Consider the following 57,671-nt stretch of genomic DNA (forward strand, 5'->3'; position numbering starts at 1 on the left):
CCGGCACGGCGTACGTGAACCATCGAGACCACGACACAGGCAGCATCCGCGAGGGCTATCTCGCGAACCTGGTGGTTATCTCGCCCAACCCGTTCGATCTGGATCCCGAAGCGCTGCACACCGCACGCGTCCGGGAGACCTGGATCGAGGGCGACCTCGTCTACGCACGCGCCGAATAGCGCGTCCCGGCCTGATCCACTCTTTCCGCTATTTCCTCACCTTTTCATCCCCGCACGCGCCTGGCGCTGCACCCACACCCAAGGAGAACACTGGTGTTCACACTCTCGAAGCGGAGCCGCGCCCGCGGCGCCGCGCTCATCGCGGGCCTCGCTGTCGCAGGCGTTACCCTCACCGCCTGTTCAGGCGGCGCCACCTCTGCTGGTCCGATCGAGTGGTCGGTGACGGATCATACGGCGGCGCCGTCGGGTGAGATTGATCAGGTGACGTGGGCGAGTTACGCGGAGCCGTTCTCGTTGGATTATGCGTATGCGTTTGATTACGCGGATAACCAGGTGCTCGCGAATGTGTGTGAGTCGTTGTTGCGGTTGAATCCTGATTTTTCGTTGTCGCCGGGGCTTGCGGAGTCGTTTGCGAATCCGACGCCGACGACGTGGGTCTATCAGATTCGTGATGGGGTGCAGTTTCATGATGGGGCGGTGTTGACGGCTGCGGATGTGGTGGCGTCGATGCGGCGTCATGTGGATCCTGCGGTGGGGTCGTCGTGGGCGAGTGTGTACCAGAACGTGGTGTCGATTGAGGAGACGGGGCCGCTTGAGGTGACGGTGACGACGAAGATCCCGGATTCTCAGTTCAATTTGGGGATGGGGGGTTCTGCGGGTGTGGTGGAGTCGGCTGCGACGCTTGCTGCGGCGGGTGCGGATTATGGGAATTCGTCTGGTGGGGTGAATTGCACGGGGCCGTTCCGGTTTGATTCGTGGAAGTCGGGGGAGAAGATTTCTTTGAGTCGGTTTGATGGGTATTGGGATGCGGGGTTGCGGGCGAAGTCTGAGAAGTTCGACTTCGTCTTCATGGCGGACGCGACTGCGCGCACCAATGCACTGAAATCGGGCGAGGCGGATGGCAGCTGGGTGCTGCCACTCGATGCCGCGCGGAATCTCGAGGACGCTGGCAAGGGCGACGTGCTCTTCGGCATGAACACTGCGGTTTCGAACCTGGTGGTGTCGAACCTAGAGGGGCCGCTCGGCGACCCGCGGGTGCGCAAAGCGCTCCTCATGGCGATCGACCGGCAGGGGATCCTCGAGGCAATGACGAGCGGCGTGGGCGAGCCCACGGATGTGTTTACGACCGAGTCGGTGTGGGCCGATGGTGACCCTGCGGCAACACAGGCCGCGTTCACGGACATCGAGGCGTACCCCTTCGACATCGAGGCCGCCAAACAGCTGATTGAGGAGGCCGGCGCGACCGGTCAGGAGATCACGATCGCCACTGCGCCGATTAACCAGGAGTTTGCAGTTGTATCGCAGGCCACCGCGGCCGCGGCGAAGGCCATCGGGCTCGAGCCGAAGATCAACACGGTCACCCCGGCCGCCTACACCACGCTCTTCTCGGACCCGGCCGCGCGCGAGGGCGTCGACCTCTTCTACACGGTCTGGTACCTCTCGAGCCCAGACCCGCTCGAGATGTACTCGGTGCTGCGGACCGGTGAGTTCAGCAACTACGGCAACTGGTCGAACCCGGAGTTCGATCAGCTCGTCACCGACGCGGTCTCGACGATGGATCCCAAGGAGCGCAGCGCGCTCACCGCGCAGGCGCAGCAGCTCGCCAACGCCGAACTGCCCTGGCTGCCACTCGCCGCAGTGCCGAACGCGATGTACCTCGGGGAACGAGTCACTGGCCTCTCGCCGTCGATCGCGTTCCTCTACTACCCGTGGGCCGCAACGCTGGGCGCCCGCTAACCTCACCCCGTCTCGGGCGGCGGCAGCACGCCGCCGCCCGAAACCCTGATCGGAGAAACGACGATGATGTACGTGCGCCGTATCGCATCCAAACTGGGTGCGCTCCTGCTCACGCTGTTTCTCGCCTCCCTGCTCGTCTTCTTCTCGCGCTTTATCGTTCCGGGCGATCCCGTCCGGTTCCTCTTGCGCGGGCGGAAGCCGAGCCCGGAAGCGGTTGCCGCGGTGACTGAGCAGTATGGACTCAACCTGCCCCCCTGGGAGCAGTACTTTAACTGGCTGTTCGGTATCTTCCGGGGCGACTTCGGCCGCTCCCTGCAATTCCGTCAGGATGTATCGACGGTCATTGGCGACCGCCTGTCTGTCACCCTGGGGCTCGTCGTCATGGCCGGCCTGATGATCGCGATCGTGGGCATCAGCTCCGGCGTCATCGCTGCGCTGAACAAGGGAAAGCTTGCCGACCGGGCCACGCTGATCTTCCTCACGGTGCTCGGTGCGATCCCCTCGTTCGTTGGGGCCATCGTGCTCATCTCGGTGTTTGCCGTGACGCTCGGGTGGTTCCCGACCTTCGGCTCGGGAACCGGCTTCTGGGACACGGTGTACCACCTGTTCCTGCCTTCCCTCGCGTTGGCCATCTCCTTCGTCGTGCTGATCGGCAAGGTGACACGGTCCTCCATGGTCGAACAGATCGGCCGCGAACACGTCGAGGTCGCACTGAGCCGCGGAATCAAGCGCGGCACGGTGATCCGCCGCCACGTCTTCCGAAACTCGATCGGCCCGATTGTCACGGTGAGCGGCCTGCTTGTCGCGGGTCTGCTTGTCGCGAGCACGATCGTTGAGTCCGCCTTCGGTATTTCGGGGCTGGGCTCGCTGCTCGTGCAGTCGGTCGACCGACTCGACTTCCCGGTTGTGCAGATGATTGTCCTCCTTGTCGTCACCGCCTTTGTAGTGGTGAACGCTGTGGTCGACCTGCTCGAACCCCTCATTGACCCCCGTGCCGCCGCAGGAGCTGATGCGCGATGACGATCCCTAATCCCACGACCGCGGTGCGCGTGATGCGCGCGCCGCGAGTGCGACGCTCGAGCTGGCTCTTTCTGTCCAGCGTGATCGTGCTCGGCGCAGTGACGCTCGCCGCGGCACTCGCCCCGTTTGTTGCTCCCTACGACCCCGACGCGGTCGACTTCATGGCATTCAACGGCGGGCCGACCGCCGCCCACTGGCTGGGCACCGACGGTCTCGGCCGCGATATCCTCAGCCGCATGATCTGGGGCGCGCGCACCGCGCTCCTTGGCCCGCTGCTCGTTGTCGTGTTCTCCACGATCGTCGGCATCCTGCTCGGCCTCCTCGCCGCGTGGCGCGGCGGGTGGGTCGACGCCGTGCTCGGGCGCATTTTCGACGTGATCTTCGCGTTCCCCGCGCTCTTGATCGGGATCATGGCTGTCGCGCTGTTCGGCAAGGGCCTCGTCGCCCCGGTCATCGCGATGAGCCTCGCCTACGCGCCCTTCGTCGCACGCCTGACGCGCTCGCTCATCACCGCCGAGCGCAACCGTCCATACGTTGCGGCGTACCGGGTGCAGGGCTTCAGCGGCTCCTGGATCGCGCTTCGACGCGTGCTTCCCAACGTCGTGCCCATCGTCGGCGCGCAGTCGACGCTCAACTTCGGCTACGTGCTCGCCGAGCTCGCTGGCCTTTCCTTCCTGGGCCTCGGTGTCCAGGCGCCCACGGCCGACTGGGGCGCGATGATCAACGAGGCGCAGCCAGGCATCGCTGGCGGGCATTTCTTGCCCGCGGTGGTGCCGGCGATCGCGGTTGTCATCGTCGTGGTTGCCGTCAACATCATCGGCGAGGAACTCTCGGAACGAATCGGAGGGGGTGTGTCCGCATGACACTGCTCAACATCGAAGACCTGACCCTTGACCTGCCGAACGGCAAGCGCCTGCTCGACGGCATCTCGATTCGCGTCGAGGCAGGCGAAACGATTGGCCTCGTGGGGGAGTCCGGCTCGGGGAAGTCGCTCACCGCGCGCTCTGTGCTCGGTCTCCTTCCCGGCGGGGCGATCACCGGGGGCAGCGTGAGCTGCGATGGCCGGGAAGTGCTCGGCGCCTCGAAGCGCGAGCTGCTGTCGGTGCGACGCTCGAGCGCGGCGATGATCTTCCAGGATCCGCGAGCGGGGATCAACCCGATGCGCACGATCGGCGACCACATGACCGAGTCGTTGCGGCTGTGCCAAGGGGTCTCGTCGAGTGCGGCTCGCATCAAGGCGCTCGAACTGCTTCGCGCCGTTCGGCTCCCGCGACCCGAGGACCACCTGGGACAGTATCCGCACGAGTTCTCGGGCGGCATGCTGCAGCGCGTCATGATTGCCGGCGCGCTGTCGAGCGAGCCGAAGCTGCTCATCTGCGATGAGCCGACCACCGCGCTCGACGTGACCACGCAGGCCGAGATCATCCAGGTGCTCCAGGAGCAGCGCGCGGCGCGCGGCATGGGCATGCTCTTCATCACGCACGACCTCAACCTGGCCGCCTCGATCTGCGATCGCGTGTACGTGATGAGCGGCGGCAGCGTCGTCGAGCAGGGCGGCGCACGTGAGATATTCACAGCGCCGACCGCCGACTACACGAAGCGGCTCATCGCGGCGACGCCGAGCGTCGAGGTCGACCCGGCGGAAACTGTGGCGTCGCGTGCCGGCGTTGCCTCCGAGGGTGCGGCCGCGGCTGGGGGCGACTCCCCGCTGGTGCTCGTGGAGGGGCTCTCGAAGACCTACCACCCGCGTGGCCGCGAGGCGGTGCACGCGGTGCGCGATGCGTCACTCACGATCCCGCGCGGCGGATCCCTCGGCGTCGTGGGCGAGTCCGGTTCGGGCAAGTCCACCCTCGCGCGCATGATCATCGGGCTCGAGCAGGCAGACTCGGGCGTGCTGCGGATCGGCGGCGCCGAGCGCACCGCGGTGCCGAAGGGGCGGGACGCGCGGCTGGCCCGCGCGCGCAGCGCCCAGATGGTGTTCCAGGATCCCTACCTTTCGCTCGATCCCCGCATTCCTGTGGGCCGCGCGATTGAGGACACGCTTCGGTTGCACACCGGGCTGACGCCGGCGGAAGCGACGCGCCGGGCGCTCGCGCTGCTTGACGACGTCGGGCTCCAGGCGGAGCACGCGCAGGCGCTGCCGCGGACCCTCTCGGGCGGGCAGCGACAGCGCGTGGCCATCGCGCGCGCGATCGCGATCGAGCCGCAACTGCTCGTGATGGATGAGGCGACAAGCGCGCTCGATGTCTCGGTGCAGGCGCAGGTGCTCGATCTGCTCGCCCGCGTTCGTGCGGAGCAGGGGCTGACGATTCTCTTCATCAGCCACGACCTCGGCGTGGTGCGGCGGGTGTGCGACGAGACCCTCGTGATGCGTCGCGGCGAGATCGTGGAGAGCGGTCCGACCGAGGCGCTGCTCAGCACGCCGCAGCACGACTACACCCGAATGCTCATCGACTCGGTGCCGCGCCCAGCCTGGGCCTGACCGACGGACCACAAGGACACGACCATGCAGACGCTCATCATCGGGGCCGGGGTCGGCGGGCTCATGACCGCGCTGAGTCTCCACGCGGCCGGACACACGGACATCGTCATCGCCGAGCGCAGCTCGGAGTTCCGCGGCCTCGGTGTCGGGCTCAACCTGCTGCCGCACGCCGCGCGCGAGCTTGACGAACTGGGGGTTCTTGACCGGGTGGCTGAACTCGGCGTGGAGCCCGAAACGCTCGCCTACTACACACGGCGCGGGCAGCTGATCTGGGAGGAACCGCGCGGCACACGGGCCGGCTACCGTTGGCCCCAACTCTCCGTGCACCGCGGCAAGCTGCAGTTGCTGCTGCGCGACCTCGTGACAGAGCGGCTCGGCGACGTGATCCGGCTTGGGCACCGCCTGGTCGAGGTGGCCGAGGATGGGCGCAGGGCGACTTTCGAGACCGCGGACGGTGAGCGCACGCTTGCGGCTGAGCTCATCGTCGCTGCCGACGGGATCCACTCGGCGGCGCGTGCGCAGCGCTATCCAGAGGAAGGGGCGCCGGTGTGGAGCGGCCTCACGCTCTGGCGTGGCACCGCCATCGTCGATCCCATCCTCGGTGGGCGCACGATGTTCATGATGGGAGATGCCGAGCAGAAGTTTGTGGCGTACCCGCTGGGCGCGCCGCTCGCGGACGGGCGGCAGCGCATCAACTTCATTGCCGAGCGGCGCGTGGCAGGTTCGCCGTCAGCCGACTGGAACCGGCAGGTGGAGCGCGGCCCGGTCGCGGCGCTCTTCGCGGGCTGGGAGACCGACTGGCTGGACATTCCGGCGATCATCGCAAGCGCGGAGGAGCTGCTCGAATACCCCATGGTGGATCGAGATGCGATCCCGCGGTGGACGTTTGGTCGGATGACGCTGCTCGGTGATGCCGCCCACGCGATGTACCCGAACGGCTCGAACGGTGGCTCGCAGGCCACACTCGATGCGCGCACGCTGGTGCACGCGATTGGCGCTGCTCCCGATCCCGATCTCGACAGCGCACTCGCGACGTACGAGGCCGCACGGCGCCCAGCAACCGCGCGACTGCTCGACATGACCCGGCAAACGGGGCCGGAGCGCGTGATGCAGCTTGCGCGTGAGCGTGCTCCCGAGGGCTTCGCGCACATCCACGACGTGATTCCCGAGGCTGAGCTCGAGGCGATCGCCGCAGACTACAAGCGCGCCGCCGGATTCGATCCTGCGAAGCTGAATGAGCGCACCTCGCTGAGCGTCGAGCCGCGCGCGTGATCACCGCATCGCACGCGGGGTCGCCGCTCTCGCTCAAGCCAGCGTGTCAGATCGCGGTCACGTTGGGTGCTCCGCTCACGTTTGGGGTGACTCGCGACGGTGAACGACGTGTCACCCCGATTCTGGGCGGCACGCTGCTCGGAATCGGGGAATCGTTCGCGGGCCTCCGGGCTGCGGTGCTCCCCGGTGGCTCGGACCGGCAACTCGTGCGCGCGGACGGCACGGTCGAAATCGATGCGCGCTACGAGGCGCGCACTGACGCCGGTGAACTGATCGGCATTCACGCCAGTGGCATTCGGCGTGCGACGCCGGACGGCGTGTACTTTCGGGCCGTGCTCCGCTTCGAGGCGGCGTCAGCGACGTGGGCCGCTCTGCAGGACGCCGTGTTCCTCGCAGACGGTGCGCGCGAGGCCAACGCGGTGCGGCATACCGTGTTTCGGGTGGGCTGATCACTCGCGCCCCTGGCCTCCCAGCGCACTGCCGGAAAGTGCAGTGGCCGCGCACAGGCAATCTCGCTAGCATCGGATCCACCGCATGAGAGGACCCGAGATGGCTCGAGGACGCATGACCACCCGTCGCGCTGGCGTGATCGGCGCAACTGCCGCCGCCGCTGCCGTACTCCTCCTCGCGGGCTGCGCAAGCGGCAGCCCAGCGGGCGAGGACACGAACTCTGGGGGAGACGGCGGCGAAACCTCGACCGCTGGGCCGAGCGACACCGCCCCCACGACCGCCGAACTTGAGAGGCTTATCGCCGACGGGGTGCTGCCCGCAGACTTCCCCGCCGCCGCGGAGCGCGTGCGACTCATTCAGGATGGCGACGAACTGGCCGCGTCATGGACCGGCGCCGCGTTGAGCGAGGGCTGCTCAGCGGCAGATTCCTCCCCGGGATCCATCGCCTCGATGCTGCTGCTGCAAGATGTGGGGATTACCGAGGTGCAGCAGTGCGGCGCCGTGTGGCAGGCGACCCAGGCAGACGGCTCGCACGTGCTCTGGAACACTGAGCGCTAGGTGATCCCGCACGACTGGCACAACCGAGTGTCGTGTGGGCGGCCGGGGTCCGGCCGCCCACCCACGGCCTAGTGCTCGGGCACCTCGAGCCCGTTGACCCGCTGAATCTCGCGCTGGTACTCTGCGACCACGCTGCGTGAGACGCGGCAGTCGAGCAGGATCGTGCCGCTCGCGCCCGCTGCAGTCCAGTCCGCGAGCGCGTCGAGGTCGGCGAGCGACTCCACGCGCACGCCCTGCGCACCGAGCGCCGAGCCGAGCGCGGCAAAGTCGACATCGGGGATGAGCATCGGCGCCTCATCGAGCCCCATGAGGCCGTACAGGTGCACCTCTGCGCCGTACGCGCCGTCGTTCCACACCACGATCACGCCGCTCTGCGCCGTGCGGATTGCGGTCTCGAGGTCGGCCAGTGCCATGAGGCCGCCGCCGTCGCCGGTGCTGAGCACCGTGGTGCTCTCCGGAGCCGCGGCAGCGACGCCTGCAACGGTCGAGAAACCCAGCCCGATCGTCTGGTAGGCCGTGCCCACCATGATCATGCGCTCCGGCGAGGCCACCGGCCAGTACATGTTTGCCCAGCCGAGGAAGTGCCCGCCGTCGGTCGTGACGTGTCGGTTCGCGGGCAGCAGCTCGCCGATCCGCGAGGCAACCGCGCGCGGGTCGAGACGCCCGTCTGCGCACACCCCGTCCGGGTGCTCCTCGAGCCCCGTGCTGCGCACACGGAGCACGCCGCCCGGCTCAAGACCCGCGACGCGGTCTCGCCAGCCGCCCGTTCGGGCGCCCGCGTCCTCGAGCGCGCCGAGCAGGGTCGTGAGGGTGGCCTTCGCGTCGCCCTGCAGCAGAAGGTGCGTGATGGGGTGGTTCGTCTTCGGTGCGGCTACCTGCTCGGCGTCGATGCGAATCACCGTCGTGCCGGCGCCAAAGAGGTCGCCGAAGCGCATGGTGAACTGGTTGAGCGCCGCGCCGACAACAAGCACCACGTCGGCCTGTGCGATGACCTCCATTGCGGGGATCTGGCCGAAGCCGCCCGTGACCCCGAGGTCGAATTCGGCGGCGGGGAAGATCCCACGCGAGAGGGCGGTCGTCGAGGTAAGCGCTCCGAGTGCGTCCGCAATGCGGCCCAGCTCTGCCGCGGCGCCGGAGACGTGGGCGCCACGGCCCGCGAGCACGAGCGGGCGCTCGGCCTCGAGCAGCGCACGGGCTGCGGCCTCAAGCTGGTGCCCGGCGAGGGCCGCGATGGGCTCGCCCTCGGGGGCCGCGTAGCTCGGTGCGGGGGCGGGAGCGTTGGCGACGGACGCGGAGAGTGCTGCGAGAACCGCAGGGTCGCTCATGTCGATCCCGGTCTCAGGTGCGGCAACAGGGGCAGTGACGAGGTCGTACGGGATGCCGAGCACCACGGGGCGCCGGAAACGCATCGCGTACGAGACCGCGCGGTCGACCGTGCGCTCGATGTTCGTCACCGTGAGCATGTGCGTGCGCACGCCCAGCGCGGCAGCGAGCATCTCCTGGTCTACGTCCCAGGGGCGCGGGCCCGAGCTCGGGGCGTCGCCCACGACGACGAGCATCGGAATACGGGCCTGCGCGGCCTCGGCGAGCGCGGTGAGCGTGTTTGTGAACCCCGCGCCGTACGTGGTCGTGGCAATCGCGAGCTTGCCGCTCACGCGAGAGTAGGCGTCCGCGGCGGCGACCGTGCCGGCCTCGTGGCGCACCGCGGTGTAGGGCACGCCAACGTCGGCGAGGCTTTCGATGAGGTGGGCGTTGCCGTTGCCCATGAGGCCGAAGCTGCGATCAGCATGGCGGGCCAGGGCGGCAGCGAGAGTACGCGTGAGCGTGGACGGAGTAGACATCACAGCATCCTTCAATGAAGAGAATTGAATGGGTGGGAACCGTGTATGTCTCGCGAGAGCATCGATGCTCTGCAGCAGCGCCCCTTTTTCGCGCGCCTTAGCCGGCCGGGTCTGAGAGTCTCGACCGAGCTGGACAGATTTATCCTAGTGGGTTGCCGGGCGGTTAACGGTAGTTCTGCGTGATGCGGTCGGCCGCGTCCTTGAGCGCGGTCACCACCTCGTCGACGGACTCGGGCAGGTTGAAGTGGACCACGGCGAGCGCGGCGGGCGGTTCGCCCTCGATGCGCAGCGGTACCGCGATGGCCGTGACGCCGTCGATCACCTCGTTGCGGCTGATCGCGAACCCTTCACGGCGCGCGTCGAGCGCGGCCTCGCTGGGGTCGGGGCTTCCGAATGCGGCGGTGCGCTCGGCGGGGGTGAGGATCGCCTCGATCGCGTGGCCGGGGGCGCCGCGATCGACCGGGTGTCGCACGCCGGGGTTGCGGGCGATCGTTGCCGACACGTTCGATGGCTCCACCGAGACGAGGGTCACGACCTCGTCGGCGTCGAGCACCGTGACGAACACCGTCATCCCGAGTGCGTATGCGAGCTCGGACACGGTGGGCGTTGCTGCGGTGTGGAGCATCGGCGCGACGCCGCGTGCCAGGACCGTGAGTTTCGGGCCGAGGCGGATCCGGCCAGCGGCATCGCGCACGACGAAACGGTGCTGCTCGAGCGTGCGCAAGATTCGGTACGCGTTCGAGCGGTGCACGCCGAGGCCCTCGGCGAGTTCGGTGATGGACATCGGCGAGTCCGCATCGGCGAGGATCTCGAGTGCGCGCAGGCCGCGCGAAAGGGTCTGGGAGCCGGCGGTTGGTGCGCCGGTCTCTCGGGGGGTCGTCATGCCTCCATTGTGGCCTGATACTTGAGGCGCGGGATGTTGTGTGTTCGCGCGCCGCGGTTTATCCTAGATGTGCGATATTCAAACTTCGTGTTCAAATGGTGAACACCGCCGGGCGGAAGCGCGGCAGAGTGAGGAGAAACAGTGCAGTTCCACCACCACGGATATGTCTCCACGGACCCTCGGGTTCAGCCGGCAGCGGGTATTGGTCTCGACCGGCCGAGTGAGCTGCCGGATGAAATCGATGTGCTCATCGTGGGCTCGGGCCCGGCTGGCATCGTCGCCGCCGCGCAGCTCGCGCAGTTCCCGAACGTTGTGACGCGCGTCGTTGAGCGTCGCGACGGCCGTCTGGTGCTCGGCCAAGCCGACGGCATTCAGGCCCGCAGCGTTGAGACCTTTCAGGCCTTCGGTTTTGCCAACGCGATCATCGACGAGGCGTACCAGATCACCGAAACGGCGTTCTGGTCGGCGGATCCCGAGGATCCGAGCCACATCACGCGCACGGGCCACACTGACGACGACCCGAACGGCATCAGCGAGTTCCCGCACCTGATCGTCAACCAGGCGCGCGTCATTGACTACTTCGCAGAGTACGCGCGTCGCGCACCCGCCCGGGGCGACATCGACTACGGCTGGGAGTTCGTCGACCTCGAGGTGGGTGAGGGGGAGTACCCCGTCGCGGTCACGCTGCGCGAGGTCACCGGCCAGAGCGGTGCGGGCATCAACGCGGCCACCGCGGACAATGCCAGCGTCGGCCCCACCCGCGTGGTGCACGCGAAGTATGTGATCGGCGCCGATGGTGCTCGCTCGCAGGTGCGCCGCTCAATCGGTGGCTCACTGCAGGGCTCCACATCGCTCCACGCCTGGGGCGTCATGGACGTGCTCGCCGTCACGGACTTCCCCGACTTCCGCAAGAAGTGCATTATTCATTCGGAGGCGGGGTCGATCCTGCACATCCCGCGTGAGGGCAACCACCTCGCGCGCATCTACGTCGATCTGGGCGAGACGGATGAGAACGATGGCGGCAAGGTGCGCGACACCCCGCTCGAGGCGGTGATCGCGCAGGCAAACGCGATCCTGAGCCCGTACACGCTCGACGTACGAAACGTGCCCTGGCACAGCGTCTACGAGGTGGCGCACCGTTTGACCGATCGCTTCGACGACGCGGAGACCGCACCCGATGGGAAGCAGCGCGTGTTCCTGATGGGCGACGCCTGCCACACGCACAGTGCAAAGGCTGGCCAGGGCATGAACGTCTCGATGCAGGACGGCTGGAATCTCGGCTGGAAGCTCGGCTACGTGCTCGAGGGCCTGAGCCCTGACTCGCTGCTGCAGACCTACTCCGAAGAGCGCCGTGTCACCGCGAAGAACCTCATCGACTTCGACAAGGAGTGGTCGACGCTCATGGCGAAGAAGCCGGAGGAGTTCGCGTCGCCGAAGGAGCTCGAGGAGTTCTACGTGCAGACCGCCGAGTTCCCTGCGGGCTTCATGACCGAGTACACGGAGTCGCTGCTCACGGGGGACAACGAGTATCAGGAGCTTGCGGCCGGGTTCCCGATTGGCAAGCGCTTCAAGTCGGTGCGGACGACCCGTGTCTCGGACGCCGTCGATGTGCACCTGGGCCACCACCATCGTGCGGATGGGCGCTTCCGCGTGTACGCATTCGCGGACGCCGCGGGCACGCAGCTGGAGAGCTGGGCGAACTGGATGCTCTCGAACACCGCCTCGCCGCTGCAGCGCTTCACCCCGCTCGGCGCCGACATCGATGCGCTGTTTGACGTGAAGGCCGTGTTCCAGCAGGAGCACCACGGGGTGGACATCTCGCAGGTGTCGAAGCTGTTCCTGCCGCTCGTGGGCCCGTTCCAGCTGGTCGACTACGAAAAGATCTACGCGGCAAAGCCGGGCGAGGACATTTTCGATCTGCGTGGGATCAGCCGCGACGGCGCCGTGGTGATCGTTCGCCCCGACCACTACGTGTCCGCGGTGCTGCCGCTCAGTGACCCGGCCGCGGTGGCCGCGTTCTTCGAGCCGATCTTCCTGGCGCGCTAGGCGGCGTCGGAACTCAAAAGGGGGCCCGGATCGAAAGATCCGGGCCCCCTTTAGCTGCGCGGGGTGTACCCCGCGTGCGGCTTACTTCGCGGCGAAGCGGAAGAGCTTCTTGTTTGCGAACTCGAGCATGCCGACCTTGCCGAGCTCACGGCCGTAGCCGGACTTCTTGACGCCACCGAAGGGCACGTCAGCGCCCTCGAGGCCAGCGCCACCGATGAAGACCATGCCCACGTCGAGCTGGTTACCGACCTGCTCCGCACGATCCAGGTCGTCGCAGATCACGACGGAACCCAGGCCGTAGGGCGAGGAGTTTGCGAGCTCGATTGCCTCGGCGTCGCTCGACACCTTGTAGAGCTGCGCGACGGGGCCGAAGAGCTCCTGGCTGTACACGTCCATCGCGGGGGTGATGTTCGTGATCACCGACGGGGTGTAGAGGTTCCCCTCGGGCGAGTTGTCGCCCACGAGCACCTCGGCGCCCTGGTCGAGCGCACCCTGCACCTGAGCGGTGAGCGTCTTGGTGGCAGCAGCCGAAGACATGGGACCGAAGTCGCCAGCCTCGTACGACTGGCCAGCGATCGCAGCCTTGAACTTCTCGCTGAACTCGTCGAAGTACTTGTCCATGACGACAATGCGCTTCGAGCCGTTGCACGCCTGGCCGGTGTTCTCCATGCGGCCGCCAACTGCGTGCTCGACCGCGTGGTCGAGATCGTCGGTGTCGAGCACGAGGAAGACGTCCGAGCCACCCAGCTCGAGCACGCACTTCTTCAGTGCGCGGCCGGCCTGCTCAGCAACGATGGCGCCTGCGCGCTCCGAGCCCGTGAGCGAAACGCCCTGGACGCGATCGTCAGCAATGATGTCCGAGATCTGGTCGTGCGTCGCGAAGATGTTGACGTACGCGCCCTTCGGGAAGCCTGCGTCGAGGAACAGCTGCTCGAGCGCGAGTGCCGACTCGGGGCACTGTGCGGCGTGCTTCAGGACGATGGTGTTGCCGAGGATCAGGTTCGGCACTGCGAAGCGCGCAACCTGGTAGTAGGGGTAGTTCCACGGCATGATGCCGAGGATCACGCCGGTGCCCTGGAAGCGGAAGAAGGTCTTGAGGCCGTCCTCGACCTCGAGCTCCTCGTCTGCGAGCCACTTCTCGGCGTTGTCCGCGAACGCTGCCGTGATGGCGCCCGAGAACTCTGCCTCGCCGACCGACTGCTCGAGGGGCTTGCCCATCTCGCGGTTGATGATCGCGCCGAGCTCATCCTTGCGCTCGTCGAAGAGTTCTGCGGCGCGCTTGGCGAGTGCGGCGCGCTCGGCGACGGTGGTCTTGCGAGCCCACTCCGTGTACGCCTGCTGGGCCGCGGCCAGCGAGGCCTCGATCTCCTCCGTGGTCGCGTCGGGGTACTCGGCGATGGTTTCGCCCGTAGCCGGGTTAATTACGGCGAACGTGCCCATAAATGACTCACTCCTTAGTGACTTCGTCGGGGATAGTGACAACTCTTAGTGTCCCACACCGCGATGCCCCGCACTAGCGCGGCGCGCACCGAGTTCGCGTGGATCCAGTGTGTCTCTGCTGCTGATTCCGATACCGTATGGGGCGTTTCGCCGCGGAATTCGTTGCAATTGCGGTGCTCCACCCGCAGAACGGGGGAGTCTTCCCGCGTGCCCGGACGCAAGCTGGGCAGCCCCTGGGCGAGCGCTGAGTCCCGGAGTGGCGCACAAGGTGCCGAGGATGGTGCAGAATGTCAGTGTGCATGACAGTGGCATTGAGTTCTGCACGTGACGTAATGAAGCGCCTGGCGACGCCGCCAGAATCGAGAGAAGTACTGCAATGACGAAGCACACCTTGGACAATGCGACCGAGACCGGTCACATCCACGTCGGTAAAGGGCTCAACGAGGGCGCGCTCGGCGTTGTCGGGTCGACCATGATCGGGCTCGCGTCGACCGCGCCGCTCTACTCGCTCGCGGCCACGCTCGGCTACGTGATTGTCGCGGTCGGGGCGCAGGCCCCGCTCGTGTTCATCGTCGCGTGTATCCCGATGGTCTTCGCCGCGTTCGCCTACCAGGAGCTGAACCGCGAGATTCCAGACTGCGGCACCACCTTTGTGTGGGGGACCAAAGCGTTCGGGCCGGTGGTCGGCTGGATTGGCGGCTGGGCTGTGGCCGTCGCCTCGATCATGGTGCTCGCGAACGTCGGAGAGATCACGGGCCAGTACTTCTGGCTGCTGCTCGGGAACGAGGAATTCGCCGCCAACCGGGGCATCGTCATCGCGACGTCCGTCGTCTTCATGGCGCTCATGACCTTCGTGAGCACGATCGGTGTGCAGATCGGTGAGCGCCTGCAGATGGTGCTCGTCGGCATCCAGATCGTCGCGATGGTGCTCTTTGGCGTGCTCGCGCTCATGCACGCGGGCGCCGGCACGAACCCCGGCTCGGTCTCCTTTGACTGGAACTGGTTCAACCCCGCTGAGCTCGCCTCGTGGTCGGGCTTCATGCAGGCCGTGCTCCTCGCGCTCTTCATCTACTGGGGCTGGGACACCTGCCTCGCCCTCAACGAGGAGACGAAGAACCCGCGCAAGACCCCGGGCCGCGCGGCGCTCTCGAGCATCGTCGTGCTGATCATCCTCTACGTCGGAGTCTCGGTCGCGGTGATGATGTTCGCCGGCTTTGGCGACACCGGCTTCGGCCTCACGAACGCCGAGAACCTCGATGACGTGTTCACAGTGCTCGGCAACGCGCTGTTTGGCCCGTGGGGCTGGTTCCTGATCCTCGGCGTGCTGCTCTCGGCCGCGTCGTCGACCCAGACCACGATTCTGCCGACGGCGCGCGGCACCCTCTCGATGGCCGTGTACCGCGCGCTCCCCGCGAAGTTCGCCGAACTGCACCCCAAGTTCAAGACCCCGTGGTTCTCGACCACGGTGATGGGCATCGCCGCGATCATCTACTACGTCGGAATGTCACTCCTGTCCGAGGACATGCTCGCCGACTCGCTCACCTCGATGGGCCTCGCCGTGGCGCTCTACTACGCAATCACTTCGTTCGCCTGCGTCTGGTACTTCCGCGACACCCTGCGCGACAGCGCACGCAACCTGTGGATGCGCGGCATCCTGCCCGCGCTCGGCGGCCTCATGCTGGGCTACGCCTTCGTGCAGTCGGCAATCGACATGTGGGCGAAGGACTACGGCGAGACCGTGCTCCTCGGTGTGGGCGGCGCGTTCGTGATCGGCGTTGGCGCGATCCTCATCGGGTTTGTGTTCATGGCGATCTGGTGGCTCCGCCCCGACTCGAAACCGTTCTTCCGCGGCGAGAGCCTGAACCGCGACACCGAGGTGCTCGTTCCCGACGAGTAGGCCGGCGACGCACCCCGGATCCCGCGTCTTTCGATCGGGATCCGGGATCCCGATCGAATCCTCACCCCGCTCCGTTCCACCCGCAGGAGGGCACCATGTCAGCCATCACCCCGAACCGATTCGACACGATTGTTGTGGGAGCGGGGGTGTCGGGCCTCGCGGCCGCGCGCCTGCTCACCCGCGCGGGGCAGCGCGTCGTGGTGCTGGAGGCACGCGACCGCGTGGGCGGCCGTCTGCACACCGAGCGCGCCGACGGACGGGTCACCGACCTTGGCGCCTCGTGGATTCACGGCATCGATGACAGTGCGGTGCACGCGGTTACGCAGGCGTTCGGCATGCCCGACATTGAGTTCACAATGGGGAGCTTCCAGGCCGGCGGTCGGCCGGTTGCGTACTACGGGCCGGCGGGCGAGCGCCTGAGCGACGACGCTGCGAACGCCTTTATCGCCGATGTTTCCGCGTTCGATGAGCGGCTCGTTGCAACGGTGGCGCGCAGCGCCTCGGGCGCCTCGTACGCGGATGTCGTTGCGGAGACCCTCGCAGAGCTCGGTTGGGAGGCTGAGCGGGGCGAACGGGTACGCGAGTACCTGCAGCACCGCACCGAAGAGCAGTACGGTGCGTGGATCGCGGATCTCGACGCGCACGGACTCGACGACGATGCCGTCGACGGCGACGAAGTGGTGTTCCCGGAGGGCTACGATCGGCTCGCCTCAGGGCTCGCGAACGGGCTCGATGTGCGACTCGACACCGTTGTGACGGGGATCGACTGGAGTGCAGACGGCGTTACCGTGACCGCGGGCGGGGAACGCTTCACCGCAGCGCACGCGGTGCTGACCGTGCCCGTCGGGGTGCTCAAGGCCGGGGAAATTGAGATCACCCCGCCCCTGCCCGAGACGAATGCCGCCGCGCTCGCGGGGCTCACGATGAACGCCTTCGAGAAGGTGTTTCTCCGGTTCCCCGCGAAGTTCTGGGACGAGGGCGTGTATGCGATCCGTCGACAGGGCGAGGCAGGCACCTGGTGGCACTCTTGGTACGACGTCACTGCGCTGAGCGGTGAGCCCACGCTGCTCACTTTCGCGGCCGGGCCGTGCGCGCGGGCGATCCGTGAGTGGGACGATGCCCGCGTGGTCGAGTCCGTGCTCGGTGCCCTGCGTGAGATCTACGGCCCCGATGTGCCGGCCCCCGCGCACGCACACATCACCCACTGGCAGGACGACCCGTTCTCACACGGTTCATACGCCTACATGACGGTGGGATCCGAGCCAGCCGACCATGTCCGGCTCGCCGAACCAATCGGTGGTGTGCTGCACATCGCGGGGGAGACCACGTGGGAGGAAGACCCCGCGACCGTGACCGCTGCCCTCATGTCGGGTCACCGCGCCGCCGAGCGGATTCTCGGCTCCGTGATCCCGATCGCAGAGCTCAGCGCTGCCCTATAGCGCCCGCTCGTCCCGGGGCGCGGCGGGGGTGGACGCGTCGCCCGTCGCGACGGGGGTTCCCGTCTCGTGAGGCACGCCGGGTGCCGCCGGGGCCTCGATGTGTGCTCGGCGTCCGCGTCGGCGCACCGCACGGACGATGAGCAGTACCGCCGCGGTGATGATGCCGCCGATCGCTGCCCACGGGAGCAGGATCCCGAGCACCACGAGCCCCCCGGAGGCCGCCGCGCCGATCGAGCGGAGCCCGGCGAGCACGCCGTCCCAGAAACTCGTCGGCCCGCCGGGGAGCGCGGAGGGGCTCGTGAGCGAGACCCAGATCGTCGCCTGATCAACCTGTGAGTCGAGCCACTTGAGCTGAGCACTCAGACCGTCAAGCTCCTGCTGGCGTGCGGCAAGCGCGGACTCGGCTTCGAGGAGCTCGCTCGTGGTGTCGGCCTCGGCCATCAACTTGGTGAGGCGGTCAATCGATTGCTGCAGGGCGGCGACGCGTGCGGTGAGGTCGACGTGCTCGGTGGTGACGTCGGTCGCGGTCACCGTGCGCGTGGTCACCTCGCCCAGCGCGCTGAGCTCGTCAAGCGTCGCGTCGAGCCGCTCTGACGGCACGCGGACTGTGAGCGAGCTGCCCGCCGGAGTTGCGCCGAGCGCAGCGTTGTCTGAACGCGACTCGACCGTGCCACCCGCGGCCTCCGCGATCGACGTGACGCGATCGGCAGCGCCGGAGACATCGCTCACGTGGAGCGACAAGTCAGCACTGCGCGTGATCGAGCGGGAGTCGCCCGGAGCCGCCTCGGCGCGGGAGACGGACCCGTCCCCGCCGATCGCCGCGCCGCCCAGATCAAACGGCTCAGCCGGCAGCGACTGCACGTCAGGGCTGGCCGCGGCATTGCTCGAACCACCGGACTCATGGGCGCCACCGGGCAGCGCCGCGCAGGCGCTGAGCGGAGCGAGCAGGAGCCCGGCCGCGGCGAGCAGGGCGAGGGAGCGTCGGCGCATCATGGTGATTACCCTAGTGCGGGCGCTGGAGGCTCACGCCGCTAGTCAGCTGTGAACTGTGCTGTCCCGTCGCCACGCGCTGAACGCGAGCGCGAGAAGTGCGATGTCGCTCGGGTGCGCGAGTGAGAGCCCGGTGAGGTTCTCGATCTGGGCAAGGCGGGCGCGGACCGTGTTGCGGTGGCGAAACGCGGCCTGACTCACCTCGGTGATCGTTCCGTTCGTGCTGAGGAACGCGGTGATGACTCGAGTTAACTCCTCGCGCACGTGGTCGCTGAGCTCGGCGAATCCTGCGAACACCTGCTCGGCGAGCGCTCCGGTGATCTCGGGTTCGGCGGAGGTCACGGCCTCGAGCCAGTGGTTGCGGAGCTGGCGCACCCCGGGGCTCGTCGCAGTGGTGACCAGCTGCCGCGCGCCGTGGAGTGCGCGTCCGACCGCTCCCGGTGTAGGGACCTCCGCGAGCGCGGTGCGGTGTTCGCCGAGCTCCGCGATGAGCGGCGCAAGGTCGTCGGCCCGGTGGGCCGCGTCGCGAGCCGGAACTTGGATGAGCCCAACGAGCGACTGCTGCTGCCACCCGAAGTAGCTTCGCGCACCGTGGCGCGAGAGTCGGGTCTGCACCACCGAGATCGCCGAGTAGTCGCCCTCGCGAAGATCGGACACGAGCACGAGAAAGGGGCGGCGGGGATCGAAAGCGAGTGTGGTGAGCTGCTTGGCGACGCCGGCGGGATTTCGGCTCTCGCCCAGGTCGAGGAGGCGCTGGAAAGCTGCCGTTCGAATCTCGGTGTGCTGCTGCCGGAGGCGCTCGGCTGTGCGGCGGTACGCCTCCGTCATCTCGTTGATGTTCGCCTCGACTGCCTCCCACACTTGCAAGAGGCCCGCGAGATAGTCGGCGTTGGTTTCGAGGCCGGCGCGGCGCGCATCATCGAGGAATGCTTCCCAAAGCAGCTGCAGGTCGATCCGAAATGAGCGCGACACCGCGAGCAAGTCCACCTGCTGCGCGGCGCGAATCTCACCGGTTTCGGCGGCCGCGTGGGCAAACTCGGGCGCCGGGGGATCGCCGGCGATGCGTGCGAGGGTGAGTGAGAGGTTCTTGCGCATCTGCTCTGCGAGCGTCTCGCCGCCGAGCGAGCGGTACGAAGGCTCAACCTCGATGAGCCGTTCGGTAGAGACAGCGACGAGATGCTCGAGTTCGTCCGCGAGCAAGCGGCGCGCGGTGGCAGAGACCTGCGGGTGACGCGACGGTGAGTGCATGCTGCACACTTTAGGGCACGATGTCGGGGCTGCGGGGATCTGGTCCTGTGCGTCAGAGCATGGTCAGATGGGTGATGACGCGATAGTGCGTCGAACGCGAAGTTGTGAGCGACGCACGCAAAGGAGCCGCGATGGCACACACCCCTGACCACCCTGCAGGCCTGAACGAAGCCCAGCTGGCGGAGCTCGCTAGTGTGCTGGAGGTGCACTATGGGCTGCGCGGGGCGCGCTTCACGCAGCTCGGCGGGGAACTCGATCTGAACTACCGGGTGACCGATCACACCGGGGCGCATCGTTTTCTGCGAGCGTCGCCCGCCCCACTCGATCGGTCGGCGATCGAGTGGCAAGACGCCGTACTGCGCGCGCTCGAGCAGCGCCCGCTCTCGGTGGCAAGCCCACGCCTCCTTCCTGCTCGTTCGGGAGAGCCCGGTGTGCACGTGACCCTGGGCGGCGCGTGGGCTGGGCTCATTCGTGTGACCACGTGGATCGGCGGTCGTGACGTCTCCGAGTTCGGGGCGACGGGCACCGCGTATCGCCGACAGTTGGGGAGCCTTGCCGCCGAGGTGGTGGACCGCCTCGCGGTGCTGAACGACCGCGCAGCCGGGTCGCCGGGCCACCATTGGCTCATTGAGCGTGCGGGCGACGCGATTCGCGCGACGGTCCCCGCGGTGACTGATCCCGTGCAGCGTGCGCTGATCGAGCGTGCGCTTGCGGGCTTCGACGCGATCGCGCACGTGCTCCCCGCCCTGCCGCGTACGACCGTGCACCAGGACCTGCACGACTTCAATCTGCTGGGTGAGCGCGGCGCTGATGACGCGCTGCGGATTACCGGGGTGGTCGACTTCAACGACGCGGTGTTCACCCTGCGCGTCGCCGAGCTCGCGGTCGCTGCCGCGTACGCCACGCTCCGGCAAGACGACCCGGCCGCAGCGTTCTGCGACGTGGTGGGCGGCTATCTGGAGCGGGCGGCGCTCACGGAGGCGGAGCTCGACGTGGTGTTTCCGCTCGCGGTCGCCCGGTTGGCCGTGAACGCGAGCACGTGGACCGAGCGGAGTGTGGGGGAGAACGCGTCGTACGCGCGTGCGCGGATGGCCGCAACCTGGCCCGCGCTCGAGCGTCTGCTCGAGGAGTCCGCGCCGCGGATGGCAGAGCGCGTCGCCGCGCCTGCCACCCCCGCGGGGTAGATTCGCCGCAGCGGGGCAGGGTTTATCGCGCGAGAGCCTGCCCTCTGGCGGAGAAGCTACCCTGCGAGGGGCGCAGCCAGCGCGGCGTCGAGCGCGTCGAGCAGGCGAGGGGCGTCGGACTCCGCGAACACGAGCGGCGGCCGCACCTTGAGCACGTTCGCTGAGACCCCGGATGCGGAAATCAGTACGCGGTTCTCGCGCATGTGATTGACGATCGCGGCGGCACGGGCCGCGTCGGCAGCCCCCGTCGCCGGATCAGTGATCTCGAGTGCGAGGAAGAGGCCCGACCCGCGCACCGCGGAAACTCCGCCATGTGTGCCCGCGAGCGCAGTGCACTCGCGGAGCAGAAGATCGCCCACCGTGCTCGCGCTCGCGAGGAGCCGCCGATTCTCGAGCTCGTCGAGCACGGCGCCCGCCGCGGCGATACTGACGGGGTTCCCGCCGAAGGTATTGAAGTAGCGCACGTCGCGGCCGAACACCTCGAACACGTCAGGTCGCCCAATCACGCCCGCGATCGGGATCCCGTTGCCCATCGGTTTGCCGAGCACCACGAGGTCGGGGCGCACCCCCTGATGCGGGTAGCCCCACCACGCACCCGTGCGCCCAAAACCAGCTTGCACCTCATCGGCGATGTATAGGGCGCCGGCCGCCCCGGCTACGGCGGCCGCGGGTTCGAGCACCCGAGCGGCGGTGCCCTGCAGCCCATCGCTCGACATGACGGAGTCCACGATCAACGCCGCGGGCTCGTGCCCCCGCGCGCGCAGCGCGGTGATTGCCTCGGTGACTCGAGCGGCAAACGCGGCCGCCGCGCTCGCAGGGTCTTCACGCGCGAGATCGGGTGCGGCGACAAGTTCGACCTCGCCGGGGATCGGGTTGTTCGGGCCGAGGCTCGGCGAAATCGCCGCGGCTGCCTCCGTGGTGCCGTGGTAGGCATGCGCCGTCGCAATGACTCCGCGCCTCCCGGTCACGTGCCGCGCCATGCGCAACGCGAGATCCACCGCCTCGCTCCCGGTGCACACGAACACCGCCTGCGCATCGGCAATGTCGAACAGCCCGGTGAGGCGCTCCGCGTAGTCGACCACCGCATCAGTGAGGTATCGGGTGTGGGTGTTCAACACGTCGAGCTGTGCCGAGACCCGCTCCCGCACCTGCGGATTCGAGTGCCCCACGACGGGCACATTGTTGTACGCATCGAGGTAGTCCAGGCCCGCCGCGTCGTAGAGCAGCACCCCATTCCCGCGCACCGCGTGCACGGGGCGCTCGTAGAACAAGCGGTACGGCGCGCCCAGCACACGCGTGCGCCGCGCGAGAAGCTCTCGGTCAGCCACGTCAAGCGCGCTGGCTCCCCGCGGATCGAAGCTGTTGGCCATGTGCATGGTGTTGTCTGCGGACACGCACCCCTCCACTGATCGCTGTGACGTCGGTCACTCCAGTGTGGCGCAGCCGCGCGGATCCAGCCCCGTTCTCGGTGCACGGTGCCTGATCTGCGGGTCAGGCCGGTGCAGCGGGTCGGCCCGGGGCGGGCATCGCGCCTCCGGATCCCAAGCTGCATGCCGTTCGTGAGATTAGGGGCGTACGCGAACCGGCCAGGGTTGCCAGTTTCCCGCAGGGTGCGCGCGCCGCAGCTCCGCGAGCCGCGCTTCGGCCGTGGCGAGGCGCTCCGCGGGCACCGTGCCCTCCTGAACGGAGCCGCTCTCCGCCCAGCTCCCGTCGGGCGCACGAAGTTCCCGCCAAGGGGACGGCCATGCCCGCTCCGTGAACCCGCCCGCAACGATCGCGAGCACGTGGTCCTCGAGCCGCGCACCCTCCTCTTCCCAGGTTTCATCGCAGGCGCTGCAGCCGCATGAGGGAAACGCGGTGTCCGAGTAGTAGCCGGAAGTGAGCATGACGCCGGGGAGGTCCGTGAAGGTCAGCGTGATCGGCGCGCAGTGCGGATCGCGCGGCGTGATGCGCACGGCACGCGTCGACTCGTCGATCCCGGGGGCGTTGAGCAGCTCAGAGAACGAGGCCGTGCCCTCCCAAACCGCCACATCGTAGGCGTCGCGGAGATGCGCGATGAGCGCCTCGGCGATGGTGTGCAGCGGCGCGAAGCGCTCCGGGTGTTCCTCGCGCGAATACGCGTCCTCGGGCGGCCCGTCGTCGCGATCCGCCCAGCGCTCCCCAAACGGGATCACCGCGCCCGCAGCATCGCGAAACTCCAGGCTCCGGATCTCGGGTCGTGTGTACCCCATCGTCTGCGGCCTCCTCGGTGCGCGACCCCGCAGGGACGCTAGTTCAACGGGATGGTGATGGTACCGGTCTCCGGCGGCGACTCGATTGCGCGACCGCGAAGGTCGGGCAGCCAACGCAGCGTGGTGGCCGCGACGATCGCGCAGATTCCGAGCAGGATCGAGGACACCACGATCGCGCCGTGCGCGCCCGCGACGTCGATCGCAATGCCGGCGAGCGCCGAGCCCGTGGCCACGCCGACGAGTTGGCCCGTGCCGACCCAGCCGTAGGCCTCGGCAGTCTCCGAGAACTTCACGGTGGAGCTCACGATGCTCGAAATCGCGGCGAAGGCGGGAGCGGTGCCGAGGCCGCCCAGGAAGAGCACAGCGCCGAGCCACCAGATGTTCAGGCTGACGAGGCAGGCGAGGGTGCCGGCCAGCACCACGAGGATGCGCAGCAGGAGCGAGGTGGGGCGCAGTTCGCGGTGACCCATGAGCAAGCCGCCCACGAGCGAGCCGCCGGCGAAAAGTGCGAGCACGATGCCTGACTCCATGCTCCCGTGGCCGGCGCCTTCGCCGCTCGAGAACGCGGCGACAATGCCTGCCTCAATCGCGGCGAACGAGGCGACGAAGAAGAAACCGACGATGGTCGAGATGATGACGGTGGGGTAGCGGAGTACCGCGCCGAAGCCGCGCTTCGACGGCGGGATCTTCACCTGGGCGACCGGCTTCGAGAGGATGAACCATGCGCCACCGAACACCATGAAGCCAGCCGCCACACACAGGCCGGCGGTGGTGCCGAACTGCGAGGTGACGAACACGGCGACGACCGGGCCGAGCACCCAGATCAGCTCCTGCGCTGCGGCGTCGAGTGAGAAGAGGCCCGCGAGCTGCTTGCTCGGCACGAGCTTCGGGTAGATCGTGCGCACCGCGGGCGTGATCGGCGGGGTGGTGAGACCCACGAGCAGCGCGAGGCCGGCGACCACGAAGAGCGGCAGGTGCACGAACGCGATCGTGACGAGCAGCACGGCGCAGATCACCGAGGTGACCGAGAGCACGGGGCGCATGCCGAGGCGGCCCATGAGGCGGCTGCTCAGTGGTCCGGAGACGGCCTGGCCGAGGCTCTGCGTCGCTAGGACGAGGCCGGCCGAGGTGTAGTCACCGTACGAGACCTGGATGTGCAGCAGCAGGATGATCGAGAGCATCCCAAACGGGAATCGGGCCAGCAGCTGCGACACCAACACCCGAAATACGCCGGGGTTCTTGCCCAGCTCCCCGTAAATACCCATCAGAAAAGTATATGGCCGCGGCGGCCGTGCGTGCTATCGCGGAACGCCGAAGTTCGGCGCGAAATTTGGTGGAACTGGCGCGCGTCGGCGCGCCGCATTCTCGGAGGTGGAATCAGCGGGGAACCCGCGGGCTGCGTGCGCCGCGCGGATCCCCGCCGCTCCGACGAGGTTAGGAGCTCGTCGAGTAGACCGGGCCGCCGCCCTGTGCGCGCCGGCCCGAACGGCGCTGGCCGCCCTGTTGGCCCTGCCCGCGGCCCGCGCTCTGATGGCCCTGACCCTGCTGGCCGCGGCCACCCTGGCGCTGGCCGCCCTGCTCGCCCTGCGACTGAGCGCCGCGACCCTGACCGCCCTGGCCGCCGCGCCCACGACCGCCGCCGGACTGCTGCCCGCGGCCTGCGCCACCCGCCTGGGTGGGAGTGCCGCTCGCAGCCGCACCGTCGCCGCGCCCGCGGCCGCCACGTGAACGCTTCCGCTTTGCGTTTGCGCCCGTCGACTTGCCCTGCCCCGAGGGGTTGTGGCCGGCAGCGCGCTGCTGCGCGGCCTGTGCCTCGGCGCGACGGCGCTCGGTCTCGCGAGCGTCGACGCGCGGCGCGACCTCACCGATCAGAGCGAGCACCTCGGGATCAATGCTCGCAGCGTTCGGGTTGACCGGACGCGGCGTGACGCGGATCTTTGCTGCGCGCATGATCTGGCGCATCTCGCCGCGCTGCTCGGGCAGCACGAGCGTGACCACGTCGCCCTCATTGCCGGCGCGTGCCGTGCGGCCGGAGCGGTGGAGGTACGCCTTGTGCTCGACGGGCGGGTCGATGTGCACCACGAGCTCGACGCCGTCGACGTGCACACCGCGGGCGGCAACGTCGGTCGCGACGAGCACCTTCGCGTCACCGCTGACAAACTCGGCAAGGTTGCGATCACGCGCGTTCTGCGAGAGGTTGCCCTGCAGCTCTACCGCAGGAATCCCGCGCGACGTGAGCTGCTTTGCGAGACGCTTCGCCTGGTGCTTCATTCGGGTGAAGAAGATGCGACGCGCGGTGCCCGAAGCGAGCGCCTCAATGAGTGCATCCTTGTCGTCCTTACCGGCCACCTCGAACACGTGGTGCGTCAGCTGCGGCACGGGGGACTCTGCCGAATCAACGGAGTGCAGAATCGGGTTGTGCAGGTACTTCTTCACCAGCGCGTCCACCCCGTTGTCGAGGGTGGCGCTGAAGAGGAGGCGCTGCCCCATCTTCGGGGTCTTGTTCAGGATTCGCGTGACGACGGGCAGGAAGCCCATGTCGGCCATGTGGTCGGCCTCGTCGAGCACGGTGATCTCGACGCCGTCGAGCGAGACGAGACCCTGCTTCATGAGGTCGTCCAGGCGACCGGGTGCGGCCACGACGATATCGACACCGCCCTCGAGCGCGACCTCCTGGCGACGCTGCGGGATCCCACCGAAGATGGTGGTGACCTTCACCCCGACGGGGTCGGCGAGCATCTTCACCGTTTCGGCGATCTGCGTGACGAGCTCGCGAGTCGGGGCGAGCACGATAGCGCGCGGACGGCTGGGGCGACGCTTCGCCACGACATCCTCGGCGAGGTTCGCCACCAGCGGGATGCCAAAGGCGATGGTCTTGCCGGAGCCGGTGCGGCCGCGGCCGAGCACGTCGCGGCCGGCAAGCGTGTCGGGGAGGGTGTCGCGCTGGATCGGGAACGGCGCGGACTTTCCGTTCTTCGCGAGTGCGTCAGCAATGGCTGCCGGGACGCCGAGCGATTCGAACGTGGGGGTGGTGGTCTCGGTCACAGGGACCTTTCTGCATCGATGCAGCGCGCGGCGGACGGATGCCATGCCGAGAGGCGGACGCGGGCTGCGGGAATCGGCGAGTGCGCGGGATCGCGCAGTCGTTCGCCGCGAATGCTCCGGCGGCCCGCGACCAGAGTCCGGGCGGCTGAACGTCAGCGACGCGGGGCGGGAAGAACACGCCCTGTGCCCACCAGTCTAGTGGGTGTCGCCGAGAAAGCGCCGTGGATCGGGAGATTCGCGTGAATGTCGGCGGCGCGCGATACCGTCGTCTGAACGGCGGAATCGGCCGCGCGGGCAAATAAACGAAGGGGGTCCCGTGTTTCTGCAGCAGCGAAGCGACGGCGGCGAGCGCATTATGACGAGCGCGAGTGACCTGACGGCGGCCAGCGCGTGCGAGTTCGCGTTTTTGCGTCGGGCTGATGCGAAGTTTGGACGCGACGTTGTCGTGCCTCCTGACGACGACCCCATGCTGGCCCGTGCCGCACGTCTCGGCGACGCGCACGAGGAGCGCACGCTTGATGCGTACCGGAGCGAGTTCGGCGCGGGCGCTGTCGGAGAGTCGGGCGGCGTGGTGGAAATTCCGCGGCCGAAGAGCGTTGCCGAGCCAGACCTGATCGCGGTGGCCGAGCTCACGCGATCCGCACTCCTGGGAGCTGCGGAGGTTGTTTTTCAGGCAACCTTCTTCGAACCAGATCAGCGCGCTGCTCGGCCGGGTGAGCCCGAGATCGGCTTTGTCGGGTTCGCCGACTTCCTGCGCCGCACCCCTGATGGAGCATTCGAAGTGGAAGACACGAAGCTCGCGCGAAAGGCCCGCGTCTCTGCGCTCATGCAGCTCGCCGCGTATGCCGAGCAACTGGAGCGCATCGGGGTGCCGGTTGCGCCGACGGCGACGCTCATCCTGGGCGATGGGGCTCGCTCGAGCCATCGGGTTGCAGACATCGCGCCGGTCTTCCGCGCGCGTCGAGCGCGGCTGCATCGGCTCATCCTTGACCGGGCATGCGAGACCGGCCCCGATGGCACACGGGCCAGCGCGCCGCCGCTCGCCTGGGGCACCCCCGAGATCGCAGCCTGTGGTCGGTGCGAGGTGTGTGCGCCCGAAATCGAGCGCACGCGCGACCCGCTCTTGATCGCCGGGATGCGCGGCACGCAGCGGGATGCTCTTTGGGTCGCCGGATTCCGAACGATCGACGCGGTCGCAGCGGAGCTGCCGCGCATCGTTTCCGGGGAGACGACGGTACCTGGTATCCGCCCGGCGACGCTGACAAAGCTCGCGGCGCAGGCCGAGGTGCAGGTTGGCGCGCCCAGGCTCGGCCCGCCCCTCGTGCGCGTCGTGGACCCGGCGGCACTCGCCGCGATTCCGGCGCCGAATCCCGGGGACCTGTTCTTCGACTTTGAGGGGGATCCGCTCTATCGCGAGCCGGGGGACGCCGAATCCGCTCGCTGGGGGATCGACTACCTGTTCGGTTTCGTGGACACGGCAGAGCAGTTCACGGGGCTCTGGGCGCACGATCTCACGGCCGAGCGGCGAGCACTTGAGCGTTTTCTCGCGCTTCTTGCCGAGCGCCGTGCCGCGTACCCGGGGATGCGCGTCTACCACTACGCGTCGTACGAGCGCACCCACCTGCTCAGCATCGCGGCCCGCCATGGCGTCGGGGAGGCCGAGGTCGACGCGCTGCTGCGGGATGACGTGCTCATCGACCTCTTCCCGATTGTGCGCCGCGCATTGCTTGTGGGCTCGCGCTCGTACTCCATCAAGAAGTTGGAGCCGCTCTACATGGGTGAGGAGCTGCGCGATGAGGCGGGCGTCACCTCGGCAGCGCAGTCGGTCACCGAGTATGCAGACGCGACCGCGCAGCTTGCGAGCGCAGACCTGGCGGTGAAGGCAGTGGGGGCCGCGCGATTGGAAGCGATTGCCGACTACAACCGTTACGACTGCGTTTCGACGCTTCGGCTGCGCGATTGGCTCCTGGGGATTGCACGGCAGCACGGGGTCGATCCGGCTCCGCGCCCGGAGCCAGACTCCGAGCGCGAATTCGAGGTGAGCGGTCTGGCGGAGGCGCTCACGCAGCACGCCACGCATGCCGCGGATCCGCGAGATCGTGTCGCGGCGGCGCTTGCCGGCAGCGCGATCGACTACCACGCGCGTGAGCGCAAGTCGTTCTGGTGGGAGCACTTCGCTCGGCTCATCGAGCCGATTGAGGAGTGGGCGGATACTCGCGATGTTCTCGTGGTTGACCCAGCACTCAGTCGCGTCGAGGAAAGCTGGCACACCCCACCACGCGGTCGCGTGCAGCGGCGAACGCTTCGGCTCGGCGGCGAGCTCGCGCCGGGCAGCTCGGCGAAAGCCGGCGGCGAGGTGTTTCTCGTGTACGCCGCGCCCGGTCCTTTCCGGGACCCGCGGACCGGCCCCGGTGAGCGCACCGCTCGCCTCGCCCGCGTGCTTGAGCGAGACGAGCGGGGCATCCTCGTTGCAGAAACCCTGCCGCGTGATGCGGCGAAGTATGCGGTACTTCCCGTTGCCGTGACTCCCGGGCCGCCGCCGAACGAGGGGCAGCAGCGCGTGGCGATCGAGGAGTGGGGTCAGGAGTACGCTGATGCGCTCGCATCGGGCCTCGAGTATGCCGACCCGGTCGTCGGGCTCCTGCGACGCGACCCGCCGCGACTCACTGGCGGCGTGCCGCCAGTGCAACCGGATTCAGAGGAGGCGCTGCGCGCTGGCGGCGGACAGGAAGACGCACGAACGATCGGGGCGGTGATCGCGAGTCTCCGCCGCTTAGACCGATCGGCGCTTGCGGTGCAGGGCCCGCCAGGCACCGGGAAGACATACCTCGCTGCTCGCGTCATCCGGCAGCTGGTGGAACGAGACGGCTGGCGCATTGGGGTGGTTGCGCAATCACACCGCGTTGTCGAGAACGTGCTCGAGGGGGTTGTCGCTGCTGGCCTGCACCCGGGTGCGGTGGGCAAAGTGCCGCAGGGCGGCGCGCTTGCACCTGACGCGCCTGAGCCGCCGTACACGGTGATTGGGCGAAACGGGCACGCGGGCTTTCTGCGCGACAACGCCGAGCTCGGTCGGGGCTGCGTGGTGGGTGGCACGGCGTGGGACTTCAGCAATGGCACGCGTTTCCCGCGTCGTGCCCTTGACCTCCTGGTCATCGATGAGGCCGGCCAGTTCTCGCTTGCGCCAACGATTGCCGCGTCCGTTTCCGCGCAGCGCCTGCTGCTGCTCGGCGATCCGCAGCAGCTGCCGCAGGTCTCGCAGGGGACCCACCCCGAGCCCGTGGATACGTCCGCGCTCGCCTGGCTGATCGGCAATCACGACACGATTCCCAGCGCGCAGGGGTACTTTCTCGCGGAGACCCGTCGCATGCGCCCGGCTCTCGCGGAGGTGGTCTCCGAACTCTCGTACGAGGGGCGCCTCCACGCGCACACGAGCGCGAGCTTGCGCAGTGTCACCGGGGCCGGCCCAGAGGGCCTCGTCTGGCATCCCGTTGCGCATCGCGGGAACGCGACGTTCTCGGTCGAGGAGGCTGAAGTCGTGGTGGAGCTCGTGCGCACGGCGCTCGCAGGGACACTTGACGATGGCGGCGCCCGCGCTCGCTCCCTCACGGCCCACGATGTCATCGTTGTTGCCGCGTACAACGCGCAGGTCGAGTGCGTGTCCGACGCGCTCGCTGCAGCCGGGCTCGGGGGCGTACGCGTTGGTACCGTCGACAGGTTCCAGGGCATGGAGGCAGCCATCGCTATCGTCACGCTCGCGGCGTCGAGTGCTGAGGACGTGCCGCGGGGGCTCGAATTTCTCCTGATGCGCAACCGACTGAACGTGGCGATCAGCCGGGCACAGTGGGCCGCGCACCTAGTCTCCTCCGAACGGCTCGGCGACGGCTTGCCCGGAAGCGCCGAGGGCGTCGCGGCGCTGTCCGGCTACCTGCGCCTCACTGAGCGAGCCAGTCGCACCACGCACGCAGTGGGTGGTGGCGTCGAAAGCGTTGGCGGGAAGAGCCGCGGCGCGGCGATCTGACGCGAGCCCGGCTCTACACTGAGCCCATGAACTCCGTCACCCCCACGCGGACGCACCGCGCGCTCGACACCGTCTTCCGGCTGCTGTACCCGGGGGAGGAAAGCGTGCAGGATTCGCCGCGGCTGCGTCGCGAAACGCGCGCGTTCGCCGCAGCGCTGATTGCGGCACTCGTTGCGCTCGTCACGGGGCTCATCGCATTCCACGGCCCCGTGCCGCTCTGGGGTGCGGTCTCGCCCGGCAGCGTCGGGCTGGTGCTCGCAGCCTGTGCGGCGGCGGTGACATCGGTGGTGGAACACCTGCGCTCACCGATTCCGCCCGTGCCCGGGTGGCGACCAGCAGCGGTCCGAGCGCAGGCCATAGTCAACGCGCTCGCCATTGCGCTCGTGCACGCGGGCATCGCGATTCTGCTGGTGGGACTCACCACCTCGGTGCTGATGCGCGGTTTCATGGGGCTGCAGGTGGACGCCTTCACGAGCATCATGATCACCGTGTTGCTCAGCGCCGCGGCGGGGTACGCGGGCACGCTCTCGGGCGGCGACCTCACCACCGCGCGACTGTCCACGCTGTTCGCGGTGTTCATGACCGGCGGCGTGCTCGTGGCAATGCTCAGCACGAGCGATGCGGAGTGGTGGCGACTGCACTTTAGCGAGTTAGGGGTCGGCGAGAGCCTCAGCAGCATCGTCTTCAACTCGACGCTCATCGTCGGCGGTCTGCTCATGGCGTCGCTCGGATCGCTGATCGCTGGCTCTTTGACCGTGTGGGCGGCTGCCGCGCCGCCGAGCCGCACCCGAAACGTGCGGCTCGTCCAGTGGGCGTTTCTCGGCGTCGGCGTTGGTCTCGCCGGTGTGGGACTCGTGCCGGTGAATGTGAGCCTGCTCGTGCACAACACCTTCGCGACCGGAATGGCGGTGGTGTTCGGCGCGCTGCTCATCGGCCTGCGCTGGATTCTCGACGGCTTTTCACGCGTGTTCCTGCTGTTCTCCGACGTCGTGCTGATCGGCATCGCGTTCTCCGCGCTGCTCTTCTGGCCGCTTGGATACTACAACCTTGCGGCGTTCGAGCTTGTCGCAGCCGGCATCATCTTCGCGTGGCTCATCATTTTCCTGCGTCACCTCGACGCGGCAGTTCCTTCTCGTGAGAAGTCGCAGGACTCTCCTGCGATGCAAGATAGCGTGGAGGCATGATGACCCCAGGTGGCCCGTTGAAGACTCCGCCCGCCCGGCGCTTGCCCGCGTCGCCCGTGGGCGCCCAGTTGGGTGTTTCCGCCCGCTCCGAGATTCCTGCCTTTGAAGTGATGCAGATCACCGACGAGGTGGCGCGACGCCGCGCTGCGGGGCACGACATCGTGTCACTCTGTGCGGGGGAGCCGAGCGCTCGCCCGGCGCCGGGCACCTTCCAACCCGCGGGGTATACCGGCCCGCTGGGGACCACCCCGCTTCGCGAGGCGATCGCTGGTCACTACCGCTCCTGGTACGGCATTGACGTGGATCCGGGCACGGTCGCGGTAACCACCGGGTCGTCGGGGGCGTTCCAGCTGGTGTTCCTTGCGGCGTTCGACCCGGGCGATCGTGTCGCCCTTGCGAGCCCGGGATACCCCGCCTATCGCAACATCCTCACGGCGCTCGGCGTCCAGGTGGTGGAGATCCCAACCGGGCCAGAGACCCGGTACCAGCCCACGCCTGAGCTGCTCGCTGCAGCGGTGGCGGCCCACGGACCGCTCGCGGGGCTCGTGCTCGCGTCTCCAGCCAACCCGACCGGAACCATGCTCGGCCGCGCCGCACTCACGGGGCTCGTGGACTGGTGCGTGGCGCACAGCGTCCGCATCATCAGTGATGAGATCTACCACGGGATCACGTTCCCCGAGGCGGGGGAGCCCGACCCGCGCGGTGTTACCCTACGTGAACTTGACCCCGAAGCGGTGGTCATCAACTCGTTCTCGAAGTACTGGGGCATGACCGGCTGGCGCCTCGGCTGGGCGATCCTGCCGCAGGCGCTCGTGGCGCCGGTCGAGGCACTCGCATCGAACTTTGCCCTCTCACCCCCCGCGCCCGCGCAGGAGCTCGCGCTCACCGCATTCACTCCAGAGAGCTACGCAGAGCGTGACGCGATCGTCTCCGGTTTCGCTCGCGCCCGCACGCTGATTCTTGATGCGGCGCCGCAGCTCGAGTGGGGTGCCGCTGCTCCGTCGGACGGTGCCTTCTACTACTACTCCGAACTCGGGCCGCAGCTCGAGCGCTTCGGAGACTCCTCGAGCTACGCGCGTGCCCTGCTCGAGCGTGGCGATGTTGCCGTCGTGCCCGGCACGGACTTCGACCCCGTTGCGGGGAATCGCGCGGTTCGGCTCTCGTACGCGGCCGGCGAGAGCGCTGTGGCCGAGGCATTGGAGCGCATTCTCAAGTTCCAGGGCTGAGCCGCGCGGAATGACGAACGGCCCCGGGGCGCACACTGCGCGTCCCGGGGCCGAGTCCTGTGCCGTGGCTACGCGCCGTACTCGATCACCGAACGAATACCGCGGCCCTTGCGCATCTCAGCAAACGCCTCGTTCACCTCGTTGAGGGCGATCCGATCGGTGACCATCGAATCGAGATCGACGCGGCCCTCCATGTACAGGTCGATGATCTTCGGGAAGTCGATCGACTGGCGACTTGAGCCGTAGTTCGAACCGATGAGGCTCTTCTCCTGGTCGCTCATCACGAACGGGTCGATCGAGATCTTCACGCCGTCTGCCACCTGACCCACCACGACCGCGGTGCCGCCGCGGCGGATCGCCTCGTAACACGCTTCGATGGTGAACGGCAGGCCGATCGCCTCAAACGCGTAGTCGACCCCGCGGCCGTCGGTGAGCTCGCGAACCGTGTCGACGAGGTCGACCTCACGGCTGTTGATCACGTGCGTCGCGCCGAAGGTGCGGCCGAGCTCAAGCTTCTCCTGGCTCACATCGGCGACGATGATCTGCTTCGCGCCGGCGAGCCGGGCGCCCTGCACTACGTTCAGGCCGACGCCGCCGCAGCCCACGACGAGCACGGTGCTGCCGGGCTCGACGCCTGCCGTGTTCGTGACCGCGCCGATGCCCGTGGTGACTGCGCAACCGACGAGCGCCGCCTGCGCGAGCGGGGCATCCTTGCGAATGCGAATCGCGGCTGACGCGGGCACCATCGCGTACTCACCGAACGAGCCGACCGCGAGGAAGCTGCGCACATCTTCGTCGCCATCGCGCAGACGGGGCTTCCCGTCGAAGAAGACGTGCTGGTACGCGGTCTCGTTGGCCAGCTGGCAGAGAACCGGGCGGCCGGAGACGCAGAACTCGCACTTCTGGCAGGACGGGGTCCACGAGAGGATCACGTGATCGCCCTCGGCAAGCTCGGTAACCTCGGAACCGACCGCCTGCACGATCCCGGCGCCCTCGTGGCCCAGCACGAGCGGGGCGGGGGTGTCCCAATCGCCGTCGAGCGCGTGCAGGTCGCTGTGGCACACCCCGGAAGCGGCGAGCTTGACGAGCACCTCCTGCGGGCCGGGCTCGTCGGAGATTGTCAGTTCGCGCAGTTCAAGGGGCTGGTTCGGGCCGACAAACACGGCCGCGTTCATGGTGATCACGGATTGGTCCTTTCGAGAGAGACTAGGCGGAGACGGGCGACCAGGAGCGTAGCTCCCGAATGATGTCGAGGAGTCGTTCGGGCTCGCCTGCGGGGAATGCGGTGGCTTTGAACACCGGGGGAATGAGTACCCACACATACGAACCACCCATGGGGGTGAGTGTGAGGCGCCGCGCACTGCGAGGGCCAGCGACCGTCCCTGAGAGGAGATCGACCGCGCGCAGTCGCGCGGACACGTTCGTGTTCAGCGCGGCCAGCTGCGGGTCCTTCGTCGCCCGTGCGGCGCCGCGGTCCGCGCCGCGCACGAAACGGGGGCCGCTCCGCTCGCGATGCGAGAGCACGAGCCCGGTGGGCACGTCGGACGCGGCGGGCAGCGATGCCGTGAGCGTCAGGTTGTACACGCGGGAGAAGATGAAGTTTCCCCCGTCGTAGCTGAGGGTCACTTCGATCCCGTCTCCAGTGCGCACGGTGACGCTCGTCTGATCTTTCCGCACGACCTCGCCGAACTCGGCCGCGGTTCGAACGAGCGCGGCACGTGCGCGATCAACGATCGGCCCAGCGCCCGCGAGCGGGTGGCGGCGCCTGCGACGCGGGCGGCCGGAGGGTGCGGCCGGCCCCGATCCCAATCCGGGCACAGCGGGCCCGAAGCGCGGTTCGCGGCTGCTCATCGCGCGACCTCATCGTCCTCGAGGCTCTCCGAGCGCACCACGATGTTGTTCTGCGTGTGCGTGAGGTCCGTCGGGGTGAACAGCGGCAGCCGGTTGCGCTTCAGCCAGATCACCGCGAAGAGCGCGATGGCGCCGAGGATGACGGCGGCGCTCGACCAGATCACGATGCGCTGCGACATCTCGGGAACGATGAACACGATGAGGTAGACGCACGATGCGATGCCGAGCACCTGGGGCACCGGGTAGAAGGGCGTCTTGAACGGACGACGCGCGTTTGGGTACTTGCGGCGCAGCACGATCACGTCGACCTGCGCGATGATGTAGCTGAACAACCAGGTGGTGCACGCAATGCTAATCAGATTGAGGATCAGCTCGATGCCGCCCTGCGCGAAGGTCGAGTACAGCAGCACGGAAGCCATGCACGCTGCAGTGACGATCATGCCGGCCCAGGGCACACGGGTGCGGCGGCTGACCTTCGCAAGCCACTTCGGCAGCAGGCCCTCGTTCGCGAGGCCATAGAGCATGCGCGGAATTGCGGCGAGGTACGAGTTGCCCGTCGAGAACGAGGCAAGAATCGTCACGACCGTCATGATGAGTCCGCCGGTGGCGCCGAAGATTGCGGTGGCGCCCACCACGTGCGGGATCGAGGAGCTCGCCATCTCCGCAAGGTCAGCGAATCGCGTCGCGCCCCAGCCGAAGAGCACATCGACGAGGAAGATCGTGGTGACGCCGATGATCATGGCAGCGGGAATCGTCTTCCACGGCTTGCGCACCTCTTCCGCGAGCGGCGCAACGAACTCCATGCCGATGTAGAGCCAGATCGCCACGGCGCCCATCGACGCGAGCGTGCCCCAATCGGTGTTGAGTACGGGGTTGTCGACGGGGGTCTGCGAGGTGAAGCCGAACACGCCGGCGAGCCCCATGACCGCGAGGATGCCCATCATGCCGAACACGACGGGGATCTGCACGCGGGCGAAGATGTCGACGCCGGAGATGTTCAGCGTGAGAAGGATCCCGAGCAGAATGAAGGAGAAAGCCGGCGCGGGGAAGCCAGTAAGGCCTTCGAAGGAATCGCCCGCAACCATGAGCTGCGTGCCGCCGTCGGCGGAGACGAGCACGAGGTATCCACCGAGCACCGCAAGGATCGCGGGAAGACGGCCGAGCGCGGGGAGCGTGTACTCGCCGACCATGCCGCCGCCCGGAAGCATTGACGCGAGCTCGCCGTACGAGATGGCGACCATCGTGATGATGATGAGGCCGATGAACGCCGGGATCGCGAAGGCGAGGCCGCCCGTGCCAAATCCGTTGCCGAGCGACACCATGGCGGTGCCGGAGACCACGAGCCCGGTGGACGCCGCGTATGCGGCGCCGAAGCCGAGGCTCCTCTTGAGTTTCGTCATACATCGCTCCTTTGCGTGTCGGGCCTCGAACGGGCCACTCACCAGCATGGGCGGTGCAGAGCGTCGGTGCATTCACCAGCTTGGTGAAAAATCAGATCGGGATCGACCGAGCGTCGAAGCTTTCGTGGGTGTGGTTGTTTACAAAGTGTCGAGTGCGCGTGGTGCTAGTCGACTGTTTGTTCCGTCTGGAAATAGCGCAGCGCGAGCGCGAACTCCGCGCGGAGCTGGAAATCCTCGAGGTCCGCGCCTGTGAGCTGCGAGACGAGCTGGAGTCGGTGCGCCAGGGTGTGGCGATGGACCCCCAGCTCGCGCGATGCCGGGAGCGGGCGCCCGTGGTGCCGCAGCCACACGCTGAGCGTGCGGAGCAGCTCCGTATCGTTCGCGGCGTCGTGCTCCGTGAGCGGCCCGAGGAGGCGTCGCGCGACGTGGGCAGCGTCTGAGGAGTCGATGAGGTCGGACACCCCGGCCCGCCAAATGTCGGGGAACGCAGTGACCTCAGAGGAGTCTCGGCGCAGCCCAAACTCTGCGGCCTTCTTCGCTTCCTCGAGCGCAAGTTCGAGCCCCTCCCACCGTTCGCAGCGAGACCTCCCGAGCGTGAGCGCGAAGCCGCCGAGGTGCGCGATGACGCGATCCGCCTCCGCTTCGCTGACGAGGATGGCCACGTCGCTCCGGTAGCGCGCGAAGAAGATGCGCAGCTCCTCCTGAGCCTGCAGCGTCTCGAGCGCGGGCAGCACGCGCGCGGCATCGAATTGGTGGGGGACCCCAACGAGTGTGACCAGCGGCAGTCGGGGGAGCGGCCGCCACACGCTCTCGACAATGTGCGAGGTGACGCCCACGTTGCCGGAGAGCAGGAGCTGCAGCAGCGCCTCGCGCAGGGTGCCGTGAAGCCCCTCGAGTGCCTGGTTCTGTTCGAGTGAGACGCTCACGAGGGCAAGCACACTCGAGAGCACATTGCGGGACACGTCGTCGAAGGCCTGGCTGAGCGTCAGCACGAGCATACCGCTCGGGTCGCCGGGCTCCCCGAGAAGCTGCAGCACCGCCTCGACCTCGGGGGTCACCTGCACGGAGCGGAAGCGCTGCCCGCTCGCGAGGGTCTCCTGCACGGCCGCGGTGAGTTGTGCCTCGCTCACGCGTCGGCCCTCGGGGGAATCGATCACGGTGACCGCGTGACCGAGCGGGTCGTAGAGCGCGACGCCGCAGCCGAGCTGCCGCGCGGTTTCGCGCAGCGTTGCGTTCAGTCCGTCCCTGCGCGTCGCCGCGTTCGCGATTGCTTTCTGCGCGCGGAGCGAGCGGCCGTAGCGCTCGGTCTGGTCGCGCTTCAGTACGCGCGCGGCTTCCTGGAGGAGATCCATGAACGAGATCTCGTAGGGCACCTCGAACAGGATGAGTCCGTGCTTCCGGCACGCCTGGATGAGCGGTTGCGGCACCCCGCGATGCAGCACGTCGCTGCCGAAACCAATGCCGATGACGCCGTGAGCGGCGACGAGTGCCGCGTAGTCGTCGTACATGCGTGAGAGGCGTGCGGGGGCGACGCGCACTTCCGGCACCGCGGGATCCGCAGCCTCCGTGACGGGAAACTGCCAGCCGAGCGAGAGGATCACTTCGGCGGGACCCAGGAAGGGCGTGGGGTCGATCATGTCGGTGGCGTGCAGCCACTCAAAGTCGCGGTCGAGCGCTTCATCGTCGGGGGTCCCCTCTGCGCCGCCAACGATGAGGCGCAGGTGCAGTGAGGGGTTGAGAAGCAGCTTCCGCAGACTGAGAGACACGACCCCATGCTAGGGGGCGTGCCTCTCGTTTGGTGCGGGGAGCGTCTGCTTAGGCGCCGAGTCGCACGGGTGTGCCCATCGCGAGGCCAGAGCGGCGCTGGAGCGCAGCGTCGACGACGGGCGTCGCTGCGTCGAGACCGAGCGCGGCGAGCGCTGCGTCGTTGTCCGCGCCGAGATCGAACACGAGCGCAGTCACGGAATCGGAGAGCGGGCTGTCGAGCTCGGCGATCACGCGCGAGATTGCGGACCGCAGCGCCTTCGCGAATGCGGGCGCATCGTTCGCGTCGGCATCAGCGACGGGCGCGCGGCCGTAGGTGACGGCGTCACCGGAAAGCGCTTCTGCAACGAGCTCGCCGTCGGCGCGTCGGAGCACCACATCGAGCACGGTGCTCGTCGGGCCGAGCGATACGGGCTTTGCGGACAGTGGGAGGGGGGAGACGCCCGAAGGGGCGCCACCGTGATCATGCTGATCCGGTGACGCCCCTCCGAAAGTGAACTTCAGATCCATAGGATCCAGAGTACGCCCTGTGCTTACGCGTTGGCTGCGAGCACGTCCTCAACGGTCGAGAACGCGAGGCCGTCGAACGCGTCGGCGACACCCTTGAAGGTGACCACGCCGTCGTGCGCGTTGAGGCCCTTGGCCAGCGCAGCGTCATCGTTCAGTGCCTTGACCCAGCCCTTGTCGGCGAGTGCGACGACGTAGGGGAGGGTGGCGTTGGTGAGCGCAGCGGTCGAGGTCTCGGGGACCGCGCCCGGCATGTTCGCCACGCAGTAGTAGATCGAGTTGTGCACTGCGAAGGTGGGATCGTCGTGCGTGGTGGGGCGCGAGTTCTCGAAGCAGCCACCCTGGTCGATCGCGATGTCGACGAGCACCGAGCCCGGCTTCATCTGAGCGACCATCTCGTCGGTGACGAGCTTCGGTGCCTTCTCGCCGGGGATCAGCACGGAGCCGATCACGAGATCGGCGTCCTTCAGCGCCTCGGTGATGTTGTGAGCGTTCGAGGTGCGGGTCTGGATGCGACCGTTGAACTCGTCCTCAAGCTGCTTCAGTCGGGGGATCGCGATGTCGATCACGGTCACCTCAGCGCCCATGCCGTACGCGATACGCGCAGCCTGCTCGCCGGCAGCGCCGCCGCCGATGACGACAACCTTGCCGCGACGGGTCGCGGTGACGCCGCCGAGGAGGACGCCGCGGCCGCCAGCGGCCTTCATCAGCGAGTATGCGCCAACCTGCACGGACAGGCGGCCAGCAACCTCGGACATCGGGGCGAGCAGCGGAAGCGCGCGGTTTGCGAGCTGCACGGTCTCGTACGCGATGGCGGTGGTGCCGGAGTTCAGGACTGCATCGGTGAGGGTGCGGTCAGCTGCGAGGTGCAGGTAGGTGAAGAGCACCTGTCCCTTGCGCATCTTGTCGTACTCAGAAGCGATGGGCTCCTTGACCTTGAGGATCATGTCCGACTCGGCCCAAACCTGGTCCGCGCCCTCGACGATCTTGGCACCGGCAGCAGCGTACTCTGCATCGGTGATGGCCGAGCCGACGCCAGCGCCGGCCTGCACGAGCACCTCGTGGCCACGACGGGTCAGCTCGAAGACGCCAGCCTGCGTGATGGCGACGCGGTTCTCATTGTTCTTGATCTCGGTGGGAATACCGACGCGCATGACATGCTCCAAAGAAATCAGCGGGTGTGATGGAAGTGGAGTTCCGCCCCAGCTTCGACATGGCAGCACGTCGTACGATGCGGTGGAACCTACTAATTGTGCAGTATATTCGTAATCAGTAGAGAAAAGGTGAATTCTCTTCGGAATTCGTCGTGACGGTGAGATTTCTGCGAGTGAGAGCGGTGAGCAATGTCTGAGGGGTCGAAGAATCTGCGCCCAGAGCTGGAATTGGACGAGATTGACCGCAAGATCGTCGATGAATTGCAGTCCAATGGTCGGATGACGAATGCGGAGCTTGCGGAACGCGTCGGCGTGGCGGCTTCGACCTGCATCGCCCGCGTGCGCAGCCTCGTGTCTCGCCGCATCATCACTGGGTTTACCGCGACGGTTGATCCCCGAGCGATGGGGCTGGGGCTCGAAGTGCTCATCAGCGTGACCGTGCGCTCGGGAGCCCGGCAGCGCATTACGGAGCTGAGCGACGAGCTCCGTGGGTTGCCCGAGGTGATGCAGCTCTTCTTCCTGGGCGGAGTTGAGGACTTCATCATCCATCTCGCCGCGCGTGATTCCGATCACGTGCGCGACTTCGTTACCGAGCACCTGTCCGCGGACCCGGCGGTCTCCTCGACGCGCACGAGCATCGTGTTCAGCCATCACCAGAACCCGGTCCGCGCGAGCTAGCTTCCATTTCGTCGCTCGACACGTAGGCTGAGAGCGTTGCTTGTTGACTCGCGAGGTTGGAGGGGCCATGGCCCGTGGGCTCTTGATCGTTGATGTGCAGAACGACTTCACGGAGGGCGGTGCGCTCGGTGTCACCGGCGGAAACGCCGTCGCAGCGGGCATCTCCGAGCTTCTGGCGCGCGATCCCGAGCGGTTCGCTCTCGTCGCCGCATCGCGAGACTGGCACGAGGCGGACTCAAGCAACGGTGGACACTTCGCGGCGCCGGGCTCGGCACCAGACTTTGCGTCCACCTGGCCGCCGCACTGTGTGCAGGGCACGCCCGGGGCTGAGTACCACCCGGCGCTCGACCTCGGTCACATCGACGTTCACGTGCGGAAGGGCGCGGGGACGCCCGCATACTCCGCGTTCGAGGGCACCACGCTCGACGGGCGTGGCCTTGCGGAGGTGCTGCGTGAGCGCGGCATTGACGAACTTGACGTCGTGGGTATTGCGACCGACTACTGCGTTCGTGCCTCCGCGCTCGACGCTGTGGCGCAGGGGCTGCGCGTGCGCGTGCGCTCGGAATTCATTGCTGGGGTCGCTCCCGAGAGCTCAGCGGCGGCCCTGCGCGAGCTCGCTGCCGCGGGCGTGGAAATTCGCTGACTTTGCTGGACCCCTGATCCGGGAACTCTGGCGATCCTCTCGCTAGTGGGTGCCGGGCGGCGTCAGGCGGGTCTCGTGCGCGTCGAGCGCGAGCTCCGCCGCGTGCAGCGCGTGTGAGCTGTACCGCCCGATGGCTCGCTCTTCGAGAAGGGCCGCGCGCTGCGCCTCGAGCCCCACTCGGCTCAGCCGCATGTACGCCCGGGCCGGGGTCTCTTCGCTGGGCAGAATAATGCCGCCGGTACCGCCCCGGGTGAGTGTGATGGGCGTCAGGCTGATCTTCGCGCTTGCCCGTGCACGCTGCACGACTTCCTCGGGCACCATCGGGTGTTCCGGGTCGTCGCTCGCGAGCGCGTCGTCGATTGCGGCGTTTGCAGCCTCAACGAGATCGCCTTTGAGGGACACGAGTTCAGCCTTGCTCGCTCCGGCCCCGGAGCCATTGGGCCACAGCTTCCGAATGACGAGCGGGAGCGAGAGCCCGTGCAGGAGCAGCGTGATGACGGCGACCGCGAACGCGATCAGGATGACCTGCGCTCGGTAGGGAATGCCCACCGGGATGGACTGGGCAGCCGCGAGCGTGACCACGCCACGCATGCCGCTCCAGGAGAGCGCCGCACCGTCGCGCCACCCGAGCGGCTGCGCGCGCTCGTGCTCAAGGTCGGCACGCGAGCGTTCCGCAAGCAACTCGACCCGCTGCACGCGCCGCGAATTCGGATCGTCCGTCGCGCGAGCGCGGCGCGCCAATCGCGTGAAGCCATTGCTGCGCTGCTCGTACCGCCGCGCGGTGCCGCGCATGGAGAGCAGCAGCGGCAGCATGAAGAGCGCCCGACACCCGATCAGCACGCTGACGAGCGCGAGCGCGATGAGTGCGACGTGCTCGAGGCGGATCGGGCTGTCTCCGACGTGCTCGACCAGCGCGTGGAGCTGCAATCCCATGAGCAAGAACACGCCGTTCTCGAGCGCGAACTGGAGGGTGCGCCAGTTGAGCCGCTCATTCATGCGTGCGGTCGCGCTGAAGCGGCGTGAGGCATGGTGCCCCGTGTAGAGCCCCGTGATCACCACCGCGAGCACACCCGACGCGTGCATGGCCTCGGCCGGAATGAACGCGACGAACGGAACCGTGAACGAGACGAGCGTGTCATACACCGGGTTTCGAAGCTTCGAGCGGAGCCACACCGTGAGCACACCCATGAGCCCGCCGACGACGATCGCGGTGGTGACAGAGAACGCGAACGAGCCCGCTGCTTCCCAGAACACAAAGCTGCCGGCAACCGCCGCGACCGCGGTCTTGAGGAGCACGAGCGAGGTTGCGTCGTTGACGAGGCTTTCGCCCTCGAGGATGGCGACCACCCGGTCAGGCATGCCGAGGCGCTTGCCAATCGACGTCGCGGCGACGGCGTCAGTGGGGCTGATCACCGCGCCGAGCGCGATGGCGACGGGGAGCGGAATCTGCGGGACCGCGAAGTGCAGCACCGCGCCGATTACCACCGCAGTGATGAGCACCAGCAGGACCGACAATCCGACGACGGGGCGCAGGTTCCGTCGGAAGTCAACGAGCGGCACGTTCACCGCGGCCGCGTAGAGGAGCGGCGGGAGCACACCGAGCAGGATGAGCTCGGGGTCCACTTCAACGAGCGGCACGAAGGGGAGGTAGCCGATGCCGATGCCGACGACGACGAGGAGCAGGGGAGCAGCCACGCCGATCCGGCCACCCAGGATAGACATGCCGACCAAAATGACGACTGCGAGGACCGCGACGAGGGCAACTTCCATGGGTCTACACTCTCATGCTCCGGGTGTTGGCTGGGGCGGCATTGGTGCTGCCGCCATGATCGTGAGCGGCAGCGTGTCGGTCTCGTGGAATGCGCTCCACTCTTCGACACGAGGCGCGAGGGCCTCCGCGGTGACGGTCTCGCCGGGGAGCGGTGTGACCTCGATGCCGCTGCGCGCTCGAGCACCGCGTCGCCAGGTAGCGCGTGTGCGGCCGTTCTCCGTCACAGTTGCGAGGAACATCCCGTTGCGGCCTGGCACGATGTGCGCAAAGTGCTCGGGATCGAGCTGCGCGTCGCGCTCCGTGTAGCCCAGGAGATGCTCGTCGAATGCGGGGAGGAGTTGCCACGCCAGGTCCTCAGCAGAACTCGAACTCGCTGCGGGGAGCAGCGCGCCGAGCTGCGCCGGGGCGAGCCACAGCTCTGGTCCGTCCGCGCTCGCGAGGCGCACCGCATCGGCCGTGCCCTGCGCCGCCGCGAGCCGGAGTGCGTGCCGGGCCTCGCGGATCGTGAGACCGGTCCACCACGCGAGGTCCTTCGCGCTGACGGGCCCACGTGCGGCAATATAGCGCGCGGCCAGTTCCGCGAGCGCTTCGTCGCCCTCAAGCGAGCGCGGGGACGTCACCCACTCATCGGCGCGTACGAGCAGCGGCTCGCTCGCATTGCGGAGCGGGCCAAACGTCGCGAGTCCGTTCTGGCACAACCACCAGATCACGTGGTACCGCCACCCGCTCTGCCACTCGATCCCCGCGTCCGTCCACACGCTGGCAAGTTCGTCGCGGCTCAGCGCCCGCCCGCCCGCCAGCGCAGTGAGCGAAATGTCGACGAGCTGATCAAGGGTGGCGTCGCTCAGACCAAGGAATGCGCGCCGCCGCGGAGCACCTGCGAGCACCCGATGGTTCGTAGCGCGCTGCAGCCAGGTGATGTCTTCGGCCGCCACAACGTGGATCGTGCCGCGCATCGGCCATGACCGCACGAGGAGTCCGCTTTCGAACGCCGCGTGCACATCACTCACGGTCGTTCCCGGCGTGCGCACGCCGAGGGCCCACCGCGACGCCCGCCAGTCCTGCCCCTGCACCGCGAGCATACGGCGAGCGGTCGCCGCGATCCGTGCGGCCCCGTCGCCGTTGCCGTCGTCAGCACTGGTGCCAGCTGCCAAACCCAAAGCGCGCATGCGCACACGAAGCAGATCGTCGCGGCTGAGGATCTCTGTCATGGAGTCAGAATAGACCCCGCCACCGACAGGCACTGCTGCGCGTTCCGCGCGTCCGCCGCGTCCGTGCTCGAGGAACAACCCCGAAGACCGAACCCGAGAACCGAGCCCGAGAACCGAGCCCTAGAACCGCGCGCGGTGATACGGCCCAGGCGTGAGCGACTCGGCAGACGGGGCGCGGAGTTCGCGGGCCCAGCGCAGCGGCAGGTGCGGGTCGGCGAGCAGCGGGCGGCCGATGGAGACGATGTCGGCCTGCTCCGTGACGAGAATCGCCTCGGCCTGCGCAGACTCCGTGATCATGCCGACCGTGCCGACGGCGAGCGGGCCACCACGCAACTCAGCTGCGAGCGGCACCTGATATGAGGGGCCAATGGGGATCCGGGCATCCGGCAGATTCGCGCCCGAGGACGCATCGACGAGGTCCGCTCCGTCCTCGGCAAGCCACCCGGCAACGATGCCGCACTCCTCGAGGGAGAACCCGCCGGGCACCCACTCGGTGGCCGACACTCGAACCACAATCGGGAGCTCCGGGTGCGCAGCGCGAAGCGCACGCACGGTCTCGCGCAATAGCCGTGCGCGACCGGCGAGATCGCCACCGTACGCGTCATCCCGGTGGTTGGAGAACGGTGAGAGGAATGAGTGAAGCAGATAGCCGTGCGCAGCGTGAACCTCGATCGCGTCGAAGCCAGCGGCGACGGCTCGATCGGCCGCAGCAACAAACGCCGCAGTGACGCCGGGAATCTCATCGCGCGTGAGTTCGCGCGGTGTCGCGAGATCTCCAAACGGGATGGGGGAGGCACCGACGGTCTCCCAGCCGCCTGCCGCCACATCGACGGACCCCGTGGCGGCGTCCGGCAGCCACGGGTGCGTCGACGCCTTGCGGCCCGCATGCCCGAGCTGCACCCCAATGCGAGCACCGTGTGCGTGCGCCAGCTCAGCAATCCGCGCGAACGCCGGTACCTGCGCGTCGCTCCACAGCCCGAGGTCGCGCGGCGAGATCCGCCCTTCTGCGACCACAGCGGTTGCCTCTACCATCACGAGCCCCGCCCCACCCCGAGCCAGCGCGCCGTAGTGCTGCAGATGCCAATCCGTGGGAACCCCATCGGCCGCCGGCACCGAGTATTGGCACATGGGCGACACCCACAGGCGATTGCGCACCTCAAGGTTGCGGAGACGGAACGGACGGAACAGCAGGGGATCGGCCATGCCGGTCAGTGTACCGGCGGCCCGGCGCGGGTCGAATGTCGGCGGCCTGTGCCAGGGTGGAGCAGGAAGGTTCAGACCGCGAATCCCGAAGGAGGCGCTGATGCGCGAGATCAAGTGCCCGCACTGCGGGAAGTCGTTCACCGTCGACGAGGCAGGCTATGCCGACATCGTGAAGCAGGTGCGCGACAGCGAGTTTGAGGCGCAACTGCACGAGCGGCTCCAGCTCGCCGAGCAGGAGAAAGACGCAGCCCTCGAGCTCGCTCGCGTCACCTCAGCCAGCAAACTCCAGCAGGCTGAAGCCGCGAAAGATACGGAGATCCAACGGCTTCAGGCGCAACTTGCCGAAGGAGAGACCGCACAGCGGCTCGCTGTCGCGGAGGCGCTCGGGCAGGTCGAGAAGGATCGCGACGCGCTCGCCGCAGAGCTTGCGGAGGCGAAGCGGGAGTGGGCCGCCGCCGAAACCCTGACGCGCGAGCGGCACGAGGCCGCGCTGCGCGAGGCCGTTGCGCCGCAGGAGCGCGAGCTCGCTGAGCTCCGCGCGCAGCTGGCTGGCGAGGCGACGGCGAGAAAGCTCGCGGTGACGGAAGCCGTGGGCCGCATTGAGAAAGAGCGCGACGAGGCACGGAGCAGCCTGCAGCAGGCGCAGCTCGAGAAGCAGCTCGCTGAACGTGCGCTCACTGAGCGCTACGAGACCCAGCTCAAGGACCGCGACAACGAGATCGTGCGTATTCGGGATATGAAAGCGCGCCTGTCGACGAAGATGATCGGTGAGACTCTCGAGCTGCACTGCGAGAACACGTTCAATCAGATTCGTGCCACGGCGTTCCCGCACGCGTATTTCGAGAAAGACAACGACGCGCGGAGCGGAAGCAAGGGCGACTACATCTTCCGTGACTTCGATGCGGCCGGCATCGAGGTGGTCTCGATCATGTTCGAGATGAAGAACGAGGCGGACGAGACCGCGACAAAGAAGAAGAACGAGGACTTCCTGAAGGAGCTCGATAAGGATCGGCGAGAGAAGGGCTGCGAGTACGCGGTGCTCGTGTCGCTCCTTGAGCCCGAAAGTGAGCTCTACAACAGCGGTATTGTTGATGTGTCGCACCGCTACCCGAAAATGTACGTCGTGCGCCCGCAGTTCTTCCTGCCGCTCATCACCCTGCTGCGCAACGCCGCACTGGGGGCGCTGCAGTACAAGACCGAACTTGAGCACGTGAAGTCGCAGAACATCGACATCACGGAGTTCGAGAGTGAGCTTGACACGTTTAAGAGTGCATTCGGGCGGAACTACGAGCTCGCTTCCGCGCAGTTTGCGGAGGCGATCAAGCGCATCGACACGTCGATTCGCGAGATGGAGAAGGTGCGGGAGCAGCTGCTCAAATCGGAGAACAATCTGCGCCTCGCAAACGACAAGGCACAGGGAGTCACGGTGAAGAAGCTGACTCGGGGCAACCCGACGATGCAGGCGAAGTTCGCCGAGCTTGGCGCCGCACGTGCGAACGACGGCGCAGACACCACGAAGGAGAACACCGACGCATGAGCCTCGATCAGGCCCTCGACGCTGCCCGCGCGGGCGGCGCGGATGAGGCATTCGCCGCGTTTGAATCGTGGGCCGAGACCGAGCGGGGGCTGCGTCTCTACCCAGCACAGGAGGAGGCGATCCTCGGCATCACGCTTGGCAGCAACGTGATCCTTGCGACGCCGACTGGAACCGGAAAGTCGCTCGTGGCGATTGGAGCGCACTTCATTGCGCTCGCGGAGGGCCGGCGTACCGTCTACACCGCCCCGATCAAGGCGCTCGTGAGCGAGAAGTTCTTTGACCTCGTGGGGATCTTTGGTGCGGAGCGCGTGGGGATGGTCACGGGAGACAGCTCGATTAACCCGGACGCCCCGATCCTCTGCTGCACGGCGGAGATTCTCGCGAACCTCGCAATTCGCGACAAAAACGTCGATAACCCCGAGACCGGCGGCATCACTCAGGTGATCATGGACGAGTTCCACTACTACGCGGACCCGGATCGCGGGTGGGCGTGGCAGGTGCCGCTCCTGCTGATGCACGACGCGCAGTTCTTGCTGATGTCGGCAACGCTCGGCGACGTCACCGAGCTCGCGGCAGATCTCAGCGACGCGACGGGGCGCGACACCGCGCTCGTCACGGGGGTTGAGCGCCCGGTGCCGCTGAGCTTCAGTTACGAGGTCGCCCCCGCGCACGAGGTCGTGGAGCAGCTCATCGCTGATCGCGAAGTGCCGGCGTACCTCGTCCACTTCAACCAATCGCACGCCGTTGAGCAGGCCCAGGCGCTCGCGTCCATCAAGATCGTCGATCGCGCCGGCCGCGACGAGATCGCAGCGGCGATTGGTGATTTCCGGTTCTCGACTGGTTTCGGCGGCACGCTCTCGCGACTCGTGCGTTCGGGGATCGGCGTGCACCACGCCGGGATGCTGCCGCGCTACCGCCGACTCGTCGAGCAGCTCGCGCAGCGTGGACTCCTCCGGGTGATTTGCGGAACGGATACGCTCGGCGTCGGCATCAATGTGCCGATCCGCACCGTCGTCATCACGGCGCTCACGAAGTTCGACGGTGAAAAGATGCGCCGGCTCTCGGCGCGAGAGTTCCACCAGATTGCCGGCCGCGCGGGCCGTGCGGGCTACGACACCGAGGGCGATGTCATCGCGCTTGCGCCGGAGCACGAGATCGAGAACGCGAAGGCGGCGGCGAAGGCGGCGGCGAAGGCAGCTGACGGAAAGGGCGGAAAAAAGGCGAAGCCCGCGAAGAAGAAGGCACCGCCGCAGGGCTTCGTCGCGTGGAGCGAGCAGACACTCGACAAGCTCGTTGCGTCCGAACCCGAGCCGCTTGTCAGCCGCATGCGAGTCACCCACTCGATGGTGCTGGGCGTCATCGGCCGCGGCGAGGAGTGGGAGGGCGAGGCCCTCAACACGATGCAAATGCTCATTTTCGACAGCCACGAGCCGCGGGCACGGCAGTTCGCACACGCGCGCACCGCGCTCGAGATTTTCCGCACGCTGCGGAACGGCGGCATCGTGGAGGTCCACGAGGACGCACAGGGGCAGCGACTGCTGCGCCTCACCGTTGAACTCCAGGCAAACTTTGCGCTCAACCAGCCGCTCTCACCGTTCGCGCTTGCAGCAATCGAACTGCTGGATCCCGAGTCAGTGAGCTATCCGCTCGACGTGATCTCGATCATCGAGGCAACGCTTGAGGACCCGCGCGCGATCGTGCGGGCGCAGGAGCACCGCGCGCGTGGGGAAGCAGTCGCAGCGATGAAGGCCGAGGGGATCGAGTACGAGGAGCGGATGGAACTGCTCGAGGAGATCACCCACCCGCAGCCGTTGAAGGAACTGCTCGACGAGGCGTACGAGGCCTACGTGAAAGAAGTGCCTTGGGCGCGTGACTACGAGCTGCGCCCGAAGTCGATCGTGCGCGACATGGTGGAGCGCGCCTTCGGGTTCCGCGATCTCGTGTCTTTCTACCAGCTCGGCCGCGCCGAGGGCGGGGTGCTTCGCTACTTGAGCGACGCATACCGCGCGATCGAGCGCACCGTGCCGGAGCAGGCGAAGAGCCCCGAGCTCGAGGAACTCATCGACTGGCTCGGTGAGTTGGTGCGCCAGGTTGACTCGAGCCTTGTGGACGAGTGGGAGGAGCTTGCGCACCCCGATCCTGAAGCGCATGCCGCGGCGCAGTCCGCGACCGTTGACCTCGCCCCGCCCGCGCGCTCGGTGCTTGCGAACGAGCGCGCGTTCGCGGTGATGCTGCGCAACGCGCTCTTCCGGCGGGTGCAGGCCGCGGCCTTCGAACGCTACGCCGAGCTCGCCGAGCTTGACGGCGCCCACGGTTTTGGTGAGCAGCGCTGGCGCGATGCGCTCGCGGGCTACTTCACGGAGTACGACGAGATTCGCACGGATGCTGACGCGCGAAATGCTGCCCTGCTCGAGATCGACAAGAGCACGGCGGCAGCTGGCGAGTGGCGCTTCCGGCAGGTGCTGCTTGACCCGTCGGGCGATCGTGACTGGGCAATCGAGGGGATCATCGACCTCGCGGAATCTGAAGCGGACGGCGAGCCCGCGGTGCGCGTGCAGCGCGTGGGCCCGTTCCAGGACTAGCCGCGCGGCGCGCCGAGTCTGGCGCGCCGCACCCGTGGATCCCTAGAATACAGCGCAGATGGACGGTCGAATTCGCGGCCGCCGCGGGGCAGTGTGGTGCTGCCGGGGACCGCGAGGGAGACACCATGCATATTCCGTACGCAGAGCGCACCCGTGTGCTGGTGGTCATTGGCACGAGGCCCGAGGCCATCAAGATGATCCCGGTGATTCGGGCGCTGCAAGACTCAGGGACGTTTCGCCCGGTTGTGATCGCGACGGGGCAGCACATGGAGCTGGTTGAGGACCTGATTCTCCGTTCCGGGCTGCGGATCGACGCGAACCTCCGGGTGTCGGAGCCCCGGGACGGCGTGCGCCCCACCCTGAACGAGATGTTCGCGCGCATCATGGTGGGAATCGACCGGATTTGGAGCGGCCAGGCAGTGCCCTCCGAGTTCCAAGCAGACGGGCGTCGAGAGGTGAGTGGCGCGGTTGCGTGCCTCGTGCACGGGGACACGAGTTCCGCCGCCGCCGCGGCGCTTGCGTCGTTCAACCTCCAAATCCCAGTGGTGCATGTCGAGGCGGGCCTGCGAACCTCGGACCTGCTCTCCCCGTTCCCCGAAGAGGGAAACCGGCAGCTGATCTCGCGGATCGCGGCGCTGCACCTCGCACCGACGACCGCCAACAAGATGAACCTGGTGCGGGAGGGCGTCGACTACGATCGCGTCATCGTGACGGGAAACACGTCAATCGATATGCTGCGCTGGGCTGCGGCGGAGGCGAGCGGCTTCGGCCCGGGGCTTGAAGGCCTGGAGCCGGATCCCGCGCACCCCATCGTGCTCGTCACTGCCCACCGGCGCGAGAACTGGGGCGCTGGCCTGCAGCGGATTGCCGCGGCGATCCGTGAACTCAGCGAGCGGTACCCGAACGCCCGTTTCGTCGTGCCTATGCACCCGAACCCAGTTGCCCGTGGCCCGCTGCTCGATGCGCTCAGTGACCGCGAGAACGCGCTGCTTGTCGAGCCCCGCGATTACCTCGCGTTTGCTCACCTCATGGGCGCCGCCCGGCTCATCATCACCGACTCCGGCGGTGTGCAGGAGGAGGCACCCGCGCTCGGCACCCCCGTGCTTGTGGCTCGGGACACGACTGAGCGAGGTGAAGGCGTCGACGCTGGCACGCTGACACTCGTGGGAACCGATCCCAATCGAATCATTGCTGAGGCGGCCGTGCTGCTCGAAAATGACCTGGAGCACGCTCGTCGCGCGGCAAAGCCGAATCCGTACGGCGATGGTCACGCATCCGAGCGCATCGTGCAGGCCCTCGAACACATTTTGCGCGCGGGGGAGCCACCGCACGAACTCTCCGGGAACGGGCTACGCGATGCCGTGCTGCGGCGGCTCGGACTCGATCGCGACGGCGATGAGGGAGGCGCCCCACTCAGCTCGGGGGTGCAGCCTCGCCACGCCTCGGTGACCCCCGAGCTCGCGGTCGCGAGTTCGGGCGCCTCCGTTGCGGTCTCCGCGGTGGAGCTTGCCCGCACCCTTGACACTGCCGCCGACCCAGCAGCCATGCTTCCCCACGCGCCCGCAGCGGTGGTGGCCGCGGGCGGGGCGGAATGACGGCCGGACTCGCGGGTGACACCGCGGTGGCGCTGCATCCCGCATTCACCGTGCCCAGTATCGGGGAGATCCTGTACTTCCTCATCCACCTCTACGACGGGCTGCCGATCTGGGCGATCCCGATTTTCTGGGCCGCTCTCGTGTGCATCCTGGGCAGCTTCGTCTCACTCATCGTGCTCATTATTCGAGCAGCGCTGATCCGCCGCGAGCTGCGCGACGTTGATCGGCAGCCGCGGGAGAAGTCCGGAGAGGACGATTTCCTGTGGGTGTTCATGGTTCCTGCGCTCAACGAGGAGATCACGATCACCGACTCGGTGAGCCGGCTGCTCGAGGTCGAGGTGACCCACAAACGGATCCTCGTCATCAATGACGGCTCGAGCGACAAGACGGGGGAAATTCTCGCCGGGCTTGCAGCGCCCGAGCTCACCGTGCTCACGCGGGTGCCTCCGAACGCGCGTCAAGGAAAGTCCGAGGCGTTGAATGACGCGTGGCGCTATCTTCACGCACGAATTCTGGGCTCCGGCGTGTACGCAGGCTGGGACCCGGCTCGGGTTATCGTGACCATTGTTGACGCTGACGGACGGCTCGACCCGGAGGCTTGGCGCGTCGCAGCCCCCTTCGCGGACCCCCTCGTGGGTGGCGTGCAGTCGCAGGTACGCATCTATAACCGGCACGGGTTTATCACCTGGGCGCAAGACCTCGAGTTCGGTGTGTTTGGCAGCGTGTTCCAACTCGGTCGTGTCGCCTGGGGCACCGCAAATATGGGCGGGAACGGGCAGTTCAACCGCCTCGCCGCGCTCGATAGCGTCGCCGAGGAGGACACTGCTGGGAACCGCGGACCGTGGCTCGCCGGGCGGCTGACCGAGGACCAGGACATCGGGCTGCGGCTCATCCACGCCGGGTGGCGCGGCGCGCAGTCGACCGTGGTGACCATCAATCAGCAAGGTCTGCACTCGCTGCGTGCGCTGTATCGACAGCGGACGCGCTGGTCTCAGGGCGCGTGGCAGGTGCTGGATCGAATCTGGCCGAGCATGCGCAACCCGCACCTCGGGTTCGTCGCGAAGGTTGACCAGCTCTGGTACCTCCTGACGCCGATCGTGCAGGCCATCGTGGGCCTGTCGGTGGTGCTGAGCGTGATTTTCCTCGCCTTCGGGCTGTACCGGCCGCACTGGTCGATCTTCATCATCGTGCTCTTCTACGTGTTCTCGGCGGGGCCGGGCATCGCGGGCGTCTTCTTTGCCCGGCGCCGGCCCGGGCTCGTACCGTTTCTCATGAACCTGCTGCTCGCGCACCTCTATCTCTTCTACTCGTGGCTGATCTACCCGGTCGTGTATCGTGCACTCTTGCGACAGCTGATCGGACGAAACAGCTGGGCGAAGACGAAGCGCGAGGCGATTGCGCCCGCGCCGGGGCCGGCACCTAGCCCCCTCACCCCAGGGACGGAGACCGCATGACCACCGCCGCAGATTTCACCACTGAGACGTTCCTCGCGAACGCAGACCACACACTCCTCGCGCCGGGCACCACACCGGCCGAGCTTGAGCAGTTCCTGCTCGACGCGCGCAGGCTTGGGGTCGGGCGCGTGTGCATCAGCCCCACGCTGGTGGAGGATGCCGCAGCTCCGCTCCGCAGTAGCGCCGTGCAGATCGTCACGGTTGTGGGCTTTCCGAGCGGCGTCCACACCGCCGAGGTGAAGGCCGCCGAGGCCGCGCAGGCGGTTGCGGACGGTGCCGCCGAGATCGATATGGTGATGAACCGTGGCCTTGCGCGTGCCGGCGACTGGGGCGGCGTGCAGGCCGAGATCCAGGCGGTGCGCGACGCGGTGCCCGGCGTCGTGCTCAAGGTGATCCTCGAGACCGCCGCGCTGAGCGATGCGCAGATCGTCGCTGCCTGCCGCGCCGCGGAAGCCGCCAGAGCCGATTTTGTGAAGACCTCCACCGGCTTCGACCCGGCGGGAGGAGCGAGCGTGCACGCCGTGCAGATCATGGCAGAGACCGTGGGGGGTCGGCTCGGCGTGAAGGCCTCGGGAGGAATCCGCACGGCGGCAGCGGTGCGCGAGCTTGCGGCCGCCGGCGCCACCCGCTTCGGAGTGTCGGGAACCGCAGCGATTCTCGAGAGCTGGGGGCACCAATCGTCTTCCGCCGCGGGTTCGGCGGGCGTGTCCGTTGCCACGGGGGCGATCCAGCTCCCGGGTGCGGGCGGCGCATACTGAGCGCTCTAGACTGAGGATATGCGCCTCGGAGTGATCGACGTCGGTTCCAACACCGTCCACCTACTGGTGGTCGATGCGCACCCCGGCGCGAGCCCCAACCCGTACCACTCGCAACGATCCATTCTGCGGCTGATGCGATATCTCGATGCCGAGGGTGCGATTGTCGAGGAGGGTGTGCAGCTCATCATCGCGGCAATCGCGGAGTCGGTGCGCACCGCCCACGAGATCGGGGTCGACGACCTCATCTGCACGGCGACGAGCGCGATTCGCGAGGCGCCGAACGGTGAGGACGTGCTCGCCCGCGTGACGCGCGAGACCGGAGTGGTGCTCGACGTGCTCTCGGGCGAAGATGAGGCACGAATCACCATGCTCGCGGTGCGCCGTTGGCTCGGCTGGTCGGCCGGCGAGATCCTGCTCTTCGACATCGGCGGCGGATCCTTCGAGATCGCCCAGGGCGTCGACGAGTACCCCGATGTGCAGGTGTCCCTGCCGCTGGGAGCGGGCCGCACGACCATCAACTACCTCCCCGAGGATCCGCCCACGCGTGAGGCGGTCTCGGCGCTGCGATCGCACGCCCGGGCCGAGTTCACACGCGTGCGCGAAGAGCTCTTTCTTGATCGGCCCAGGCCGAAGCGGGTCGTGGGAACCTCGAAGACCATTCGCTCGCTTGCGCGCCTCATCGGTGGCCCGCCGGATCCCGAGACGGGCGATCTCGCCCCGCTGCACTACACAGGTCTGCGCGAGTGGGAGCCGACGCTGCGGGACATGCCCTCGAACGTGCGGGAGTATCTGCCCGGCATTACCCCTGAGCGCGGCTATCAGATCATGGCCGGCGCGGTGGTGCTTCGCACCGCGATGAAGGTGTTTGAGGTGTCGACACTGACCATCTCCCCGTGGGCGCTCCGTGAGGGGATCGTGCTGCGGTACATCGATGCGCTCGACGGCCGCGGCGCAGAGCCGGTCGACGCGGAGCAGGATCCTGATCGGGATCCTGCCACCGCGGCGTAGCGCCGAGGCTACTCGGCCTCGGCAACCGCCTGCTTGATTGCGAGCGCGAGCTGGCGCACGGCGGCTGACGGCCGGCCCGTGCTCGGCTCGGTCGGAGCCGCAAGCAGCACCGAACGCGCGAACGTTGGATCCTCGATGGGCTTCAGGATCACGCCGGGGTGGCTGTGGCCGGCGGCGAGTTGCGCGACGAGTCCGATGACCATGCGCGCCGCGATCATGCCGAGCATGACCTGGAAGTCGTCGGAGCGGATCGCAACCTCAAGCGTGTAGCCAGCGGCTGCGAATGCGTCGACCACCACGGCGTCCATGGGGTCGTCCTCGGTTGCACCGAGAAGCCAGCGCTCGGTGCGGAGGGTGAGCAGCGTCTCCATGCTGATCGAGGAGTGGTCGGCCAGCGGGTGCCCGACGGGGAGCGCCAGCATCAGCGGATCGCGCAGCACCTCGACGGTGGCGATGTCAGGTCGAAACGGCAGGTCGTGGCCGGGCACCGAGTACAGAAGCGCGGCGTCGAGTTCGCGGCGGTTCACGTCGCGCACGAGCGGGGAGACCTCTTCGAGCACGGCGTCGAGTTCGATGCTCAGATCGCTCAGCTGGGCGGCGATCGAGGGGAGGAGGCGGGCCGCGGCCGTGGGGAAGGTGCCAAACCGGAGCCGCGTCTGGCCCATCTGCGTGAACTCGCGGGCGTCGTGCAGCGTGCGCTCGCTCAGCGTGAGGATCTCGCGTGCGCGATCCAGTACCAGGTGCCCGACTGGGGTGAGCGTGCTGCCGCGTGAGCTGCGTTCGAGTAGTGGTGCCCCGACGAGCGCATCGAGATTGCGGAGATGGTAGTCGACGGTGGGTTGGCTCCACGCGAGTATGCGCGCCGCCTGTGTGACCGACCCCGTTGCGTGCACCGCACGCAGCGCCTGCAGCTGGCGAAGATCGATCACCCTGTCACCTACTCCATATAGTGTGCGTCGAAACAAACGTCAATTCTGCCACATATGGCGTATGTGAGTCCTGAGGGATCTGAGGATTCATTTGGGCGCCCTTCCCGGACAGGATGGAACTCATGTTCCATGCAGATGCCACGTCCGACGCGCGCGTTGCGACGCTCGAGACCGCCGATCTCGACCAGGCGAGCACCGCTCGCGATGACCGTCTCCGCCGACACGAGCGCACCCCGTTTGCGGATGCGCTGGAGCGCTACATCGAGCGCGATCCGACGCAGCTGATGGTGCCCGGGCACGGCGGAAGCGACCGTGGGATCAGCGGGCGGCTTGCCGACTTCCTGGGGGAGCGGGCGCTGCGTCTCGACGTCCCCATGCTGCTTGAAGGGCTTGATCTTGAGAGCGACTCGCCGCTCGACGAAGCGCTCGCGCTTGCCGCCGATGCGTGGGGAGCGAAGCGCACCTGGTTCCTCACAAACGGTGCCTCGCAGGCGAATCGCACGGCGGCGCTCGCGGCGCGTGGTCTGGGGGAGCACCTGCTCGCTCAGCGCAGCGCACACTCGAGCTTCAGCGACGGTGTGCTGCTCGCCGGCATCACACCTTCGTACGTGTTCCCCGCGGTCGATGACGCGAACGGTATGGCGCACGGGGTGTCTCCCGAGGCGCTCGATCGCGCGCTCGCGGAGGCTGCGGCTGACGGTCGCCCGGCAGCGGCGGTGTACGTGATTTCGCCGAGCTACTTTGGTTCCGTCTCTGATGTGCGGGGCCTCTCTGAGGTGGCGCACGCCCACGGCGCACCGCTCATCGTCGACGGCGCGTGGGGGCCGCACTTCGGCTTCCACCCCGAACTGCCGGAGTCGCCCGCCCGGCTCGGCGCCGACCTCGTGATCTCGAGCACGCACAAGCTTGCCGGCTCGCTCACCCAGTCTGCGATGCTGCACCTGGGGCATGGCCCCTACGCGGAGCAGCTCGAGCCGCTCGTGGAGCGTGCGCTCTCGATGACAGCATCCACCTCGACCAGTGCGATTCTGCGCGCTTCGCTGGATATCGCGCGTGCCGCCCTCGTGGGCGGCGAGGCGGCGATTGGCCGTTCGGTTGCCACCGCGAAGCGACTGCGCGAACTGCTGCGCGCTGACGAGCGCTTCGACGTGGTGAGTGATCACTTCGACGCGTTCCCCGACATCGTGGACACCGACCTGCTCCGAGTGCCGATCGACGTCTCGGCCACCGGACTCTCCGGCCACTGGCTGCGTGACCGCCTCATCGCCGACCATGCGCTCTACTTCGAGATGTCCACGGCCACGTCGATCGTTGCGGTGATCGGTGCCGGGAAGACGCCGGACGTCGACGCGGTTTACGCCGCGCTTGTCGCCGTGGTCGAGTCACCCGAGGCGACCACCGCGCGCGCCGAGCAGGCAAACGTTGAGGCATTCCCCGCGCTCCCCGCGCCGGGCACCCGTCGGCTCTCGCCGCGGGAGGGCTTCTTCGGTGACACTGAACTCGTGTCGGCTGCCGAAGCAGTGGGCCGCGTCTCCGCGGACACGCTCGCGGCGTATCCGCCGGGAATCCCGAACGTGATGCCCGGCGAGGAGATCACCGCAGCGGCGGTCGAGTTCTTGCACGCGGTGGCCGCATCTCCCACGGGCTACGTGCGCGGGGCGGTCGATCCCGATGTTTCGCAGTTCCGCGTCGTGCGGAACCCGTAGCCCCACCCACACGTGCGCCCCGGAACGGACAAGATCCGCTCCGGGGTGCGGTGGGGAGCGGCGCGCTCACGCCGCTCCCCGCATGATCCAGCAACTGGATCACCGGCGCTCAGCACCCTGGCGCCGGGTACGACCGATCGCGGCCACTGCCGCGTGAGACAACGAAGTCTGGAGTAAGACTGACATGGCGAGCACCCTGCGACAGCAGCTCTTCCGAGTGAAGCCCGTTCCCCGAGATGGCGGTGAGGAAGGCAGCGAGCTCAAGCGCAGCATCGGTCTGTTCCAGCTGACGCTCATCGGCGTGGGCGGCACAATCGGAACCGGTATTTTCTTTATCCTCTCCGAGGCGGTGCCGATTGCGGGCCCTGCAGTGCTCTGGTCGTTCGTGATCGCCGGCCTCGTGGCCGGGCTGTCGGTGCTGTGCTACGCGGAGCTCGCGAGCAGCGTGCCCGTGTCGGGCTCCTCGTACTCCTACGCCTACAGCACGCTCGGCGAGCTGCCCGCAATGGGAGTCGCCGCCTGTCTGCTCCTCGAGTACGGCGTCTCGACCGCCGCCGTCGCGGTCGGCTGGTCGCAGTACGTGAACCAGCTCTTCGTGAACCTGCTCGGCTGGGAGCTCCCGCACGCACTGCTCTATGCGCCCGAGGAAGGCGGCATCATTAACCTGCCCGCAGTGATCCTGATCGGGCTCTGCTGCCTCCTGCTGATCCGCGGTACATCCGAGTCCGTGATCGCAAACACGCTCATGGTGCTCACGAAGATCGCCGTGCTGCTCTTCTTCGTCGCCGTGGGTATCACCGGCTGGAACGCTGACCACTTCGCAAACTTCGCACCCTTCGGCTTCACCGGAATTATGACGGGCGCCGGCATTATCTTCTTCTCGTTCGTTGGTCTTGACGCAGTCGCAACCGCCGGCGATGAGGCAAAGAACCCGCGCCGCAATCTGCCGATCGCGCTCATCACCGCGCTCATTATCGTCACCGCCGTTTACGTGCTCGTCGCGGTGACCGCGCTTGGCGCCCAGGCCGCGGGCGACTTCGCGGGTCAGAGCGCGGGCCTCTCTGCCATCCTTGAGAACATCGTTGGGGCGACCTGGCCGGGCACCGTGGTGGCCGCAGGGGCCGTGATCTCCATCTTCAGCGTGACCCTGGTGGTGCTGTATGGCCAGACCCGTATTCTCTTTGCGATGAGCCGCGACGGCATGGCGCCGAAGATCTTCCAGAAGGTCAACCCGCGCACCATGACCCCGATCGCGAACACGATCATTGTCTCCGTGATTGTCGCGGTCCTCGCGGGAGTGCTGCCCATCAACTTCCTCGCCGAGATGACTTCGATCGGCACGCTCGCCGCGTTCCTCGTGGTCTCGATTGCCGTGATGGTGCTTCGCCGGCGTGAGCCCGACCTGGAGCGCAAGTTCCGCGTGCCGCTCTACCCGGTGATCCCGATCCTGTCGATCATCGGCTGCCTCTGGATCATCAAGGATCTCCGCCCCATCACGATCTTCGTGTTCGCGGCGTGGACGATCATCGTGCTGGTCTGGTACTACTTCA

44 protein-coding genes (2 of these 44 cut by a window edge) are annotated in these 57,671 nt (G+C 67.7%); 25 read left to right on the forward strand and 19 right to left on the reverse strand.

Translation table 11 applies throughout. The features are described 5' to 3' along the window. The 8 genes from D3226_RS08360 to D3226_RS08395 all read left to right on the forward strand — a co-directional run. Window positions 1–179 carry the final stretch of an amidohydrolase gene (locus tag D3226_RS08360; protein ID WP_202382060.1) on the forward strand. It extends 1,477 nt beyond the left edge of the window, so 179 of the gene's 1,656 nt are visible here — the last part of the coding sequence; its start codon lies beyond the left edge, outside the window; its stop codon occupies window positions 177–179. 93 nt (window positions 180–272) lie between these two features. Beyond that, entirely contained in the window at window positions 273–1,916 is a 1,644-nt protein-coding gene (locus D3226_RS08365; RefSeq protein ID WP_337248939.1) for an ABC transporter substrate-binding protein, read from the forward strand. A gap of 63 nt (window positions 1,917–1,979) precedes the next feature. After that, window positions 1,980–2,936 carry an ABC transporter permease gene (locus D3226_RS08370; RefSeq protein ID WP_202382061.1) on the forward strand — a complete coding sequence of 319 codons (957 nt, stop codon included), beginning with the start codon at window positions 1,980–1,982 and terminating at the stop codon, window positions 2,934–2,936. Beyond that, window positions 2,933–3,799, forward strand: coding sequence for an ABC transporter permease (locus D3226_RS08375; RefSeq protein ID WP_202382062.1), 867 nt, complete (start codon window positions 2,933–2,935; stop codon window positions 3,797–3,799). Before D3226_RS08370 ends, D3226_RS08375 begins: the two co-directional genes overlap by 4 nt. Next, a complete protein-coding gene (locus D3226_RS08380) occupies window positions 3,796–5,418 on the forward strand; it encodes a dipeptide ABC transporter ATP-binding protein (protein ID WP_202382063.1) in 1,623 nt (540 codons plus the stop codon). Before D3226_RS08375 ends, D3226_RS08380 begins: the two co-directional genes overlap by 4 nt. Window positions 5,419–5,442: 24 nt before the next feature. Further along, window positions 5,443–6,690 (forward strand): flavin-dependent oxidoreductase, encoded by a 1,248-nt coding sequence (locus D3226_RS08385; RefSeq protein ID WP_202382064.1) that lies wholly within the window; start codon window positions 5,443–5,445, stop codon window positions 6,688–6,690. Continuing rightward, window positions 6,687–7,139, forward strand: a complete 453-nt coding sequence (locus D3226_RS08390) for a DUF3237 family protein (protein WP_202382065.1) — start codon at window positions 6,687–6,689, stop codon at window positions 7,137–7,139. Before D3226_RS08385 ends, D3226_RS08390 begins: the two co-directional genes overlap by 4 nt. A 115-nt stretch (window positions 7,140–7,254) precedes the next feature. Further along, window positions 7,255–7,698 carry a hypothetical protein gene (locus D3226_RS08395; protein ID WP_202382066.1) on the forward strand — a complete coding sequence of 148 codons (444 nt, stop codon included), beginning with the start codon at window positions 7,255–7,257 and terminating at the stop codon, window positions 7,696–7,698. Between the two features lie 68 nt (window positions 7,699–7,766). On the opposite strand, the gene D3226_RS08400 is transcribed toward D3226_RS08395, so the two are convergent. Next, entirely contained in the window at window positions 7,767–9,539 is a 1,773-nt protein-coding gene (locus D3226_RS08400) for a thiamine pyrophosphate-binding protein (protein ID WP_202382067.1), read from the reverse strand. A 163-nt stretch (window positions 9,540–9,702) separates the two neighbouring features. Then, the gene (locus D3226_RS08405; protein WP_202382068.1) at window positions 9,703–10,422 is read right to left on the reverse strand and encodes an IclR family transcriptional regulator; all 720 of its coding nucleotides are present in this window, start codon (window positions 10,420–10,422) and stop codon (window positions 9,703–9,705) included. A 141-nt stretch (window positions 10,423–10,563) separates the two neighbouring features. Between D3226_RS08405 and D3226_RS08410 the strand changes: the two genes are divergently transcribed. Continuing rightward, a complete protein-coding gene (locus D3226_RS08410) occupies window positions 10,564–12,468 on the forward strand; it encodes an FAD-dependent monooxygenase (protein WP_202382069.1) in 1,905 nt (634 codons plus the stop codon). Between the two features lie 81 nt (window positions 12,469–12,549). Here the strand turns inward: D3226_RS08410 and D3226_RS08415 are convergent, their stop codons facing one another. Further along, on the reverse strand, window positions 12,550–13,908 hold the full coding sequence (locus D3226_RS08415; RefSeq protein WP_202382070.1) for an NAD-dependent succinate-semialdehyde dehydrogenase: 1,359 nt from the start codon (window positions 13,906–13,908) through the stop codon (window positions 12,550–12,552). 376 nt (window positions 13,909–14,284) lie between these two features. Here D3226_RS08415 and D3226_RS08420 point away from each other — a divergent pair, with 376 nt between their 5' ends. Continuing rightward, window positions 14,285–15,805 carry an APC family permease gene (locus D3226_RS08420; RefSeq protein WP_202382071.1) on the forward strand — a complete coding sequence of 507 codons (1,521 nt, stop codon included), beginning with the start codon at window positions 14,285–14,287 and terminating at the stop codon, window positions 15,803–15,805. A gap of 95 nt (window positions 15,806–15,900) precedes the next feature. Continuing rightward, window positions 15,901–17,244 carry a flavin monoamine oxidase family protein gene (locus tag D3226_RS08425; RefSeq protein ID WP_202382072.1) on the forward strand — a complete coding sequence of 448 codons (1,344 nt, stop codon included), beginning with the start codon at window positions 15,901–15,903 and terminating at the stop codon, window positions 17,242–17,244. Here D3226_RS08425 and D3226_RS08430 read toward each other — a convergent pair. Then, window positions 17,239–18,237: a DUF4349 domain-containing protein gene (locus D3226_RS08430; protein ID WP_202382073.1), complete on the reverse strand. Its 999-nt coding sequence runs from the start codon at window positions 18,235–18,237 to the stop codon at window positions 17,239–17,241. The genes D3226_RS08425 and D3226_RS08430 overlap by 6 nt on opposite strands. Before the next feature lie 42 nt (window positions 18,238–18,279). Further along, a complete protein-coding gene (locus tag D3226_RS08435) occupies window positions 18,280–19,482 on the reverse strand; it encodes a PucR family transcriptional regulator (protein ID WP_202382074.1) in 1,203 nt (400 codons plus the stop codon). A gap of 131 nt (window positions 19,483–19,613) precedes the next feature. Here D3226_RS08435 and D3226_RS08440 point away from each other — a divergent pair, with 131 nt between their 5' ends. Then, entirely contained in the window at window positions 19,614–20,666 is a 1,053-nt protein-coding gene (locus D3226_RS08440; protein ID WP_202382075.1) for a phosphotransferase, read from the forward strand. Window positions 20,667–20,722: 56 nt separating this feature from the next. Here D3226_RS08440 and D3226_RS08445 read toward each other — a convergent pair whose 3' ends face one another. From D3226_RS08445 to D3226_RS08460, 4 genes are all read right to left on the reverse strand, one after another. Beyond that, window positions 20,723–22,060, reverse strand: coding sequence for an aspartate aminotransferase family protein (locus D3226_RS08445; RefSeq protein WP_337248940.1), 1,338 nt, complete (start codon window positions 22,058–22,060; stop codon window positions 20,723–20,725). Between the two features lie 171 nt (window positions 22,061–22,231). Then, the gene (locus tag D3226_RS08450; protein WP_202382076.1) at window positions 22,232–22,897 is read right to left on the reverse strand and encodes a DUF6226 family protein; all 666 of its coding nucleotides are present in this window, start codon (window positions 22,895–22,897) and stop codon (window positions 22,232–22,234) included. A 38-nt stretch (window positions 22,898–22,935) separates the two neighbouring features. Further along, on the reverse strand, window positions 22,936–24,162 hold the full coding sequence (locus tag D3226_RS08455; protein WP_202382077.1) for an MFS transporter: 1,227 nt from the start codon (window positions 24,160–24,162) through the stop codon (window positions 22,936–22,938). A 169-nt stretch (window positions 24,163–24,331) separates the two neighbouring features. Beyond that, window positions 24,332–25,987, reverse strand: coding sequence for a DEAD/DEAH box helicase (locus tag D3226_RS08460; protein WP_237462582.1), 1,656 nt, complete (start codon window positions 25,985–25,987; stop codon window positions 24,332–24,334). 271 nt (window positions 25,988–26,258) lie between these two features. On the opposite strand from D3226_RS08460, the gene D3226_RS08465 reads away from it, so the two are divergent. The 3 genes from D3226_RS08465 to D3226_RS08475 are packed head-to-tail and all read left to right on the forward strand — an operon-like array spanning window position 26,259 to window position 32,370. Beyond that, window positions 26,259–29,960, forward strand: a complete 3,702-nt coding sequence (locus D3226_RS08465) for a TM0106 family RecB-like putative nuclease (protein WP_337248941.1) — start codon at window positions 26,259–26,261, stop codon at window positions 29,958–29,960. A gap of 26 nt (window positions 29,961–29,986) precedes the next feature. Then, entirely contained in the window at window positions 29,987–31,144 is a 1,158-nt protein-coding gene (locus D3226_RS08470; RefSeq protein WP_202382079.1) for a hypothetical protein, read from the forward strand. Next, complete coding sequence (locus D3226_RS08475; RefSeq protein WP_202382080.1) at window positions 31,141–32,370, forward strand: pyridoxal phosphate-dependent aminotransferase; 1,230 nt, start codon at window positions 31,141–31,143, stop codon at window positions 32,368–32,370. Before D3226_RS08470 ends, D3226_RS08475 begins: the two co-directional genes overlap by 4 nt. A 68-nt stretch (window positions 32,371–32,438) precedes the next feature. On the opposite strand, the gene D3226_RS08480 is transcribed toward D3226_RS08475, so the two are convergent. The 6 genes from D3226_RS08480 to ald form a co-directional block, all read right to left on the reverse strand. Next, window positions 32,439–33,545 (reverse strand): Zn-dependent alcohol dehydrogenase, encoded by a 1,107-nt coding sequence (locus D3226_RS08480; RefSeq protein WP_237462660.1) that lies wholly within the window; start codon window positions 33,543–33,545, stop codon window positions 32,439–32,441. Window positions 33,546–33,576: 31 nt separating this feature from the next. Next, on the reverse strand, window positions 33,577–34,221 hold the full coding sequence (locus D3226_RS08485; RefSeq protein ID WP_202382082.1) for a DUF3156 family protein: 645 nt from the start codon (window positions 34,219–34,221) through the stop codon (window positions 33,577–33,579). Next, window positions 34,218–35,621 (reverse strand): APC family permease, encoded by a 1,404-nt coding sequence (locus D3226_RS08490; protein ID WP_202382083.1) that lies wholly within the window; start codon window positions 35,619–35,621, stop codon window positions 34,218–34,220. The genes D3226_RS08485 and D3226_RS08490 overlap by 4 nt, the downstream gene beginning before the upstream one ends. A 164-nt stretch (window positions 35,622–35,785) precedes the next feature. Then, window positions 35,786–37,387 carry a helix-turn-helix domain-containing protein gene (locus D3226_RS08495; RefSeq protein ID WP_202382084.1) on the reverse strand — a complete coding sequence of 534 codons (1,602 nt, stop codon included), beginning with the start codon at window positions 37,385–37,387 and terminating at the stop codon, window positions 35,786–35,788. 49 nt (window positions 37,388–37,436) lie between these two features. Beyond that, window positions 37,437–37,895 (reverse strand): hypothetical protein, encoded by a 459-nt coding sequence (locus D3226_RS08500; protein WP_202382085.1) that lies wholly within the window; start codon window positions 37,893–37,895, stop codon window positions 37,437–37,439. A 23-nt stretch (window positions 37,896–37,918) separates the two neighbouring features. Continuing rightward, window positions 37,919–39,046, reverse strand: a complete 1,128-nt coding sequence (gene ald / locus D3226_RS08505; RefSeq protein ID WP_202382086.1) for an alanine dehydrogenase — start codon at window positions 39,044–39,046, stop codon at window positions 37,919–37,921. Window positions 39,047–39,235: 189 nt separating this feature from the next. Here ald and D3226_RS08510 point away from each other — a divergent pair, with 189 nt between their 5' ends. Both D3226_RS08510 and D3226_RS08515 read left to right on the forward strand, forming a co-directional pair. Further along, window positions 39,236–39,724, forward strand: coding sequence for an Lrp/AsnC family transcriptional regulator (locus D3226_RS08510; RefSeq protein WP_202382087.1), 489 nt, complete (start codon window positions 39,236–39,238; stop codon window positions 39,722–39,724). 67 nt (window positions 39,725–39,791) lie between these two features. Next, window positions 39,792–40,367, forward strand: a complete 576-nt coding sequence (locus tag D3226_RS08515) for an isochorismatase family protein (protein ID WP_202382088.1) — start codon at window positions 39,792–39,794, stop codon at window positions 40,365–40,367. Between the two features lie 42 nt (window positions 40,368–40,409). On the opposite strand, the gene D3226_RS08520 is transcribed toward D3226_RS08515, so the two are convergent. From D3226_RS08520 to D3226_RS08530, 3 genes are all read right to left on the reverse strand, one after another. Then, a complete protein-coding gene (locus D3226_RS08520) occupies window positions 40,410–42,137 on the reverse strand; it encodes a cation:proton antiporter (RefSeq protein ID WP_202382089.1) in 1,728 nt (575 codons plus the stop codon). Between the two features lie 12 nt (window positions 42,138–42,149). Next, window positions 42,150–43,349 (reverse strand): winged helix DNA-binding domain-containing protein, encoded by a 1,200-nt coding sequence (locus D3226_RS08525; protein WP_202382090.1) that lies wholly within the window; start codon window positions 43,347–43,349, stop codon window positions 42,150–42,152. A gap of 120 nt (window positions 43,350–43,469) precedes the next feature. Beyond that, on the reverse strand, window positions 43,470–44,552 hold the full coding sequence (locus tag D3226_RS08530) for an NADH:flavin oxidoreductase/NADH oxidase (protein WP_202382091.1): 1,083 nt from the start codon (window positions 44,550–44,552) through the stop codon (window positions 43,470–43,472). Window positions 44,553–44,652: 100 nt separating this feature from the next. Here D3226_RS08530 and D3226_RS08535 point away from each other — a divergent pair, with 100 nt between their 5' ends. The 6 genes from D3226_RS08535 (at window position 44,653) to D3226_RS08560 (ending at window position 53,486) form a co-directional block, all read left to right on the forward strand. Continuing rightward, a complete protein-coding gene (locus D3226_RS08535) occupies window positions 44,653–46,089 on the forward strand; it encodes a DUF2130 domain-containing protein (RefSeq protein ID WP_202382092.1) in 1,437 nt (478 codons plus the stop codon). Then, window positions 46,086–48,671 (forward strand): DEAD/DEAH box helicase, encoded by a 2,586-nt coding sequence (locus tag D3226_RS08540; protein ID WP_202382093.1) that lies wholly within the window; start codon window positions 46,086–46,088, stop codon window positions 48,669–48,671. The genes D3226_RS08535 and D3226_RS08540 overlap by 4 nt, the downstream gene beginning before the upstream one ends. Window positions 48,672–48,796: 125 nt before the next feature. Next, the gene (gene wecB, locus D3226_RS08545) at window positions 48,797–50,266 is read left to right on the forward strand and encodes a non-hydrolyzing UDP-N-acetylglucosamine 2-epimerase (RefSeq protein WP_202382094.1); all 1,470 of its coding nucleotides are present in this window, start codon (window positions 48,797–48,799) and stop codon (window positions 50,264–50,266) included. After that, a complete protein-coding gene (locus D3226_RS08550) occupies window positions 50,263–51,720 on the forward strand; it encodes a glycosyltransferase family 2 protein (protein ID WP_202382095.1) in 1,458 nt (485 codons plus the stop codon). Before wecB ends, D3226_RS08550 begins: the two co-directional genes overlap by 4 nt. Next, complete coding sequence (gene deoC / locus D3226_RS08555) at window positions 51,717–52,478, forward strand: deoxyribose-phosphate aldolase (protein ID WP_202382096.1); 762 nt, start codon at window positions 51,717–51,719, stop codon at window positions 52,476–52,478. Before D3226_RS08550 ends, deoC begins: the two co-directional genes overlap by 4 nt. An 18-nt stretch (window positions 52,479–52,496) precedes the next feature. After that, window positions 52,497–53,486, forward strand: coding sequence for a Ppx/GppA phosphatase family protein (locus D3226_RS08560; protein WP_202382097.1), 990 nt, complete (start codon window positions 52,497–52,499; stop codon window positions 53,484–53,486). An 8-nt stretch (window positions 53,487–53,494) separates the two neighbouring features. Here the strand turns inward: D3226_RS08560 and D3226_RS08565 are convergent, their stop codons facing one another. Continuing rightward, a complete protein-coding gene (locus D3226_RS08565; RefSeq protein ID WP_202382098.1) occupies window positions 53,495–54,415 on the reverse strand; it encodes a LysR substrate-binding domain-containing protein in 921 nt (306 codons plus the stop codon). A 122-nt stretch (window positions 54,416–54,537) separates the two neighbouring features. Between D3226_RS08565 and D3226_RS08570 the strand changes: the two genes are divergently transcribed. Both D3226_RS08570 and D3226_RS08575 read left to right on the forward strand, forming a co-directional pair. Continuing rightward, window positions 54,538–56,121, forward strand: coding sequence for an aminotransferase class I/II-fold pyridoxal phosphate-dependent enzyme (locus D3226_RS08570; RefSeq protein WP_202382099.1), 1,584 nt, complete (start codon window positions 54,538–54,540; stop codon window positions 56,119–56,121). A 184-nt stretch (window positions 56,122–56,305) separates the two neighbouring features. Beyond that, window positions 56,306–57,671, forward strand: the 5' portion of a protein-coding gene (locus D3226_RS08575; RefSeq protein ID WP_237462585.1) for an amino acid permease. Its footprint extends 164 nt past the window's final position; 1,366 of the gene's 1,530 nt are visible here — the first part of the coding sequence; the start codon lies at window positions 56,306–56,308; its stop codon lies off the right edge, out of view.

The organism is Leucobacter chromiireducens subsp. chromiireducens (genome assembly GCF_016758255.1).
GTDB lineage: Bacteria > Actinomycetota > Actinomycetes > Actinomycetales > Microbacteriaceae > Leucobacter > Leucobacter chromiireducens.

Coding starts and splice junctions, on each gene's coding strand:
- D3226_RS08370 (WP_202382061.1), top strand. CDS start 1,980: ATGATGTACGTGCGCCGTATCGCATCCAAACTGGGTGCGCTCCTGCTC.
- D3226_RS08375 (WP_202382062.1), top strand. CDS start 2,933: ATGACGATCCCTAATCCCACGACCGCGGTGCGCGTGATGCGCGCGCCG.
- D3226_RS08380 (WP_202382063.1), top strand. CDS start 3,796: ATGACACTGCTCAACATCGAAGACCTGACCCTTGACCTGCCGAACGGC.
- D3226_RS08385 (WP_202382064.1), top strand. CDS start 5,443: ATGCAGACGCTCATCATCGGGGCCGGGGTCGGCGGGCTCATGACCGCG.
- D3226_RS08395 (WP_202382066.1), top strand. CDS start 7,255: ATGACCACCCGTCGCGCTGGCGTGATCGGCGCAACTGCCGCCGCCGCT.
- D3226_RS08400 (WP_202382067.1), bottom strand. CDS start 9,539: ATGTCTACTCCGTCCACGCTCACGCGTACTCTCGCTGCCGCCCTGGCC.
- D3226_RS08405 (WP_202382068.1), bottom strand. CDS start 10,422: ATGACGACCCCCCGAGAGACCGGCGCACCAACCGCCGGCTCCCAGACC.
- D3226_RS08415 (WP_202382070.1), bottom strand. CDS start 13,908: ATGGGCACGTTCGCCGTAATTAACCCGGCTACGGGCGAAACCATCGCC.
- D3226_RS08420 (WP_202382071.1), top strand. CDS start 14,285: ATGACGAAGCACACCTTGGACAATGCGACCGAGACCGGTCACATCCAC.
- D3226_RS08425 (WP_202382072.1), top strand. CDS start 15,901: ATGTCAGCCATCACCCCGAACCGATTCGACACGATTGTTGTGGGAGCG.
- D3226_RS08430 (WP_202382073.1), bottom strand. CDS start 18,237: ATGATGCGCCGACGCTCCCTCGCCCTGCTCGCCGCGGCCGGGCTCCTG.
- D3226_RS08435 (WP_202382074.1), bottom strand. CDS start 19,482: ATGCACTCACCGTCGCGTCACCCGCAGGTCTCTGCCACCGCGCGCCGC.
- D3226_RS08440 (WP_202382075.1), top strand. CDS start 19,614: ATGGCACACACCCCTGACCACCCTGCAGGCCTGAACGAAGCCCAGCTG.
- D3226_RS08450 (WP_202382076.1), bottom strand. CDS start 22,897: ATGGGGTACACACGACCCGAGATCCGGAGCCTGGAGTTTCGCGATGCT.
- D3226_RS08455 (WP_202382077.1), bottom strand. CDS start 24,162: ATGGGTATTTACGGGGAGCTGGGCAAGAACCCCGGCGTATTTCGGGTG.
- D3226_RS08460 (WP_237462582.1), bottom strand. CDS start 25,987: ATGGCATCCGTCCGCCGCGCGCTGCATCGATGCAGAAAGGTCCCTGTG.
- D3226_RS08470 (WP_202382079.1), top strand. CDS start 29,987: ATGAACTCCGTCACCCCCACGCGGACGCACCGCGCGCTCGACACCGTC.
- D3226_RS08475 (WP_202382080.1), top strand. CDS start 31,141: ATGATGACCCCAGGTGGCCCGTTGAAGACTCCGCCCGCCCGGCGCTTG.
- D3226_RS08480 (WP_237462660.1), bottom strand. CDS start 33,545: ATGAACGCGGCCGTGTTTGTCGGCCCGAACCAGCCCCTTGAACTGCGC.
- D3226_RS08485 (WP_202382082.1), bottom strand. CDS start 34,221: ATGAGCAGCCGCGAACCGCGCTTCGGGCCCGCTGTGCCCGGATTGGGA.
- D3226_RS08490 (WP_202382083.1), bottom strand. CDS start 35,621: ATGACGAAACTCAAGAGGAGCCTCGGCTTCGGCGCCGCATACGCGGCG.
- D3226_RS08500 (WP_202382085.1), bottom strand. CDS start 37,895: ATGGATCTGAAGTTCACTTTCGGAGGGGCGTCACCGGATCAGCATGAT.
- ald (WP_202382086.1), bottom strand. CDS start 39,046: ATGCGCGTCGGTATTCCCACCGAGATCAAGAACAATGAGAACCGCGTC.
- D3226_RS08510 (WP_202382087.1), top strand. CDS start 39,236: ATGTCTGAGGGGTCGAAGAATCTGCGCCCAGAGCTGGAATTGGACGAG.
- D3226_RS08515 (WP_202382088.1), top strand. CDS start 39,792: ATGGCCCGTGGGCTCTTGATCGTTGATGTGCAGAACGACTTCACGGAG.
- D3226_RS08520 (WP_202382089.1), bottom strand. CDS start 42,137: ATGGAAGTTGCCCTCGTCGCGGTCCTCGCAGTCGTCATTTTGGTCGGC.
- D3226_RS08525 (WP_202382090.1), bottom strand. CDS start 43,349: ATGACAGAGATCCTCAGCCGCGACGATCTGCTTCGTGTGCGCATGCGC.
- D3226_RS08530 (WP_202382091.1), bottom strand. CDS start 44,552: ATGGCCGATCCCCTGCTGTTCCGTCCGTTCCGTCTCCGCAACCTTGAG.
- D3226_RS08535 (WP_202382092.1), top strand. CDS start 44,653: ATGCGCGAGATCAAGTGCCCGCACTGCGGGAAGTCGTTCACCGTCGAC.
- D3226_RS08540 (WP_202382093.1), top strand. CDS start 46,086: ATGAGCCTCGATCAGGCCCTCGACGCTGCCCGCGCGGGCGGCGCGGAT.
- wecB (WP_202382094.1), top strand. CDS start 48,797: ATGCATATTCCGTACGCAGAGCGCACCCGTGTGCTGGTGGTCATTGGC.
- D3226_RS08550 (WP_202382095.1), top strand. CDS start 50,263: ATGACGGCCGGACTCGCGGGTGACACCGCGGTGGCGCTGCATCCCGCA.
- deoC (WP_202382096.1), top strand. CDS start 51,717: ATGACCACCGCCGCAGATTTCACCACTGAGACGTTCCTCGCGAACGCA.
- D3226_RS08560 (WP_202382097.1), top strand. CDS start 52,497: ATGCGCCTCGGAGTGATCGACGTCGGTTCCAACACCGTCCACCTACTG.
- D3226_RS08570 (WP_202382099.1), top strand. CDS start 54,538: ATGTTCCATGCAGATGCCACGTCCGACGCGCGCGTTGCGACGCTCGAG.